General features: G+C 38.2%; 65 protein-coding genes (1 of these 65 running past the window's edge). 13 read left to right on the plus strand and 52 right to left on the minus strand.

All coding sequences use genetic code 11. From position 1 onward, the window contains the following. The first annotated feature begins 411 nt into the window (after positions 1–411). The 3 genes from BPR_RS20865 (at position 412) to BPR_RS17120 (ending at position 1298) form a co-directional block, all read left to right on the plus strand. Positions 412–639, plus strand: a complete 228-nt coding sequence (locus tag BPR_RS20865; RefSeq protein ID WP_013282752.1) for a hypothetical protein — start codon at positions 412–414, stop codon at positions 637–639. A 116-nt stretch (positions 640–755) separates the two neighbouring features. After that, positions 756–920, plus strand: coding sequence for a BrnT family toxin (locus BPR_RS17115; RefSeq protein ID WP_013282753.1), 165 nt, complete (start codon positions 756–758; stop codon positions 918–920). 51 nt (positions 921–971) lie between these two features. Then, a complete protein-coding gene (locus BPR_RS17120) occupies positions 972–1298 on the plus strand; it encodes a BrnA antitoxin family protein (protein ID WP_013282754.1) in 327 nt (108 codons plus the stop codon). Between the two features lie 313 nt (positions 1299–1611). On the opposite strand, the gene BPR_RS21130 is transcribed toward BPR_RS17120, so the two are convergent. The 5 genes from BPR_RS21130 to BPR_RS17150 all read right to left on the minus strand — a co-directional run bounded on the left by BPR_RS21130 (position 1612) and on the right by BPR_RS17150 (position 4257). Continuing rightward, positions 1612–2010: a hypothetical protein gene (locus BPR_RS21130; protein ID WP_207636507.1), complete on the minus strand. Its 399-nt coding sequence runs from the start codon at positions 2008–2010 to the stop codon at positions 1612–1614. A 189-nt stretch (positions 2011–2199) separates the two neighbouring features. Then, positions 2200–2325, minus strand: coding sequence for a hypothetical protein (locus tag BPR_RS21510; protein WP_275450186.1), 126 nt, complete (start codon positions 2323–2325; stop codon positions 2200–2202). Positions 2326–2869: 544 nt separating this feature from the next. After that, a complete protein-coding gene (locus tag BPR_RS17140; protein WP_013282758.1) occupies positions 2870–3352 on the minus strand; it encodes a hypothetical protein in 483 nt (160 codons plus the stop codon). Positions 3353–3499: 147 nt separating this feature from the next. Then, positions 3500–3775: a hypothetical protein gene (locus BPR_RS17145; RefSeq protein WP_013282759.1), complete on the minus strand. Its 276-nt coding sequence runs from the start codon at positions 3773–3775 to the stop codon at positions 3500–3502. A 101-nt stretch (positions 3776–3876) separates the two neighbouring features. Then, the gene (locus BPR_RS17150) at positions 3877–4257 is read right to left on the minus strand and encodes a hypothetical protein (protein WP_013282760.1); all 381 of its coding nucleotides are present in this window, start codon (positions 4255–4257) and stop codon (positions 3877–3879) included. A 531-nt stretch (positions 4258–4788) separates the two neighbouring features. On the opposite strand from BPR_RS17150, the gene BPR_RS20995 reads away from it, so the two are divergent. Next, positions 4789–5061, plus strand: coding sequence for a hypothetical protein (locus BPR_RS20995; RefSeq protein ID WP_167531180.1), 273 nt, complete (start codon positions 4789–4791; stop codon positions 5059–5061). A gap of 25 nt (positions 5062–5086) precedes the next feature. On the opposite strand, the gene BPR_RS17160 is transcribed toward BPR_RS20995, so the two are convergent. The 5 genes from BPR_RS17160 to BPR_RS17180 form a co-directional block, all read right to left on the minus strand. Beyond that, positions 5087–5467, minus strand: coding sequence for a hypothetical protein (locus BPR_RS17160; RefSeq protein WP_013282762.1), 381 nt, complete (start codon positions 5465–5467; stop codon positions 5087–5089). Between the two features lie 640 nt (positions 5468–6107). After that, complete coding sequence (locus BPR_RS17165; protein ID WP_013282763.1) at positions 6108–6554, minus strand: hypothetical protein; 447 nt, start codon at positions 6552–6554, stop codon at positions 6108–6110. A gap of 23 nt (positions 6555–6577) precedes the next feature. After that, positions 6578–6925, minus strand: a complete 348-nt coding sequence (locus BPR_RS17170; RefSeq protein ID WP_013282764.1) for a hypothetical protein — start codon at positions 6923–6925, stop codon at positions 6578–6580. A gap of 216 nt (positions 6926–7141) precedes the next feature. Further along, positions 7142–7870, minus strand: coding sequence for a metallophosphoesterase family protein (locus tag BPR_RS17175; protein ID WP_013282765.1), 729 nt, complete (start codon positions 7868–7870; stop codon positions 7142–7144). After that, entirely contained in the window at positions 7854–8045 is a 192-nt protein-coding gene (locus BPR_RS17180; RefSeq protein ID WP_013282766.1) for a hypothetical protein, read from the minus strand. Before BPR_RS17180 ends, BPR_RS17175 begins: the two co-directional genes overlap by 17 nt. Positions 8046–9973: 1928 nt before the next feature. Between BPR_RS17180 and BPR_RS17185 the strand changes: the two genes are divergently transcribed. After that, on the plus strand, positions 9974–10870 hold the full coding sequence (locus tag BPR_RS17185; protein WP_013282769.1) for a hypothetical protein: 897 nt from the start codon (positions 9974–9976) through the stop codon (positions 10868–10870). Positions 10871–10978: 108 nt separating this feature from the next. Beyond that, positions 10979–11797 carry a hypothetical protein gene (locus BPR_RS17190; protein ID WP_013282770.1) on the plus strand — a complete coding sequence of 273 codons (819 nt, stop codon included), beginning with the start codon at positions 10979–10981 and terminating at the stop codon, positions 11795–11797. A gap of 98 nt (positions 11798–11895) precedes the next feature. On the opposite strand, the gene BPR_RS17195 is transcribed toward BPR_RS17190, so the two are convergent. Next, positions 11896–12297, minus strand: a complete 402-nt coding sequence (locus tag BPR_RS17195; RefSeq protein ID WP_013282771.1) for a hypothetical protein — start codon at positions 12295–12297, stop codon at positions 11896–11898. Between the two features lie 15 nt (positions 12298–12312). Then, positions 12313–12699: a helix-turn-helix domain-containing protein gene (locus BPR_RS17200; RefSeq protein ID WP_013282772.1), complete on the minus strand. Its 387-nt coding sequence runs from the start codon at positions 12697–12699 to the stop codon at positions 12313–12315. 202 nt (positions 12700–12901) lie between these two features. Between BPR_RS17200 and BPR_RS17205 the strand changes: the two genes are divergently transcribed. Both BPR_RS17205 and BPR_RS21670 read left to right on the plus strand, forming a co-directional pair. After that, positions 12902–13489 (plus strand): hypothetical protein, encoded by a 588-nt coding sequence (locus BPR_RS17205; protein WP_013282773.1) that lies wholly within the window; start codon positions 12902–12904, stop codon positions 13487–13489. 159 nt (positions 13490–13648) lie between these two features. After that, the gene (locus BPR_RS21670) at positions 13649–13882 is read left to right on the plus strand and encodes an IS3 family transposase (RefSeq protein ID WP_408606971.1); all 234 of its coding nucleotides are present in this window, start codon (positions 13649–13651) and stop codon (positions 13880–13882) included. 63 nt (positions 13883–13945) lie between these two features. Here the strand turns inward: BPR_RS21670 and BPR_RS20870 are convergent, their stop codons facing one another. The 3 genes from BPR_RS20870 to BPR_RS17220 all read right to left on the minus strand — a co-directional run bounded on the left by BPR_RS20870 (position 13946) and on the right by BPR_RS17220 (position 15968). Further along, positions 13946–14119, minus strand: a complete 174-nt coding sequence (locus tag BPR_RS20870) for a hypothetical protein (RefSeq protein ID WP_013282774.1) — start codon at positions 14117–14119, stop codon at positions 13946–13948. 46 nt (positions 14120–14165) lie between these two features. After that, positions 14166–14681: a hypothetical protein gene (locus BPR_RS17215; RefSeq protein ID WP_013282775.1), complete on the minus strand. Its 516-nt coding sequence runs from the start codon at positions 14679–14681 to the stop codon at positions 14166–14168. A gap of 267 nt (positions 14682–14948) precedes the next feature. Further along, positions 14949–15968: a mobilization protein MobA gene (locus BPR_RS17220; protein ID WP_013282776.1), complete on the minus strand. Its 1020-nt coding sequence runs from the start codon at positions 15966–15968 to the stop codon at positions 14949–14951. A gap of 1011 nt (positions 15969–16979) precedes the next feature. Here BPR_RS17220 and BPR_RS17230 point away from each other — a divergent pair. Further along, positions 16980–17813 (plus strand): hypothetical protein, encoded by an 834-nt coding sequence (locus BPR_RS17230; protein ID WP_013282779.1) that lies wholly within the window; start codon positions 16980–16982, stop codon positions 17811–17813. Positions 17814–17931: 118 nt separating this feature from the next. Here BPR_RS17230 and BPR_RS17235 read toward each other — a convergent pair whose 3' ends face one another. The 13 genes from BPR_RS17235 to BPR_RS20495 all read right to left on the minus strand — a co-directional run bounded on the left by BPR_RS17235 (position 17932) and on the right by BPR_RS20495 (position 31728). Next, positions 17932–18126, minus strand: coding sequence for a hypothetical protein (locus BPR_RS17235; RefSeq protein ID WP_013282780.1), 195 nt, complete (start codon positions 18124–18126; stop codon positions 17932–17934). Between the two features lie 96 nt (positions 18127–18222). Beyond that, complete coding sequence (locus tag BPR_RS17240; RefSeq protein ID WP_013282781.1) at positions 18223–19458, minus strand: Wadjet anti-phage system protein JetD domain-containing protein; 1236 nt, start codon at positions 19456–19458, stop codon at positions 18223–18225. A 1-nt stretch (position 19459) separates the two neighbouring features. Continuing rightward, positions 19460–22759, minus strand: a complete 3300-nt coding sequence (locus BPR_RS17245; protein ID WP_167531182.1) for an ATP-binding protein — start codon at positions 22757–22759, stop codon at positions 19460–19462. After that, positions 22716–23390 carry a DUF4194 domain-containing protein gene (locus tag BPR_RS17250; RefSeq protein WP_013282783.1) on the minus strand — a complete coding sequence of 225 codons (675 nt, stop codon included), beginning with the start codon at positions 23388–23390 and terminating at the stop codon, positions 22716–22718. Before BPR_RS17250 ends, BPR_RS17245 begins: the two co-directional genes overlap by 44 nt. Further along, on the minus strand, positions 23380–24786 hold the full coding sequence (locus BPR_RS17255) for a Wadjet anti-phage system protein JetA family protein (RefSeq protein ID WP_013282784.1): 1407 nt from the start codon (positions 24784–24786) through the stop codon (positions 23380–23382). Before BPR_RS17255 ends, BPR_RS17250 begins: the two co-directional genes overlap by 11 nt. 345 nt (positions 24787–25131) lie before the next feature. Beyond that, positions 25132–26247 carry a phosphoadenosine phosphosulfate reductase domain-containing protein gene (locus tag BPR_RS17260; RefSeq protein WP_013282785.1) on the minus strand — a complete coding sequence of 372 codons (1116 nt, stop codon included), beginning with the start codon at positions 26245–26247 and terminating at the stop codon, positions 25132–25134. A 484-nt stretch (positions 26248–26731) separates the two neighbouring features. Next, complete coding sequence (locus BPR_RS17265) at positions 26732–26968, minus strand: hypothetical protein (RefSeq protein WP_013282786.1); 237 nt, start codon at positions 26966–26968, stop codon at positions 26732–26734. A gap of 30 nt (positions 26969–26998) precedes the next feature. Further along, positions 26999–27241 carry a hypothetical protein gene (locus BPR_RS17270; protein ID WP_013282787.1) on the minus strand — a complete coding sequence of 81 codons (243 nt, stop codon included), beginning with the start codon at positions 27239–27241 and terminating at the stop codon, positions 26999–27001. 106 nt (positions 27242–27347) lie between these two features. Beyond that, positions 27348–27800 (minus strand): hypothetical protein, encoded by a 453-nt coding sequence (locus BPR_RS17275; RefSeq protein WP_013282788.1) that lies wholly within the window; start codon positions 27798–27800, stop codon positions 27348–27350. A gap of 12 nt (positions 27801–27812) precedes the next feature. Beyond that, positions 27813–28382 carry a hypothetical protein gene (locus tag BPR_RS17280; protein WP_013282789.1) on the minus strand — a complete coding sequence of 190 codons (570 nt, stop codon included), beginning with the start codon at positions 28380–28382 and terminating at the stop codon, positions 27813–27815. Between the two features lie 176 nt (positions 28383–28558). Beyond that, positions 28559–29320 carry a recombinase family protein gene (locus tag BPR_RS17285; RefSeq protein ID WP_081441831.1) on the minus strand — a complete coding sequence of 254 codons (762 nt, stop codon included), beginning with the start codon at positions 29318–29320 and terminating at the stop codon, positions 28559–28561. Next, entirely contained in the window at positions 29242–30138 is an 897-nt protein-coding gene (locus BPR_RS17290; protein ID WP_013282791.1) for a recombinase family protein, read from the minus strand. The genes BPR_RS17285 and BPR_RS17290 overlap by 79 nt, the downstream gene beginning before the upstream one ends. A 1254-nt stretch (positions 30139–31392) precedes the next feature. Continuing rightward, positions 31393–31728 (minus strand): hypothetical protein, encoded by a 336-nt coding sequence (locus tag BPR_RS20495; protein ID WP_013282792.1) that lies wholly within the window; start codon positions 31726–31728, stop codon positions 31393–31395. Between the two features lie 197 nt (positions 31729–31925). Between BPR_RS20495 and BPR_RS20500 the strand changes: the two genes are divergently transcribed. Further along, positions 31926–32234, plus strand: coding sequence for a hypothetical protein (locus BPR_RS20500; protein WP_013282793.1), 309 nt, complete (start codon positions 31926–31928; stop codon positions 32232–32234). A gap of 356 nt (positions 32235–32590) precedes the next feature. On the opposite strand, the gene BPR_RS17300 is transcribed toward BPR_RS20500, so the two are convergent. Next, positions 32591–32893 carry a hypothetical protein gene (locus BPR_RS17300; protein ID WP_013282794.1) on the minus strand — a complete coding sequence of 101 codons (303 nt, stop codon included), beginning with the start codon at positions 32891–32893 and terminating at the stop codon, positions 32591–32593. A 50-nt stretch (positions 32894–32943) separates the two neighbouring features. Here BPR_RS17300 and BPR_RS21135 point away from each other — a divergent pair, with 50 nt between their 5' ends. Further along, the gene (locus BPR_RS21135; protein ID WP_207636508.1) at positions 32944–33222 is read left to right on the plus strand and encodes a hypothetical protein; all 279 of its coding nucleotides are present in this window, start codon (positions 32944–32946) and stop codon (positions 33220–33222) included. Between the two features lie 32 nt (positions 33223–33254). On the opposite strand, the gene BPR_RS21140 is transcribed toward BPR_RS21135, so the two are convergent. After that, entirely contained in the window at positions 33255–33569 is a 315-nt protein-coding gene (locus BPR_RS21140) for a hypothetical protein (RefSeq protein WP_207636509.1), read from the minus strand. A 113-nt stretch (positions 33570–33682) separates the two neighbouring features. Here BPR_RS21140 and BPR_RS17310 point away from each other — a divergent pair, with 113 nt between their 5' ends. Then, entirely contained in the window at positions 33683–33883 is a 201-nt protein-coding gene (locus BPR_RS17310) for a hypothetical protein (protein ID WP_042258525.1), read from the plus strand. Positions 33884–34237: 354 nt separating this feature from the next. On the opposite strand, the gene BPR_RS20140 is transcribed toward BPR_RS17310, so the two are convergent. After that, positions 34238–36664 carry a coiled-coil domain-containing protein gene (locus BPR_RS20140; protein WP_013282797.1) on the minus strand — a complete coding sequence of 809 codons (2427 nt, stop codon included), beginning with the start codon at positions 36662–36664 and terminating at the stop codon, positions 34238–34240. A 747-nt stretch (positions 36665–37411) separates the two neighbouring features. Next, positions 37412–38272, minus strand: coding sequence for a recombinase family protein (locus tag BPR_RS17325; RefSeq protein WP_322786867.1), 861 nt, complete (start codon positions 38270–38272; stop codon positions 37412–37414). A gap of 504 nt (positions 38273–38776) precedes the next feature. On the opposite strand from BPR_RS17325, the gene BPR_RS21145 reads away from it, so the two are divergent. Beyond that, positions 38777–39043 carry a hypothetical protein gene (locus tag BPR_RS21145; RefSeq protein WP_207636510.1) on the plus strand — a complete coding sequence of 89 codons (267 nt, stop codon included), beginning with the start codon at positions 38777–38779 and terminating at the stop codon, positions 39041–39043. Between the two features lie 891 nt (positions 39044–39934). Here BPR_RS21145 and BPR_RS17330 read toward each other — a convergent pair. From BPR_RS17330 to BPR_RS17425, 20 genes are all read right to left on the minus strand, one after another. Then, a complete protein-coding gene (locus tag BPR_RS17330) occupies positions 39935–40192 on the minus strand; it encodes a hypothetical protein (protein WP_013282799.1) in 258 nt (85 codons plus the stop codon). A gap of 2 nt (positions 40193–40194) precedes the next feature. Beyond that, positions 40195–40524, minus strand: coding sequence for a hypothetical protein (locus tag BPR_RS17335; protein WP_042258529.1), 330 nt, complete (start codon positions 40522–40524; stop codon positions 40195–40197). A 14-nt stretch (positions 40525–40538) separates the two neighbouring features. Further along, entirely contained in the window at positions 40539–40751 is a 213-nt protein-coding gene (locus BPR_RS21150; protein WP_013282801.1) for a hypothetical protein, read from the minus strand. A 412-nt stretch (positions 40752–41163) separates the two neighbouring features. Continuing rightward, the gene (locus BPR_RS20145) at positions 41164–43887 is read right to left on the minus strand and encodes a coiled-coil domain-containing protein (protein ID WP_013282803.1); all 2724 of its coding nucleotides are present in this window, start codon (positions 43885–43887) and stop codon (positions 41164–41166) included. A gap of 489 nt (positions 43888–44376) precedes the next feature. Further along, the gene (locus BPR_RS17350; protein ID WP_013282804.1) at positions 44377–44760 is read right to left on the minus strand and encodes a hypothetical protein; all 384 of its coding nucleotides are present in this window, start codon (positions 44758–44760) and stop codon (positions 44377–44379) included. Positions 44761–44770: 10 nt separating this feature from the next. Next, the gene (locus BPR_RS17355; protein ID WP_013282805.1) at positions 44771–45334 is read right to left on the minus strand and encodes a hypothetical protein; all 564 of its coding nucleotides are present in this window, start codon (positions 45332–45334) and stop codon (positions 44771–44773) included. 102 nt (positions 45335–45436) lie between these two features. Then, the gene (locus BPR_RS17360) at positions 45437–45790 is read right to left on the minus strand and encodes a hypothetical protein (protein ID WP_013282806.1); all 354 of its coding nucleotides are present in this window, start codon (positions 45788–45790) and stop codon (positions 45437–45439) included. Between the two features lie 720 nt (positions 45791–46510). Beyond that, complete coding sequence (locus BPR_RS17365; protein ID WP_013282807.1) at positions 46511–46912, minus strand: hypothetical protein; 402 nt, start codon at positions 46910–46912, stop codon at positions 46511–46513. A 29-nt stretch (positions 46913–46941) separates the two neighbouring features. Next, positions 46942–47118, minus strand: a complete 177-nt coding sequence (locus BPR_RS20875) for a hypothetical protein (protein WP_013282808.1) — start codon at positions 47116–47118, stop codon at positions 46942–46944. A gap of 5 nt (positions 47119–47123) precedes the next feature. Next, a complete protein-coding gene (locus BPR_RS17370) occupies positions 47124–47345 on the minus strand; it encodes a hypothetical protein (protein WP_013282809.1) in 222 nt (73 codons plus the stop codon). Between the two features lie 105 nt (positions 47346–47450). Further along, positions 47451–47846 (minus strand): hypothetical protein, encoded by a 396-nt coding sequence (locus BPR_RS17375; protein WP_013282810.1) that lies wholly within the window; start codon positions 47844–47846, stop codon positions 47451–47453. A gap of 1 nt (position 47847) precedes the next feature. Continuing rightward, a complete protein-coding gene (locus BPR_RS17380) occupies positions 47848–48288 on the minus strand; it encodes a hypothetical protein (RefSeq protein ID WP_013282811.1) in 441 nt (146 codons plus the stop codon). Between the two features lie 111 nt (positions 48289–48399). Then, on the minus strand, positions 48400–49095 hold the full coding sequence (locus BPR_RS17385) for a hypothetical protein (protein WP_013282812.1): 696 nt from the start codon (positions 49093–49095) through the stop codon (positions 48400–48402). Next, a complete protein-coding gene (locus tag BPR_RS20150) occupies positions 49085–49711 on the minus strand; it encodes a hypothetical protein (protein WP_013282813.1) in 627 nt (208 codons plus the stop codon). The genes BPR_RS17385 and BPR_RS20150 overlap by 11 nt, the downstream gene beginning before the upstream one ends. Positions 49712–50032: 321 nt before the next feature. After that, positions 50033–50320: a hypothetical protein gene (locus BPR_RS17400; RefSeq protein WP_042258533.1), complete on the minus strand. Its 288-nt coding sequence runs from the start codon at positions 50318–50320 to the stop codon at positions 50033–50035. A gap of 182 nt (positions 50321–50502) precedes the next feature. After that, on the minus strand, positions 50503–52179 hold the full coding sequence (locus BPR_RS17405; protein WP_042258536.1) for an LPD1 domain-containing protein: 1677 nt from the start codon (positions 52177–52179) through the stop codon (positions 50503–50505). 148 nt (positions 52180–52327) lie between these two features. Further along, complete coding sequence (locus BPR_RS17410; protein WP_013282817.1) at positions 52328–54418, minus strand: PcfJ domain-containing protein; 2091 nt, start codon at positions 54416–54418, stop codon at positions 52328–52330. Between the two features lie 26 nt (positions 54419–54444). Beyond that, the gene (locus BPR_RS17415) at positions 54445–56058 is read right to left on the minus strand and encodes a DUF5722 domain-containing protein (RefSeq protein WP_013282818.1); all 1614 of its coding nucleotides are present in this window, start codon (positions 56056–56058) and stop codon (positions 54445–54447) included. A gap of 10 nt (positions 56059–56068) precedes the next feature. Next, positions 56069–56851 carry a hypothetical protein gene (locus BPR_RS17420; protein WP_013282819.1) on the minus strand — a complete coding sequence of 261 codons (783 nt, stop codon included), beginning with the start codon at positions 56849–56851 and terminating at the stop codon, positions 56069–56071. A 148-nt stretch (positions 56852–56999) separates the two neighbouring features. After that, on the minus strand, positions 57000–57115 hold the final stretch of the coding sequence (locus tag BPR_RS17425; RefSeq protein ID WP_013282820.1) for a hypothetical protein. Its footprint extends 979 nt past the window's final position; the window shows 116 of its 1095 coding nt (coding positions 980–1095); its start codon lies beyond the right edge, outside the window; it ends in the stop codon at positions 57000–57002.

Below are 57115 nucleotides of genomic sequence, written 5' to 3' on the forward strand. Positions count from 1 at the left end.
ATCACTTTTCAGAAGGTAGACTATATTTGTTTTAAATTCCATCCTCTGGGCAAGTAGTAAACTAATACCGACCAGGTTAAGGGGGATCTTGTTATTTTCCCAGAGTGAACTCGAGAGTAAAGAAAAAGCTTAAAGATACAGAAAAGCCATAGATGCTCGTGAAACATATCTAGGTGTTTTAAATGAGCCCGCAATAGATAAAATTAAGGGCAAGGCGAGGGAAAATGTTATAAGTAAGATTCAGGGCAAGGATGAGGTTATACTGGATAAAGCTGATTATATGGATTTAATCAGAACAGCAAGACTTGTTAGCGGATTGAGGAAAAAATGGAAAAGATGGCAACTGCCTATAACGAGAAGATGGAATAAGCGGAAAGAGCTATCACTGGTGCTAAAATAAAGATCAGAGATATGCTTGATAAAGCTAGAAGTGAAGCCCGTGAAATCATAGATGAGGCTCGGGGAAAAGGGGTTAAAATGAGGCTGGAAGATGCCAAGAATGAAATTGACCTGGAACGATACAGAAACTTGGAAGAAAGATTTCCTGATACATTCAAGAAAATGCGTAATGATATGCAGCAAGAAAAGAGTATAAGCCGTACGATTCCGAATCACGATTATTATGATAGGAGTTTTTGATTTGCAATATGTATTTGCATTGCATAATTGCATTGCAAATATTATAATAAAACCATGGAAGAGCTAATTTTGAATGGGATGATGAAAAAGAACAAAAGAATATCAAGAAGCATAAAATGGACTTTTCTACCGCAGCACATGTGTTTTCAGATAACTGTCGTATAGAAAAGTATGATGGAAAACATAGCGAAGATGAGGATCGCTATAAGGTTATTGGGGCCATAAATGGCTACCTGATGATCATAGTTGTTTCATACACTATGAGAAAAATGATAAAGTAATCCGGATGATATCCGCAAGAAAAGCTGAAAAGGAAGAGAGGGAAGAATATTATGGCAACTATTAGAAAAAAAATAGATGTATCTGCAGAGCTTACAGCAGAACAATTGCATATGCTAAAAGAAGCCGAGAATACGGAGTATGTATTTGATGAAGACAATCCGATCCTTTCCAGGGAAGAGCTTGCTCAGTTCAGAAGAGTTTCGGAGCTTATTAAAGAAGAGCGTGAAAATAACCAAAAACAGAATGTTACACTGAGATTATCCCCCAGAGCGGTGCGCAAAGCAAAATCTTTGGGAAAGGGATATACTAGCATTTTAGCAAAGATTGTCGAAAAAGCATTAGATAATCCGGAACTTGCAGAACTGCTGATGAAATGATAAAAGCCCTAGCTTACGTAAGCTGTTGTTCTCTTTTTGCCGTGGAATGTCGCCTGAATGAAATTACTACCATCAAAGCCCATAACTGCTATTTTTCGATGTTCTTCTACAATATTCATTTGTTGTGCTTCCCCTATGGCAAAATTTTACATTATTGATGAGGCCCCTTCTGTCAGATGGCAGTAGCTCATATTAATATTGTATGTAGTAATCTGACGTTGCAAAGTTCTACCCGTGGCAGCAGGCAATAAAAAAAGCCGTGGTGTATTTCTACATCACAGCTTTTCTGCTATTTTCAAGTAAAGCGGTTTTCCTATCCCCTTCTAAAGGGCTTATTGCCCGTAAGGGGATTCCATGATTCTGATGGCAAAGCTTGGTCTTCTTCATGCAAATAATATTCATAATTATACGGCTTGTACTCAAAAGATAGGTCAGAATCTACGTGCGCAATCTCTGACATTTTTCTTCCTAGCCATCGCGCCTGTTCAATACTTAGTGGCAATTCTATGTATGCCAACTCATGATTTTCAGCATCATTAAGGCGTCGAATAAGACTATCACAAATATTTTGACTGAGTTCTTCTTCGGTATGTTTCATAACTTTCTTTTTTTCTTGAACTTTCTTCTGATTTTGGTTTTTATCCTCGTCAGCAGGCGTGGTCCGATATAAGTTATTCCTCCGGCACATATAAGTATCAGCCCAGTCCACCATACTCCAATAAGTATGAGCATATACCGATACACTGGCTCTTGCTTATATGCTACTGCATAAGGGTACATCCTTTTAAGTACAAGTTCTGCCACAGATGCAGCGATGAATAGCGCTGCTCCTATCCACACTAAATTCGTGTTCTGCGTCTGTTTTGCCGCTTTTCTACTCACAGTATTCATAAGCTATTCCTTAGTCTTTCATGATAGAGAGCATAGTTCCTTTTACCTTCTGCTTGGATACATCCAAAACACCTAATACAGTACATGAGCTTCTTCCCATATAGAGCATAGGGCACTGACTCATTTCCCATATCATTTCAGCCTGCGCTTAGGACAGTAATTTGTCCTCTGATATCGTTATACCAAATTCAGGTTTCTTTTGACGTATTTTAAGCTTTGCGTATTTTGGCTGTTATTAATATTCTCAAACGTCAAATATTGTTTCTTAATTTTATTTATCTGCCATCTATTGTATTCTTATCAAATGATATGCTAAGACTGCGATCATTACTCCTATTATAGGACCTGTGACTGCTATAACTGTAGGAACCGTTATGTGCAGAGCGTACATAAGGATGATAGTAAGTGGTATTGCCATACCAATACACCCAAGAAGGATCAGCAGTCGACATTTCCTGGTGTTTTTGATTTCTTTATTCATATCTTACATTACCTGCCTTTTTATAATTTAATGCTTCCTCATAAAGCTTTTTAACGTCTTCGCTTTTAGGATGATGAGTATACAGTATTTTTTCTCAATGTCATTAAGTTAAGAGCAAGATCATTAAAATAGCCATCAACAGATTTGTGTTGATGAGATATTTGTCGTTTTAATTTGGATTAAGCTTTATTGTATTAAGTCAGTGAGTTGACAACATAAGATTGGTAATTGTGTCACTATCTTTCGGAGTTAAATAAACAAAATACTTGGTAGTAGGGTTTATGGCAGAACGTGAACAATCTATTACTTTACGAACATAAGATTTGTCTAATGTTTTATCTATTACAGATACATAGCCACCTTGCAATACATTAATAGTGTCACTTTCTCCATCTTCATTCTCAATAAGCAAAGCAACTGCTGCCTTATGGAAAAGAGTCTTATCTTTGCTTACAACCCTAGATATTTCATAATTAGAATCACTATCGTTCTCATAAAAGCTATTACCGTTGATTGTTATTTCGTGGTATCCTTGTCTTTCTAATTTTTTAATAGCATCCATTTCTATAGTTGATGCGAAGTCCTTTCCAAAACTTGTTTGAGAAATAAATAATGAAAAACTATAAATTGATATAACCATAATAAGAGTTAACCTAAATAGAGCCTTAACCGCATCTGACATAATATTTTTCCTTTCGTATCACAAAAAAATAATTACTTGTCTACGCTGTTTTACTTTTTTATTTCATTAAAGGTTATTTTTGATTTTTGATGTAAAGTTTTTCAATCTGTCTTTATCTTAATAACGTTGTATTTTTCTCCCTGCTTTTTATGTTTCCTCTTTATCATCAAGCTGCGTAAGCATAATGAAGTCATCCATATCTTCCACATAAGGTTGTTCATCGAAACAGTCGCGAATGCTGCAGCATGTTTCTTCGTCCATTACATTGGCGAACTGTTTGTCAAAATCATCATCATCGGTTTCGATATCAATGGAATCTTTCACTCTCGTCCATTTTCTTGTTGCTGCATGACTGTTAATTTTAAGTATTTCTATAAAATTTCCATCTTGAAACTCAACGCTGTATTTCATTGTTTTTATCATAATGGACCTCTCAAACAGCAATCTCCTTTACAGAAAGTGATACAAATGCAGTATTTGCATCAAATGAACTATATGGAAATATTATATCATAATTTCTTTGTTCAATTTTGCGTATTTATTCTGGTTGGCAGTTCATTTTCAGCAAAGAATTTATATTCGCACACAATAAGTTCATCTTCCTCGATCGCCATTACCTGCAGTTTCATCAGGAACAGAATATCTTTAAGATATTTTATATCCTTAAGTTCCTCGGGAGTATTTTCCTGAATCCTCTTAAACAAAGCTCCAAGCCTCCAGGAAGCTCTGCAATGACGCAGAAGATAGTTTTCGACATCACTTATTTCCGAAAGGATCCGGCATATCTCTTTTTCTGGAAGTTCATTTTTATACATTTCAGGCATCATGGCCTTCACTTTAGTATATGCTTTGGATACAAGGTCTCGTGTTCGTTTTTGTTCTTCTTTTTTATTATATTCTTGCATTTTTACGCTCCTTTTATGGAATTTTTTATGCCGGTTGAAGTTTGTATTTTCCTGGCTTTCTAATATTTCGCATACTGCGCATGGAAAGTGTTATAATCATACTGTCATGTAGCGATATAAATCGCATACCTGCTGCTATTTGAAATTATCATAGAAATTTTACAGATTATAAGGAGTATTATGGAATCTTATTTATATATCACATCTCAGAACATTCCTGGGGCGGAGCTGTTTATGTTTTCATTTTGCATCTTAGTGTTCAGTGCTATTTTTGACATTGTGTTTACTTTTACCGGACTGTTTTATAAAGGGGATGCGCTTCATAGATCCAAGTACCATTCCATGATAATTATGACAACCGAAATACTTGCAATGATAGGATTGTCCCTGGCAGTCATATTTGCTTTCATGTCTGGCAATTGGTTTTATAAATCCATTTTCATATTGTTATTTTGCGTCTGCGTCATATTGTTTTCTAACACTGTACTTTCAACCCTTAGGATATTCCGGACAAAAAAGACTTTCAATGAGATGGAAGCTGTTTACGAACTTATCAAAGAAAATGATAAAAAAGACCAGCCAAATCTTTTGTTTGAATATTTCATGACAAGAAAAAGGAACCTTAAGAGCAGGCTGTTATCTGAGGGGTACTGCAGTAAGAAAGACCTTCTGCTATTAAAAAATGTCTTCAGATATTCGACAAAAGACGAAGTCCGTTGTTTTGTTCTTTCCAAAATGATCATGGATGAAGATAATAACAAGGCCGATTCAGATACCACTCCGGATAATACCGCTTCCCAATAACAGAAAAAATAGTTGCATTCAGAGCTTAATTGATACGCATCAGCACGCCGTCTTTATTTTCAACTTTTATGGATCCGGACTCTGTATAGCATGGTCTGTCCATATTTATGCTGTATGACATCACCCAGCTATCATCGATGAGCTCTCTTTCATATCCCCAGTCTTCTTTATATCGCGATACAGACAGACATTCATATGTGCTATAGCCAAAATATCCTCTGATCACATGATATACGAGATTTCCAAACTGGGCTTCCCAGCGGTTTATTTCCCTAAGGATATCTTCAGGGACATCTGTTATCTTATCCTTGTCCGAGCACCAGATTTTTCCGGTTTCTTTATAATCTGCGATAACATCTTCCCTGATCTTTAAGCTTTCCATTCTTCTTATAGCTTCGTTTTTCATGTATCCACCTTATCAGAATGTGCAACTGGTTTTGTTATTTCAACTGTTCTTTTGGACTATAATTGTCTCTGCATTATGGATTTTCATCCATCTTTTCCTCTGGTACTTCAACCAGGTCGGCTTTTTCATATTTCTTTGATACGTCATATTGTATTCTTTTTTATGATAACACAAACAAGAGTGATGAAATATGTTTAGATCAGCTTTTAATGATGTTTGACTTATTAAAGACAAACTTTTATATCCTGCTGCCTTGGAGCATAAGCACTCCAGCAATCTAAAAATGGGCAAAAAAATGATGTCCTGCCATTCCGGCAAGACATCTTCAGGCATTAAGATTATTTTTTTAACTTTCGTTAAAGAAACCTTTAAGCAGAACAGGAGGTGCACCCTGTCCTGAGTTTTATTATAGCACAGTATATGTTAAAAGCAAGATATTTTTCGAACAGCTGTTCTTATAGAAAAACGGCCTGTTCCCTTTTACAGGATCAGGCCGTAGCAAGTGGGCGCTTACATACCCAGAAGCTTTATATGGGTTCCAACCTTAGTTAGCTTATTATAGCAGATTCTATATCATGATTTCAAACAAAATATAGTTACTGCCCTTAGGTATCTGCTGTATACAAAGACGCGTGGATATTCACATATCATCCGTATATCCGTCGCTATTTACGATATATACATCATTATCTTTCTGCTCTCCAAGGATGCTCATGACTGCTTCTTCTTTTGTCATATCCCATTCTTGTTCAAAAACAAATTCAGGATCACGCTCATATCGCCTACACAGATTATCAACATTTATACCATTAAAGGTTCCCATATATTCGAGGTTATATCCTATGATGTCATAACCAATATATGCGTCAAAAATCATATCCTTCTCTTCGTCTTCGCCAATGTCGTTTGTGTGTATGAATATGATCTGAAGCCCGCAGTCTATCATACACTTTACATGGTCAGCCCATAATTCCGACTTATTGTATTCTTTTGCCATGTCAGGAAGTTTTTTAATGAAATCTTCAACGTAATTTAGGCCTCTTAGATTAATACTGTACTTTATGCTTTCTGATATTCGTTTTTCCATAGTTTGTTCCTGTAAAACTGTAATTATTTGATCCTTACAAATCGCTGTTCTCTTTCAAGAGCCTCTCTGTAATGTCTTGCATCTTCCTCGATAAACGCCTTTAAATGTTTACCTGCACTCATCCTTCTGGTGATGAACCTGTCAAAGAAATCTTCGATCGCGCCATCACCAAGCATATCTTTAAGATAAGCTTCAAGGGCTGCATTCATCTTATTGCTCTCAGAGAGCATCTGATAAGGGTATTCCAGCATTCCTGAAACTTCTTTTGTATCTTCTTTTGAGAGTCTGTATTTCTTGAGCACTCTTTTAAGTTCTTTTACTTCTGAATTCTTAACATCTTCTGTCATATATGTTGCTGGATTTCTTTTCATCTTGGTATTCCTCCTATTGTCAGTTTACGGTTTTATTATCTTCCCGGGGAAATAAGGTTTAATACGCCAAGAAGGCATATGAGCATCCCAAGGCCTGCCATCGCATACGCTCATGGCGTTGCCTTTTTGAAAAACTAAGGAAAGATAAAGAAAAGACACTTACCGAAGGTGTATACTCGCGGGCCGGTGCCGGTAAAAGCTCTGTGAGATATTTGGTTAACGCAGTGCGTACACCTGATATACGCATCTGCAGGTAGTGCCGTTTAAAAGTTTATATTCTTTATCTATATGGTCATGCCCGTGGACCACAAGAGGAACCTTGTGCTTAAAGGCACACTCGGTAAGACCTTTGTAACCCTGATGGACGATGTCCTTTGACTCCTTAGTGTATGGGCCGGCGTGAGAAATTATAACGTCGACATCCTTAAAATCCTTTACCATATCCAGAACCTCTCCCTGAGTGTGCATACAGTAGGATGGATTTGGCTTATATCTTGGGCACCCGTCAAAAACAGCTACATTAAGATTATCTATATAGATGGTGCCGCTTTTTAAATGGATAATGCGGTCTAAAACCTTTGACTTATAATCACCTTCGTACATGGTAACGGAATCATGGTTTCCAAGAACTGCAAATATCTGTATATCATCTGGGATGAGCCTTACAAGTCTTATAAGGTCAGCAGTCGTATTGTCACCAAGGAGAAATACCGCGCTGCATCCTGTAAAGTCGATGCCATCTAAAAGTTCATCATTAAAACAGCCATGGGTATCTGATATGAATATCCAGTATGGAAGGTTTATATCCTTCTTATCTATATGGCCATATCTTTTAAGAAGGTTTTTCTGGAAGTTCTCTTTGTCTATGGTTATATCAGAGGACTGCATCTGGTCACCTAATTCATCATTCTTATTTTCAAAGAGCATTTTAAATAATGACCACATGACTTCCTCCTGTAATATCTAGTACATGCCAAGTCCCCATCTCATGATGATGACTATCAGGTATGCTATGAGCATTACGGCAATGCTGATCCTCGTTCTTTGCCTTCTTTTTTTCTCTATACCTTTTGCTTGTTATATATCTTTTGTAGTTTTCTGCAAATTCTTTTGCTGTCATAAGTTATTTTTCAGTTCCTTTTTGCCATTTTTATCCTGCCGTCTTGGCGAATAATTCCGGAACGCCTGCTGCCGCTTTTGTTTTGCTACAGCAGTGCATCCTGCAAAAATGCAAGTCCGGCATCATTCTTATTTATCTATATATGGCAAATTAAAAATGGTAGTACATGCTAAAGACACATAGATGTAGATGACATACACATGTCCCTGCCAAATAATATTGTGGCGCATTTGATTTTTAATTTTTGATGCAGATTTGTCATCGGACAAATAAGATGTTTTCTTCCGCACATTGCCCGCGCATATCTGTTGGCGCCGCCGTGCTACCCATTCGAAGTAAGGCTTGCGCCCGTTAAGGAGTGCTATCGCTCTTTTTAACGCTTACTTGATGTACTTTTAAAAAGAACATGTCTGCAGATTGGCGCTGCGGGTTTGCCATAAGGAAAGCAAGTGTACAAAAAGGGAATGGAGCTCTGCCGGAACGTATGCTACTTCCTTTATGGCATATCTGCCGGCCTTACTTACCTGTGTGCAGATTTTTGATGATATATAGATATGCTACAGGACTTATCCGCGTTTTGTGCAGATAACTGCTGCCTTTTATGGCAGCAAGCGCTGTAGCATTTTCTGCACGGGTTCTTTAGGATACTACAAGGCCGGTATCCCTGCATGGCAGAATCTGTCTTATTTTCGGCTTATTTTTACCTGTAGCATGATGGATAAAGAAAAGAAATAAAAATGCGACAAGCTCAAACTACCGGAGGTGTAGACTATATGCGGATATACCGGCTGTTTGCCATGTAGCGTACATCCTCATGTAGGCAGCAGGTATGCGACAACGCATATTTGCTTTAAGCCCTGTTATTTCCATGCCTTATCTCATTTTCTGCTTGTAGCAAAATTGTGGTAAAATATATACGAAGAACTATTTGTTTACTACAAGGCATATCTTCCCTAAAGGCCAGTATACACTGCGTATCATCCTCATTTTGCTTGTAGCATTTTACCCATATCACGCCCAAATCTGCTGCAAGGCAAATTTACTATAAACGCAGACGTATCATAGCCATATGGGAAGTCTGCCATGTAGCATATATGTAATATTGGATGAAAAAGAGGCAAAAATAAGGAGCCTACCGGAGGTGTAGATCCGCTCATATACAGGCTGTATGCAGGCAGCAGGCATATGCAAGGCGGGTATACACTATCGTATGCTTGCCGGATGGCGGATAATTCCCTGTGAGACATACTCTTTTGCTCGCTTCTTTGCCGCTCTTTGTGCAAAAGTGTACAAAAGGGGAACGAAAAGGACATAAAAGGGGCGTACTTACCGGAGCTTTGGCGTAGGTGTGGGCTGGGAGCTTACTGTTTAAAGGCCAAATACGCGCCAGTATATGCTTATGGGCAGCAGTTTACTGTATTGGCGTCGCTTAGCTACCCACCGAGGTGGAGGCTGGCGCAGTTTGAAGTAGCGCTATCGCTTATTTTCAAATCCTATTTTGGGTAAATGCAGTTTACTATAAGTCAGATTTACTATAGCTTACTTTAATTTTACAGACCAAAAGCGCGCTTGTTGGTAATACTCAGTATGTTGTAGCGCAATTCCTGAATAAAATATCCTGGCCTGAAAATATGAGCCCGCATAAAAAGACGGTTTTGCCAAATTTCTGCATGTAGATATTTAGTCATATTCCTTATTAGGGAATTTTTCTTTCTGCACAGTTAAATTTTTCGGCATTTACTCCGCTGATTTTGGACGTCCAAACCTCCCATATTCATCATTTTGGCATTAAAATCCCCGAACTTGACATTTCAGAGGGTATATTTTAGAACTCAAACACGGATTCATTTACGTATGTACAAATTCCCTATTAAATATTTTTGATTGCTCCATAATAAAACCAGAGAGTTTTTCGAAAGGAGTTTTATATGGGCACATCATTTTTACTGCTCCACCCTGTAAAATCCGAGGACGATTTTATCAAATACAAAGGCGGCAGGGAGCTGTACCAGCAGTGTATAGATAAGATAAATGCGTCGCCATACTACACGGATCATAACTTCCGCAAGAACGGAAATATGTGTATTCATATCTATATGCGCTGTAATTTTGAAAAGAAAGACAATATTGATTACCAGAACTGGGTACAGGCGAATTTATCCTGGTGCGAAAGGACATTTGGGCTATATTCTAAAACAGATGTCGTACTTGCTACTCTCCCACACTTCAGTACTACTCAGTACGAACATGATATTTTTGTAATTCCATTCGACCAGGAACAGAAGGTATCATATTACAGATTTTGCGGAAAGCTTGCTCAGCTTGCAGAACTTCAGAGAACTTATTCATCTGTCATGAAGATGCAGTTTGGCTTAACAAGAGAAAATGTCGGTGAAGTAAGAAGATCTTCTAAATCTGGTCTCTATAGGCCAAGTGACTATCCAGCAACTTTAGGAGCGCCGCCTGCCTACCAGGGTGATGCAGCTTTATTCGAGAAGCAGGTAAAAGATTATATAGTTCAGATGCAAAGATTTTATGAAGAGAAGCTTTCTAAGACACAGAAGGAAGCATCTGATACATTAAAGCTCGAGAATAAATACATAAAGAAGGAAAACACAAAATTAAACAGATACGTAGGTCCATATCTTGAATTTATACAAAAATATGGTGGCCTTAGTAAGGCGCAGCAGATGTTAAGGACATCGCAGTATTTCCAATATGCCGTACGTTCATATCAGGAGCAGGGAAACAAAGACCTTGTACAACATGCGCTTGGAATAATCAAAGACGGACAACTTTATGCAAAAGAGCATCATATTGAATAATTTTGTGCAGAAAATTATGGTTTTTCGTTAACGTGATAGTATGACCTCAAAATGGAAGGCATGTAGAACCATAAATTATTAGTTGTTATATCAAACACAGAAAGGATTATGACCAGTATGAGATACCTTGTATCAATGGACTATTTTGTTGCTAATAACCCGATAGAGACTCTCTCAGGTCAGACTGTAGATTTTATAACCACATCGGACAGTACACCTAATACTGTTCTCATGTCAATTTTTCAAAGTGGGATAAAGCCAAACTTCATTTCGGCCGAAAGCGCCTCTAATGATTTTGGACTTGGTTTTATACTAGGCACAATGCTTGCAGAAGATGATGTAACATTCATTACTGAAAAGCAGCTCGTTATCCCTGAAGTTAATGCATCACATAAACTTATCGTTCTGATGGGAGATGGCAAAGAGATAGAGACTCCTGCAAAGAAAGCGGATGTTCCTGCCACTCCTTCTCCTTTAAAAGAAACACCTTCTAAGCCCAATCCGCCAGAGGCAAAGAAAGCGGTAGCTGAAACGCCTCAGGAAGAACCTAAAAAAGGGAAAGCGAATGCTCCTGAGCCTGCAGAAGCTCCAGTGGTTAAAGAGGAACCAAAGGCGACACTTACACAGAAAGAAGGCATTGATTATGTTGACTGCAAAGGTGAATACGATGCATTTCCAAAGAAAGTAAAAGAGGCTTTAGAAGCAAAAGGACTTATCGCTTTACTTGAAAAAGAAGGGTTTGATAAGGACTATGTGGCACACCAGATCATACTTGCTATAAAAATGTCTGCAGAGCCAGTCGCTTTTAAGATCCAACTTCGTTCATTTATCAATAATCATTCAGTAAGCGCCATGGTAACCACTGTAATGAGTAAATCAGAATTCTACAATCTCATGCATAATACGTATGCTTTTAAGGACAACTGATATGGATAATATTAGATAATCAAACTTAAGGGATAAAAATAAGGAGTAGGGGTTGATTTTGCCAACCTTACTCCTTATTTATTGATATTATTTTGAAGTCACATTTCTTTTAACACATCAAGAACATCCGACTCAATACGTGCATATTCTTCATCTATAAGGTTGTCAATGTATAGCTGAGCATCCTCATTGCCCGTAAAATCATCAAAATCATTCCATCCGTCGACACCTGATATCTCCATGAGTTCACCCCCGTGACAATCTGCAATTCCACGCTTAATTATTGTAAGAAAAATACGATTATCATTCTCGTACCATGAGCCAGTATTCTGCTCAATATCTATTTTGCCGAGATCAGGATCGTAGTAAATATCCTCATCATAAGGTTCCTCATATCCCATCAGCTCGCGTATATGCTTTCTAATTAAGGAATCCCCTGCTTTAAAAGCATTGATAATCTCATCACGTTTCTTTGTGCCGTGTGTTTTATTTTCACTCATTTCACTCATATCCTCCTATAATTTGATCTCTTTTAAAACCAAAGCCGGATCGTAAAAGCCAAGACACTCCTGCATCATAAGGCGTGTGTACAATGGGCATTCATTAACTTTGCTGCACCAATTTTCCATTGTCCTATATGGGATATGAAATCTTTCTGCAAGTTTGCGCTGACTCATATTAGCACGAGCAGCAATTTCTTTAACACTTCTTTGTGTCGCATCATATATTTCACCAAGTAAATCCATACGCTCTGGCGGAATCGACTCATCTGCATTTGCAGCTTCATGCCATTTACCTGCGTCGTTCCCATACCATACAAGGCTATCGGACATGTCAGAGATATATGCTTCCCTACTTTCACTATCAAGCGCATTCGTAACAAGTAAATCGTAAATTATCATAATGCGATTCACCTCCTATCCAAAAACATTATACCGCCGTTTCGGTGGCATTTTGAGATATAGTTTAACCTTCTACTCAACCCTCAATTAGCTCCTTTAAACAATCTTTCCCTCAACAACTTTGAATGCTTTTGTGCAGAGAACGAAACGGTACGTACCTTTTGTTATAATATCTCCATTCGTAAGAACATGAGGATAAAATATGGTAAAAAATAAAGACGAAGAAATAAATTCAATAATGCACACTATCAAGTTCAAGACCATGAACGGAGTTGAAACATATGATGAGCAGGAAGCGGTTTTAAAGCTCATTGCCGAGGATATGTCCGACAGCGAATGGCAGATCTTTCTTAAATGTCATTATGGGAAAGAAGAAATATTTAAAAAGAATGTTCCTGAGCTTTCCCCTTTTCCTGTAAAGGCAGCAGGCGACATGCTGCCCTATTTCACAGAATTACTAGAAAAGATTGAGCGCAGATGGGATGAAGAAATGTTTGTGGATCTGAAACTCATAGAGGAGATTCAGACCATTTGTGAGCATTATTACAGTACATCACAATTGATAATGGCAACTCTTGAACAAGTTCCTGTGCATGACAAACAAAACAGTATAGAGCCGGGGATAATTGAATCTGGCAATATGCGACGCATAATGCCTTTGTGGATCAAGGGTAATAAAGCCACTATATCAAATCTGCAGGATGCTTTGAATTGCAATGAAATAAGCCAGATAGCATCTTGTTGCTTACAGTTATGGAGCTTAACTTTTGATATTAACTGGAAACAATGAACTTATCATAAAAGTAAAAAGGGCTGTCGCATGCAATAAAGCGAATGCTTGATGTGGCGTTTGGTAAGTTTTCAAATATAGATGGCTTGATTTTTATAGTAACCAAGGCTGGCAATACCAACATGCCTACTACCGGAATGAACTGAAAAGCATGGTATCATACAGTCTATGTCACGCAAGGATAATTGCTATGATAATTGCATCATGGAGACATTTTTCGGGCGATTAAAGAATGAGATGTACTATGGCTATGAGTCTTGTTATGACTCATTTGAATCATTTAAGATGGCATTAGAAAAATACATAGATTATTATAACAACAGAAGGATCCAATCAAAAACAAAATGGATGCCTTCTGTTAAATACAGGGAAGCATCCATGTGTTCCGCTTAACTTTTAACATGTGTCCAGGATTCTGGGTACATATCAAGGTTAGGAGCGGTCTTTTTGCTACTTTTATTCTTTTGTATTTTGGTGTTCTGGGTCCACTCTCTTAAATTCCTTTAGTTCTTTCTGTGTCAGCGGTGGGTTGTCCGAATCGTATGCGGCTGAGCTCTTTACAGCTGCTTTTATTTCATTGAATTGCTCTGCTGTCAGTGCATTTATAACTTTTCTTATAATATATTCCATACAGCTACCTCTCTATAGATTTACCCTGGCCTCAATAACAACACTATCACAGTTCTTTATCAAAATCTATTTCATCCGGATTTTTCTTAAGCTTTTCTATCTGAGCCTGAATATCAGACATATTCTGTCCATCAACCGCAATAGTCTTTTCTACAACCTGTCTGAATGTTACTTTCGTTTCTGAATTAAATATTTGTTCGTGAGTAAGCCTCTTATGATGTTTTTCGGAATAAGCATCAGCCTCATCCAGTGCATCTTCTATAGTTGCTCGAACATCCTTTAGAACGTCTGATGCAGGTTTTCCCTCGTCAGCTTTAGCTTGCGCAAGTCCCTGTGCCATCATCTCGTTAAATTCAGTTTTGCTCATTTCATCAATAGCTTTTGGTACAGTCCTGCTGTCTGTATCTGCCATAAAATCATCAGAGATATTGTTAATTCCCTCGAAATGCATCTTGGCATAGGGGTTTTTAACCGCATTGCTGAAATCAAACTCTTTATTGAGCTCATCAGCATATGGATTTGGTCTTGGATTCAAACTGTCAATATCGTATTCATCTCGCATATCGTCATTATGCCTGTTCCTAAGTTCATCAAGAACCTCATACAGGTATCCTTTCTTTATTTTTGTCCCGGTATTCTAAACACCTTGACTTTATGCTAAGCGTGTGTTACTGGAGTACTCTCTTTGTTGTATAACAGTTATCAATAAATGATTATATCAAAAATGAGTAGTAAAAAGGATAGAATCTTATTTGGCCCTATCCCTTAAAACGTTGTCAATTTGTTTATTCTTTAATACGTATATTTGCTTTTAAGCAATTCCTCGACATTATATTTTGGTTTTTTCTTTGGAACTGTGTGGTAAAAGTCCTTTATCTATCCTGTTTTCCCTAGCAAGCCTCTTGGCTTTTCTATGGCCAGCTTCCTGTTCATATGCATCCATAGCCTGTTCAAGCTGAGACTTAGTCTCTTCTAATTCCTTATCCTTATTCTGAAGCTGCATTTCTTGCTTTTGGATGAGCTTATTCTGAGCCCTATTTTCCTTTTTTAGACGTTCTATTTCGGCGGCAAGTTCCATAGCATGTCTCTGACTTTCCTCAAGAGATTTCTGAAGAGACTTTTCTTCTTCGAGCTTTTGATCTGCAATAAACTGCTCTTTATCACGATGGCCCTGAGAATTATCTCTTGGATCACGTTCTATCTCAATATCGTGTTCAAGGCAGATATCATACCATTTTTCGCGCATATAAGCGTCAAATGACACCTTTGGATTATTAAGACGGTCAACTTTCTGTTCAGGATCGGGGCAATCAAATCCAAGGGCTTTTAAAGCCTGTACCTGAGATAAACATTCGTGGCCCTTTTCATCCACATAGTCATATACTTTCCGGATGTGGGCATGAGGAGTTTCCTCATCGGCGTGTATGGCATAGTCAAGGATATGTATGTTTGATGAGAATTTCTCAAGTTCTTTGACATATTCTTTCACGCATGCTTCAAATACTCTAAGGTCTACCGTTTCATTCCTGTCCCCTATCTGAAGAATTGTTTCCTCAGGAGCGCTTTTCTTTGATTCTAGCACATTCTTCATTGTCCTGCATAGTTCTTTGTGTCTTCTATTGATCTTGATACGGTTACTTTCTTCGAGAGAAGCTTTGTAATGTTCCTCATAATACTTTTTCTCTGCCTGAGCGAACGTAAGCTTTTCTTCCCCATAGCAGTGCCAGTATGTATTTAGATACTGCCTGTCTGCATCGATGTGGCCATCATTATCCGGGCTATTTATATCAAAGTCGCGATCATTGTGCTTGGCATAACCACTTCGCGAGTTTCTCATAGTAGCTCTCATCTGCTTTCCTCCTAAATTTTCATATATTTATTATGGTAAAGATAGATTTTTATAGAATACTTTGTGCAGAAAAATTTTCCAGCTATATCTTGTACTATAATACGCTTACGGGTACTAATTTTTGATTTTTAGCTTTGCTACGACTTATGCGACATAATACATAGTAGGAGTTTAAGAACGAACCAGTAACCGGCGAAATAAATACGGCAATCCTGATTATCTGCTTGAAGAATGGGACAGCCAGATTAAGTCTATGTCACTGCAACGAATCATTGGAGACGCAAATAATAAAACAGCGGTATCGATACAGGGCCTTGCAAAATATCTCGAGCAAAATGGCCTTGATATTCATGATATCTGCTTTTGAACCGGCATAGAGCCTAAACATTACTTTGATAAACATCCACGCGCCGAAAGGATTGCTACGGTATGGGACCCGGAAATGAGGTCCTGTTTTCATTGATTCCGCAGGCGGTTATCCGGATTTTATAAGACATATGTTGTCGATTTTATTAAATGAACCAATACAAAGAATCTTTATAGGAATTTTAGTTTGAGTGCGGTTTTCTTTAACTTTCACTGTGGGAGGGCAAATACCCTATTTAAGTTTCAGTATGGTTAGAGGTGTTAATCCGCCATTTCAGATTTTATATTCAATTAAAAATAATAGAAATAGAGGGATAATATGAGAACGCTTATATACATTGTCATTGATTCAAGGATGGATGATGGTATCAATTATGGCTATCATATCGACTCCGTATGGACTTCAAAAAGAAAAGCGGATAAAAGATGTAATAAACTCAATAAGCAATTAGAGGATAACCCTGTATGGGGATTAGGCTTATACGAAGTCCAACAAAAGTTTGTACAAACACAAATATAAAATCAAATGATGGGTAACAAGTTCCAGCCACGCTCTTTACTTGAGCAAAGCAAATTTCAATTTTTGTGCAACTGCACTGAAACTTAAATATCAATATTTATAAAGGAGAATTATTATTTAAAGAAATGAACGCTATATTTTGGTTATTAGGAAACATCTTAGGGATCATTGAGATTCCTTTTCAGAATACTGCACAGAGAAGTCTTTTCAAGTATATATCTCTTATAGGGGCCATTGTGATTATCCCAGTGAAATTATGCTTTATTCCATTTAAGCTTGGATATAAGCTTATTTTCAAGCAAAGGGAGTTCAGCGGAGGAATCGCGCATTTTACCAATTCTGTTATTTGGATGTCACTGGCATCTCTTATTTTGGTACCTATAATGAGGGTTTTCGTACCGGAGTTCTTTGATAAGCTCGTTTCGCTTCCGGTCCCTGGAGGTTTTGTTGCTGAAAAACTTCAGTACCCTCTTCATATGTTTGATTCATGGATCCTTCATATTGTGGATGTTGCGTCTATGGATGGAGGCAGTCTTGCTGGCATTTTTAAAGCCCTGCCTTTTGTTTTTGTAATTGCATGCGCTGCCGCATTATGGCTTATGTACGGATTTTTTGTTTTTGGCGTTAGCCAGGTCCCTATCCTTGCTGTTATCTGGATTGTACTGGTCCTTATTGCCATAGGCGAAAATATCTATCTTGCCAATAATTACGATTCATACTGGGTAGCTGAATTATGGCATGAATTTGTCATGCTGGACCTTGGTTTTATCAAGCATGAGTTCCTCGACTGGGTTCAGTTTATTATATATTACATCCCAGTAGTTAATGTTATCGCATATCGCATGTGGATGCGCGAGGATAAGGCCCATAATCACTACATGACAAAGCCAAATGATATTGACTGGGCTCACTCTCATTTCTATGGAAAGAATAAGATCTTTTCATATTTTGTTAGATGATAGCAGTATCATAATTATTTAAGCTGCCAATTACGTATATTTAGCCAGCGCTTATGTTTTTGTATGAATCTGTATAACAAATAAGACCTTTGGATTTTGTACCAAAGGTCTTATCTTTTTACTCTTCTGTTTTAAGCAGCTGGATTCCAAAGCTCTCATGGTAATCAGATTCCCTGGCAAGTCTTTCGACTGCAGCTTTGGTTGCTGCAATATCATCAGGACTCTGAACAAATGCTGTTGGTATCCCGCTATTTGCAAAACCTGCTTTAAAACCATTTTCCGTAAGCAGACTTAAAAACTTAGTCTTATTCATTATTATCCTCTTTCTAAAAGCGTTGATCGTTGATGTACGTAACAGACTTTTTATATTATGGCGCTTTTAAATTGATTTATCCATAAGCGGAAACAATCAGATGCTGAGCTGTTTCCAACTTATAACCTCCTGCTCAAGTTTTACATTATTTTCTAGCATATACTGCACTATATCCTCGTATAATCCTTTATCAACAAGGGACTTTGCCTTCTTGAGATCATTGCTTTCAAGAGGCTTGCAATATTCTTTGTACTTTGTCAGTTCTTCAATACCCATACCAAGCGGAGAAAAAGCGATGCCGGTCTTTTTCTTTAAATGTTCAAGAATATAAAATCCATCCGGATCTATATCTCCGAAATGATACCATGTCTTGAAAAGATTAGTCTCTGCTATCTTGCGAATAAAATTCTGCTTATCTGTGTTATGGTATCCTGCCAGATAAATAAAGAAAGTATTCTTATCCTGTAAGCGGTTAAAACTCGTAAGGTTTTCAACAGTTACTATCCTCTGCGCTTTTATCATAACGCTATCAATACGTTCCAGTGTACTAGAATCTATTGCAACTGGCATAGAAGTATTTAATTCGAGTTTTTCTCCGTCTTTTACCCAAATGGTTCCTTTCCCTTTAAAATTTACATATGTCGGGTTTTTAAATACGTTATACTCTGCCAATATAGCATGCCCCAATTCTGTATCATCAGGAATGTTTTCGACTAAATCACTAAATTCTCCATACTTTTTTAGCACTGTAATAACCTTATTGCGGTATTCTTTTTCAAATTTCTTAGAATCCCCAAATAACTCGATAGATAATTCTCTTTCGAGAATTTCTTCTTTATTCTGGCTGATATATTCAATGATACCTATTACTTCTTTAGCTATAGGTATATCATATTCTGCCTTTTTCCTACCTTGAAGTCGAGCGATTTGTTCATTGCAAAATAGATCTATCAACTTATTTCTACCAAGAAAGGCCTTATACATAGATATCTGCATTTCTTCTAGCTGTTTTAGTTCTATTCTTTCAAGCAGGCTATAGTATTTATCCTGAGCTGACAGAACCATGTCGATAGACTTTATAACACCGCTTTCGATAAAAAGCGTGACCAGTCCCGCTTTTTCAAGAGTGTCAAGTTCCCTCTCAAAGTCATCCTGGTCATCAAGATTAGCAAAATCAGAGTCATATTCTTTAAAAAAATCTGCCGGGTTAACTCTGAAATTCTGAGACACAGTATTTTCTCCACGATATGTCTTGCTCTTTTCCAGCTTATCAAGGAGCGCCTTTAATACATCCTTCTGACGTTTATTTAACTTCACTTGTTTATCTGCCATATCAGAAATCCTCTTCATCATCTAGGACAAGCCCTTCTACTGCAAAGCTCTGACGCCCTTTAGATGTTAATGTGATAGTTGACTGCACCCGAGAACCTATACTGCTTATCTTTTCCGGAGGCGCAGCATAAATTACCTGAAAATCATTAGCCTCAAAATAGTCTACCATCTGCTCAATACGTTCCTGGGAAAGTGCAGAAAACGCCTCATCTATAAATGCTAGGCGGGCACTGCTACGATCCTTAGGATATAGCTGAAGAAGACTTGCTGCCAAAATAATAAAGTATGGGGTCTGTTTCTCCCCATTACTTGCAGAGCCTTGTTTTTTCGACAAATAAGATTTAACTTCTTCATCTCCCTTCTTACTCTTAATTTCCATATTGTAAGTAAGATATTTTCGATAATCGGTATATTCTGTTTCATCTTCTTCATTAAGTACTATATCAATAAATTCCTTAATATCGTTCTCACTGCTCTCATCGTCCTTGATGGAATTCAAATAATATTCTGAATTATTGATATAATCTTGCATCTGCTTGCATATCTTAAAAAACAGAGCCTTCCCTTCTGAATCAAGCCTATCATCTACTTCAAACTTATATACATCATTTCCAAAAGGTCGTTTTTTTAATTCGTCATTTATTCTGTTAATTTCCTCTTTTGCGTTATTTATTGCTTCATTTATTTCTGCTACAAAATCTCCTACAAAAGCGCTCTGGAGTCTCTTTCCTTGTTTCTCCAGTTTTTGTTTTGCTTCCTCAATCTGAACATTCGCAAGACTACGATACTGCTCTCTATAATAGCCAATAAATGACACTCCTCGCATCTGAATATCCGTGTCATTTATTTTGCAATACTGTAAATGAGCATTCTCCAGGTCTTTAATGGCATTATTCAGCTCAATTTCTTTATTACGCACAGTTTTTTCGGTGATTGCAGTTTCCTTTTTATGAATCTGTTGTTCATACATATCGATAGCCGGCTGCTTGAGCCCTGGCATTTTCTTGCACTCATCTTCAAATTCTTTTTTAACCAAATCCTGCAACTGTTCTTTTGATGATATTTCCCGCTGAATTCTCTCAATTTCCTTTTCGACACCACCTATGTTCCTGTATAGAGCGCCTTTTTCTTCTTCTAAGCGGTTAAACTCTTTTTTAGCTTTGCTAAGCGCTTCTAACATTGCGGTCAGGCTTGGGTCTTTCTCATAATTCTCTTTATCTCTCATTACTGCTCTTAAACTTTCCTTTACAGTAGCAAGTTCATTAACAGCTTCGAAATCATAATCATCCTGATTTAATGAATATTTTTGCAGACTATCCACCTCTGCATTTAGCGATTCATTGAACGAAGTAAGGCTTTCAACATTTTCTTCAAGCATACAGATCTCTTTTGTCAGATCTTCTATTTGAAGCTTAATAGCATCCTGACCAATAAACAATTTTGTACTATTGATCTGCATCTTTCCAACTGCATAACCCTTTGCGAGCATTCCATTTGACATAATAGCTCCTTTGGGATAATCATGGAGTTCTTCTACTGTTTCGCATAAATGGATCCCATTAAGCAAATAATTAGCATACATACGTGCAGTGGGGTTGATGATCTCCAGCTGTTCAGCCGCAGAACCGATTACTATCTCTGTAGGTTCAAGCCTGTCTGCGATAATAACTTTTCCTTTAGTTGCGGGGTTGTCGTTTATAATCCTTAATGCCTGTTCTGTATACTTTGGCTCGACTATTATATTAAAACGCTTTCCGCCAAGGAATGTTTCGATAGCACGTCTCCATTTTTTATCTTTGACATTTGTAATAAGCTCAACAAAAAACTTCACATCAGTATCAATATTCTGTTTTTTAAGCTCATCCGAGATAAGTTTTCTAGCTTTCTCATATCCAGGATCAAAAACAAGTTTATTTCCCTCCAGCTGTTTTTTCTCATTGTGTTTCTGAGCAAGTGCTTCATTATCTTTTTCAATTTGAACTTTATTCTTAAGCTGGGCTAGTTTTTTATTTTCGCAGATATGGCTAATTTCGCTAGATAACGTATAAAAAGCAGCAATTTTCTTTGTAGCATCACCTTTTGACGAAATACTTGTAAGCTCGTCTTTCACTTCAAGATCTAGCTTTAATTCTTCAGAATATTCCTGCATCAGCTCATCAACCCATCTTTGAAGAGCCTCGACTTTTTTAACCGAGTTAGAGTGAATGTCTTGTTCTTTTGTAAGCGTTTCGATCTGGCTTTCAAACCTTTTAAGAGTAGTATTGATATCTTGATAATCTCTGCTATTGCTTAATCCCTCAAGTTTTTGCCTGGCCGCATCTAGTTCCTTATCTTTTTTGTCTTTCCTTTCCATCAAAAAGGCAAGCTCTGCTTCCTCTTGGCCTTTTGTATTTTTTAATTTTTCTATTGCTTGTACTGCACCTTTCCATTTTTGGTATCCTAATACCAGTCGGCGCTTATTATAATCCAAATATTTCTGTTCATATTCCCTTGTACGTTCTTCAATGTGCTCCAAGGTCTTTTTGCTTTCAAGCATATCCTCATATGTCTGTCGAATTTCTTCGTAATTAGCTCTTTGCTCTTTGAGTTCATCCAAAGAAGACACTTTTCCCTCTTCAAGAACGCATTCCTGGATAAATTTATCCACATTCTTCTCGGGATCAAATGACATCATCTTAACTAATTTAGATCTGTATTTCGAGACATCGCATCTAAGTCCCATGGCTTGAAGAACCTGTCTAGTTCCCTTCTCTTTCCCCATGAATTCTTTACTGCTGATATGCTTTCCTTTTATAGTAATTTGGTTTTTAGGATAGACTAATAGTTTGCCGCCCTTTTCTTCAGCAAATACAATGTCTGAAAGAGTCGTGTCTTTTGCGACATACCAGTAAGAATTCGTTTTCGACTCATCCTTCTTAAGCTCGATAGATACAAATGCAACCATGTTCGAATTATCCATTGGAGAATCAAATTCCATAGCTATATAACTCACTACATCCATATCGCCGCGCAAATATCTGTCGGCGCCTTCGCTACGGGTATCACCGCGCACATATCCTACAACGCTTCTGTCTTTGTCTTTAGCCGCTATATTAAACTGCGTATTTCCTGTTAATAGGTAGGTTATCGCATCAAGGGTAGTTGATTTTCCAGTTCCATTTCGCCCGGTAATTAGTGCAGAACCCTCTATTTTCATTGTCCCAGGATTAAAAAACTGTGCCCAGTTAATAAGTTTTATTCCTTTGGCGCTTTTGCGATTACTCGTCATATTCTGACTCCCCCATTGTTTCATCTTCCTCATCTTCTTCATTTGCAGCAAGTTTTATAGACTTTATCCTCCTGTCATTTTCCTCGACCAAATTCTGAAACTCTACGCTATCGAGTGCAAACTGTATAGATGGATAAATCTTTATATTACAATCAGGATCTCCGAGTTTTCCTGATACATCGATTAAATTATATGCTTTAAAAAGATCTAGGATCTTTGCCATCAGTGTTTTCCCATCAAAATCATCCCTAAATCCATACTTTTCTAATTCCTGCTTTAGGTCTATGACTGAAACTACAATTCCTTTAGAAAGATTACCCCTGCGTATACGGTCAAGGTATACTGTCCAAAGACAACATAAAACCACTGTATCTGCTTTACGAAGTTTTAATCTGTTGGCTTGTATTTTGCTCGAATCATCTGAGTTCCCAAGGTTAACTACCATGGCAACGCCATTGTCCCTATCTACTTTTATATCAAAGCCCATATATCCTAGATATAAACTTAAGAATTCTTCATTTTTGACAGCAAAAGCATATAGCTTTTTGTTTTCATCATCTTTTTCTTTAACTATAAAAGTGCTCTTTAACAGTTTTCGGCACACACGCTTAAAAATTTCCTTTTCGTTTGATGTGTAAATATCCCATTCCGTTTCAAACCCCATCTTTTTTTCTCCTTATTTTGAATCGGTGTAAAACCATGCCATTTGCTTCTGTATATCCATCTTCTACGGTTATTTCGTATCCATTTTCCTCGCAATAGGTTACTGCAGCAATATTGGCAAGAAGTTCTTTTTTGCAGGAAAGCGGAAGCTGCGAACTATCAAGCTCGCTTTTCCCTTTCATTTGTTCATCCAGATATAGCTTCATGCGTCTCTTGGAAAACTGGTTATAAGCTTGTTTTTTGAGTTCAGAAATTGCTTCTTCCTTATCCTGTTCAGTAAGCACCTCTATATCTGTAGTAATAGGCTTTTTAATAGCTCTGCTCTTTCGGAAGGGATATAGTGACGCTGTATCTATATACTCATTCTTATCAAACCTGTACAGATTTATCATCTCATCTGGAAGAACATCAAGAAGGTCTCCCTCGTCAATACTTACCCTGAGCATTTTTAGCACCTGTTCAACATTCCCTTGAGCATCTTTACCGCTATTGCATATGAAACGGATTCTTCCAATTGCAATATGAATATGTGTATTGATCTTGTGCTTGATATCGCGCATAATGCGATCATAATCTTCATTAAGAAATTTCTTAGTGTTATCTACCATATCAATAATCATTGTTTCAGCTTCATCTTCAGTTATGTTTTCCTCGATAGCACAGCCATAGATTAAAAGTTCATGTATTTCAGGATCATTTATCATTTCATTTAATTTTGCGCGTATATAGCTGCGGTACATATGGATATTCTGTTGTTTGGTAAGACGAGCGTATTCTCTAATAAATTCACCGTCGCAGTATTCAAGAAGGTGGTTTGTTAGCGTTTCAAGCGATGCCTCCCGTGTCAGTTCTTCTATCTTTTTACGGATAAATGTAGATAGTCTTTTTAATGATTTAGATAATGCTTTGGAATTGTTATAAACGGATTTTATAGCATTTACATATGGGTCAGCTCTCCACTGTTCAGGATTCATCAATGTGTTATAAATATTGTAAATGTAAGAAGAGTACTCAACTTTTTCAGGCTGTTCCAGAGTAATTAAAAATTCAGCGAGCGCAATCCCTGCTTCTGTCATCACAATATATTTTTCATATGTACTATCATCAGTTTCTTCTATTAGCCACCCGCAGTCCTCATCAGTAAATTTTCGAATTATGCTGTTTGCAACATCGGTGATTTTCTCATCAGAGTTTTCTTCCGAAAAGCTCAGATTATTTTCAAAAATATAACTTGACAAAGCATCTCGAAGCTGCTTACGGCTAATTCGGTAAGAAACCTCCATGTCGTATTGCGAATATATCTCGAGAAGACAACTGGCATTATTCTTATAATCGCTACCACTCGATAACAGATTAAAAAATCCTGGCGGTATTCGGTTAAATACATTCGGCGCCATAATTTTTACCCCTTTCCACGTTTTCTTACATTATGCCGATAGATATGCCCAATAGCAAGTATGCTCATGTAGGAAATTATTTTAATTTTTAACCCATGTCTCCATCTCTCTTACAAACTTCATAGAACTCACAAGTTCCGCAAAAATGCTTACAGTATTTATTGTTTCCATATATACATTTTTTGATCCAAAATATCAGTTTTTCCATCCTCGATAATCTCCTTAAAAACCAATGCAAATACAGCTTATATCACCTAATTTTCACCTAATTTCTATTATAGGGATAATACTGTCCGTTAATCTGGACACAAAAATAGACGCCCCAAAAGGGACGTCTATACTAGATTATGATTTACTACTTAAAGCAATGTTTTCTGAGCCGAAAGTTCCTGCAAGTTTATCTGCCAGGGAGGCTATGTAGTAAGGATCAATATTGATTGGCTTATATACATGCTCCTTTTCAAGATAGATATAGCAGTTGGACTCGCCTTGAGGTATCATGGAAGTAATCTGTTCAAAGATTTTCTTAAAGCTGTTATAAGCAGCTATATCATCAAATCTTATCCAGACATTAGTCTTCTGTTCATCCTTAAGTCGATAGCCGAGTCGTCTATATTCGTCATAGACCTTACCCCAAATGATCTCTGCCTGCTTTCTTTCCGCAGGGAAGAATTTTTCAAGCATCTGAAGCTCTCCTGTTCCTTCAGCATTTTCAAGGTCAAGAGAGAACGGACAGCCGACACATCCAGTTCTGGTGCGGTTATACGGGGGTAGATAGATTGGACATATCTCAATCTTGTACTCTTTGATAAACCATTCTTCCCATTCCTTAGTGATAACACTAAGAGGTTGGAATCTTTTAAGTTTACCTCCTTCAAAGGCAAGGCACGTTGCACGTTCCCTGCGTCCGCCTTCATCTCGCATGACTCCAACCATTGAAATAGGGCGGTTATGTTCTATTCCCCATTTGATAAGTGGCTTTTCTTTCATGTTGAGACAACAAGCATCTGAAAGCTTAAGTCTATCCTTAAATTCAGGTGTAAACTGGTATTTAAGAGACTTAGGGCAACAATACTTTGGTCCCCACTTTCCTTCTCCAAGATATGACTTTATTGAATCGCACATGCCGAGACGATTATATCTATCAACGTAATGCGCATGAGCTTTTGACTTAAAAGGGTATCCTTCTTTTTCAAGCATAGGTTTAATGGGAACCTGAGGCTTGATGATCTCAACTCTTTTATCGTGTTTTGCCATATCAAAGACGAAATCGCGGACCATGTGGAGTTCTATGCCGGTATTTACATAGACTCTAGGTATTAAATTCTGAGGTCCTAAAGCCAGATCCACCAGGGCTGAGAGCACGGTCGAGTCCTTCCCGCCACTGAAACTGATGGCGAATTTATCCTCGCCATACTGATTTATGACAGATTCAATTTTCTGAAGTCTATCAAGTAACATAAACTCCTCTTCTGAGGGACTTTTAAGCTGCTTTAATTCGTTATAAGTTTTCAACACAACCACACTACACGAGATAACCCTCGTTAACGTGTGGAACAATGACTGCTGATGCACCCTTTTGGAAAGAACAAGATTACTTAATATTGATTACCCCTGATCAAAATCGTCGCACGTTCTGCGGGCATGTCAGGCCAGAAAATCATAAAGATAATCTATTTTCTTATCCTGCAAGATAAGTAAAACTCTCCTCTGTACGTTACGTTCATTGTAATGTATGTCTGCGATTTCCTAATAAGGATTAAACCACAGATTATACAATAGCTATTAAGCTATGGATCAAGATCCTCCCTGTTTTTAACTCCCAGAAACAAGCTGTGCTAATAGGCTTATTTCTGCCATCTGTCCATCTTTATATACTGGTTAGGCATATAAGATGAATGACGCCCGGAGAGCGCTACAGGCCCCCGTTTACGGGGGATCTGTGTTAATCCTTTCTTATTAAATCATTATTAGTTTCATAAATTACATCGTTTTTAGTAACAACATCGAAGAGCTTATCGAAGCTCTCCTTAGTAAGGTGTAATACACCTGCTTTTTCTCCATGAATCGCACCTACAAAGATTGTATGTGCCATCGGATCCATAACAGCTATCTGGTCGATATTGATCAGACACTTTGAATGGGGATAGTCAGATTCTTCTCCCCAGATCCATCTATTCATATTTTTCTCCTTCTTAAACAAAAGCTGCTATTACAGTACCAGATAGTGACTATCGTCTACTTCCTTTACCATAGATTTGCGGATCATGCCCTCAAGGGCCTGAAGCAAAGTAAAGTGATCAAAGCCTTCAATATTGAGCTTTTCTGCTTCATATCTAAGACTTCCTGGCTTCCCATCATCGCAGATCCTTTTAGAGATCACTGTTCCGGAAAGCTTTTCTTTAATGATTGCTCCATACTTATCCGCTTCCTCGCGGCCGAATTCAAACAACATGTTTTTCTCCTTTCTTTATCTGACATTAAAAGTAACTGTTTTACTATGGAATGTTTTAAGCAAAATAAAAACACCGGCACATATATAAATGTGCCGGCGCTGCAGATTAAATCTCAAATAACTGGTAAGTGATTTCAGATACGGTACTATATAGATCATCCTCTTCAATTCTCACTACAATACGTGCTGGATTGGATTCAAAATCTATATTATCGATAAGCTTTTCTATGAGCCATGGACGCTTTTTGTCATCGTCATCAGGCAACTTTGACTCAAACCATTCAATAGTTTTCTGCTCATCAAAATGTCCAAACGCTTTTGCATCCCACAAAATATCTATCAACTCATCCAACTCATATTCGTGCGAAATATCAAAGCCATTAAGCATCAGCTCATACTTGCTATCATCTAGCAAGAGCTTTTTGAGATCAGCTCTGATTCCATTTAGACATTTGTCTCGGGTATCCGATACCATGAAATTATCTTCGATATCAGCCCCATAGTCCTGAAGACATAATCCGGTTTTTGTTGTGACTTTGATTACCTTAAATTTGCTCATATTTATTCTCCATTAAGCAGCTCTGTGTCTTTTGTTATATACACTGTAAGTTTCTATAGAATTTACTTCACTGCGCAGATTTTTGATAAACTCATTAAGCTCGCCGATAGCATCCTTCTGATCCGCATAACCCATGCACCAGCCAGGATGTACAACAGTAAGACCAATGTTTTTAACAAGGTTCACAAGAACAGACTTTAAAAGGGTGATATCTTTCTGATATTCCTGCTTCTCTTTACTGTCATCAAAAACCCAAGGGATATCGTTTTCAATATTAAGATAAAATCCTTCATAATAACCAGATTCTAAAGAAATACTGTAGTGTTCAGGCATCTTAGCTTTTTCAAGAAATTCCTCTACATTTTCGCGAATATGGTCATCCTGCTCTCCATTATAATCTGAGCGATCGCACTCAAATTCTCCATCGTCTTCCTTCTGCAATTCAAGCCACTCAGCAAAACCACTTTCTTCATCACTATAATCGCTCGTAGGTTTAAGACCGATAGTAATATCCTGATTCCACAGTCTCTTTCCGTTAGTATCTACAAAGATATAAGATGCTCCATAATTTATTGCTCCCATATGTTCTCCTTTCATAATCAGACATAAATTAACTGCTATGAATATGGTCTGTTTAGAACATAATAAAAACAGCTCTCATAAGTATATGAAAGCTGTTTATAATATTCATAAATAAAATCCTTTCGATTGTCGTAGGCGGAAACCCACTGCCCTTGGGCGGTGGGTATTGCGTAACCTCATCCATCCATTTGCTTAATGTATCTGTAAAAGCTGTCTCTGCTTATTTTGCATACTCTCATACAGTCTGTTGCAGAAAGCGGGCCACCATATTTCTTGTACAGCTTTTTTATCTTCTTTTTGGAACTGGTTTCCTTTTTAGTGCTTATATATGAGCCCTGCTTTCTTCCTATCTGCGCTCCATTTATCCTTGCTATCTTAAGGCCTTCAGATGTTCTTTGTGATAATATGTCCCTTTCAAACTGAGCCTCGTCAAATACTCTGTATACCTGAAGTTTGGCAAGTTCTTGCATGTATCTGTTGATAGCTTTTACTATACAGGATATGAGCTCTTTTTCTGCGCTTGGAAGGTGTTCTGTATTTATGCTTATGCTTCTACTTGCTGCTACTTTAAAAGTCTGCGTGTCAACCTGTGGTTGCTTGATAAAATGAAGAGCTACTCCTTTATCATAAAGAGACATCCATGCAAGAAAGCCCTCTTCTTTTGAACGCCCCATTCTTGACAGTTCATCCATATAGATATCCGTGACCTTCCCTGCATCAACCTTTTTCATTAGCTTAAGCCAGCCTGGTCTTTTCATGGTCATACCGGAAACATTATCTTCTATCACGATCCCTTCGGGGCATATTTTTCTTATGTCGGATATCTGCCTTCTGGTACGCTGTTCTTTTGTACTTACCCTTACGTAGATATAATGGGTACATATTTGGTTGGTAGATGATTGTCCGTCTTTAAACTCTTTTTGTATCTTTGCTCCCATATAACGTTTGCTTCTTCGTAATACTTTTCTGAATCAGTAAGCCTTACATTGAAGGGCTTTTTATCGGCATATTTTGCCTGTTCTTTGGTCAGTATTCCCTGCTCGACTTTGATATTATCGATATATTTCCGCGTTGTGGGTATCGTTGCTCCGATTATCCTTGCCACACCCGCAGTGTTATAATAGCCTCCAAATCCTCGGTAATATTTGATGATAAGGGGCATGGACATATATTCCAATTTCGACTTATAATGAGCGCCCTTTTCTCTTCCGAATTTTACTCCTCTTTTCTTGGCTTCTGCGATCCCACTCTTTACCCTCATAGAAAGGTTGTTGGATTCATCTTCGGCATGCTTAAATGCCATATATATCTGTTTTTCAATAAGATCTAGTTGATAATCTTCTATGGCCTTCATTATCGCATTTATCATTCTGTCTGCACAGTTATCCCCGCTTTTTATTTTTATGGCTGAAATGCTGCCTTCTAATGCTTTTTGGTATACATCTGTGCTTATGTGGGAGCTTTTAATGAAATGGAGATTGATTTTCAGATCGTAATATAGATGTTTATAAGTGTTAAAACATTCCTTTGCTGTTCTTCCCATCCTGCTTGGCTCATCAAACCATATATCAGAGATATGTCCGCCTTCTGCACTTTGTATTATCTTATTCCACATAGGGCGATCCATAGTTCTCCCCGTACAGGTTTCTTCCACAACAAGTGCATCAGGACATCTTGAGAGAATATTAACCTTTTGTCTTGCTCCATCCTGTTGATCCGACGATACCCTTATATATGCTATCTGAAATTTCTTCATAACATACGCCCTCCTTGTCGTGCCAGATTGTAGAGAGAAATTCATGGACTGTCAAATGGACTAGCTTGTCTTTTATTTTTGTGAAGCTGACGTATATTTCATGTCATTTATTCTTTACATGTCATGCTGTGGGTTAAATATGCCAACGTAATATTTATCAGCATTTAAGCGGCTTTTGCAGGATTTGTATGTTTTAGAAATCGTTAGGTTTTATTTGTACGATTTAGAGGGAAGTTTAGTAAACGTTTTCGCTTATTTACATCAAGTGTTTCTCACTTTATTTATCCATTTTATTTTTTTTGTACAGAAATTATTACTGAGAAGATCAAGCGCTTGTTCTGTACAAGGGTTTATATGGTTTTAAGGAGGTAAGGGTTACGACATAACCTGGTCTGCATTTACATGTTATGGTGGCGTTGGTCAGTCTGCCGGACAAGGTTTTACTATTACCGATAGTAATGTTAACGGCGTAATACTAAAAGTATCTTATTCGACTGCGTGGGGTATCGGATCATGGAATTATTCTAACTGTACAGCACAGTGGAGTGGCGGCAACGGAACATACACTGTCAAGCTTACGCCAACAAATAGATCAAAAGAGTTCCGCTGGTACATGAATTACACAACCGCGTATTACATTTCTTCTATCACTAGTGAAGCTTTTTAATCATCAGACTCCAGTATTACTGCATTATTTGTCCATAATGCGTTAAATGTAATCGTGGTCGAGCTTGCCTTCAATGTCCATGTGTAGCAGCGGTAAGGATTACTCATATGTGTGTTTGGACTTGATATATAAACCCATTCTGCACCTGGCGTACATGACACAGAATCATAATATCCGGCTTGTTCCGCGCACACATATATTTCCTCGGAGTCGCATTGATTATTTGATTATTCACTATTTGGTGAACAAACTGATGAAATCCTTTGATTTCTCGCTAAATCATACGGTTTTATGGAGGCGGGGGTTTGTCCGCAGTATCATTTGGCTTTCCTGGTCGTTCTTCAGGTAACAGTTTCACTCAAACATTTACAATCAGCAGCACGGCAATAAATGCAACGGTAAGATGCTCTTATTCCGCCCCGAATGGCGGCTCGGTAAGGGTGAATGGAACAAATATGTCTAATGGTGAAACAGTAAGCTTGAATAATATCAAGCAGATATCCTTGAGTGGGACTGCTTACGATGGCGGAATTAGCGGAAGTCTATCAATAACTTACTAGGGCTTACGGCATTGGTATTGTTTATAGTTATTCAATCAAATATGCCCTAACATTTAATTTATAATTATTAGTTTTTGTATAAGTGACGGGGTCGCAGTTAGGATAATCACCGCCTAGCGTGGTTATTGCAAGAGTATAATAAGCGGTTAAAATGCCCGTGCTATTATCATAAGATTTTGTTATTGATATAGCACCCCTTCCCATTTCCACTTCTCCAACCCCATTACCAACAATAGGCCCATTTCTATTTCCAGTATTAGTGGCAAGACCTATAATAAAATCATTTGCAGTAAGTGACCGATATCCTGTATGCGATGACACATCAAATGACTGGCCCACGCCTAAATCAATGACAGCTCGCATAAATCATACGAATTTAACGAGAAGGAACATGTTCGGTGAACCTGCACACTACTTTGAGTGAAGCTGGCGGTGCTGCGCATGTCACATCAACCATTTCAATAACAAGCCAAGGAAAAACTCTTCTCTCATTTAATGTGCACTATGACAATGAATCAGTTGCGTATTACAACGCATCAAGAAGTTTTACAGTTAACTAAATGCGAATATTTGTATGTTTTAGACGAGGAACAAGCTACGAAGTCATTTGTATAGGCTATTATGCCCTTAGTGGAACTTTCGATGTAAGGTCTAAAGTTGCAGATTATGCAAATGCAACACACGATAACTTCTTTTGTACAGTTACTGGTATGGCTGTTCGCAACATAAGCTATGGCAATCCAACTCCATCTTGGACATACAACGCATCATCAGGATCATTGTCAGTTAGTGCAGGTTGGTCAGGAGAGTATCCTCTATATTGTAGCGGATACATTTATTACATATCAGAGCCATTACCACCAGCTTAATTTGCGTAAGATTTGTACGAGGTGACGCAAAAGTTATAGATTTAGGAACTGGTAGCACATTTGGTGTGGCGGGTTATGATGGATATGAATCATTTACGGAAGACAATTTCATCATTGAAATACCAAGCAATACTAGCATAGGTTCAGGTGGTGGCGTATATATTTCGTCTGTCGCCGCCTCTGCAAGTTGCAGCAAGACAAAATCATATAATAGTAATACTGGCACATTAACTGCTAGGTATAACTTGTGGGTTTCAAACGGAAGTGATTATTACGGCTCGAATAGCGCACGTTCTACCAACATTGATGTTCATGCTTACTTAGTTATAAAATAAAATCAGAAATCAAAAACGAGCTTAATTTGCTGATATTGAGCTGATTGTTGCGAGATAACCGTTTCCTTTATCTGAGTCGCCATTAGTCCCAATAGATATTCCAAAATTAGATTCAGGGTCTGTGACATTGACAACCACTGTCCATGACGTAGCATATGGACTTGGAGCTGACTTTACTGTGCAATTAGAATATCCCCAATTACCTCTACCGTATAAACCATTAGCAGTTCCTGTTAATGTCACAGTTTTCTTTGAAGGATCTGTAAGTTTCATTGTAAGTCCTATTGTTCCCGCACCACCCCAAATAGAACCTGTATATGACATTCCAAGAATACTTACTCCGCTGCCAGCGCCTCGTTAAATTCGTATGATTTATGCGAGGAGGCAAAATAGTACAGATTAGCAATGGTTACAACATGAAAACCAATTATCCTGATAAATATGCTTCCTTGACTAGCAAAAATTTCTTTCTTGTTACTGGAACAATAACGGGATGGAGTGACGGCTCACATTATGCATACACTTCCTACCATGTGTCTTACAACGCGACAACCGGGATTGTTACTGTTGGCGCATCTTCAAGGACAACGGGTGGAAGTGCCCAGGCATCTGCCAGCTATACTGTTTATTACACCGAAACTCCACTGCCATAAACTGTGGTTGATGAATTATTCTATAAGAATAATTAGCTTCTAACGATATAAAGCTTAAGGAAAGAGCTGTCAGGCCCAACAGTGGCACTCCAACTATTGGCACGAATGTATACGGAGACAACGCCTGATGCTTTATCATAAGAACACGACATATTCAGACTTACATAAGCTGTATCGGAAGGTAATTGTAATCCTGAGTATGAACTGGTCTTTGAATACGAACCCATAACGAAAGCAAAATTATTAACTGTCAATGATGCATAATCGCTTTGAGATTTGATATTCCAAGAAGCTGTGTAATTACTATATGAGGTAGGCGCTCCAATGTATGTTGCAGAAGCTCCCATAAATCATACGGTTTTACTGAGACGGTTTTATTAAACCGGGCTACTACTTTCAGAATGGTCGTTTTATAGCATATAGCAAAGGTAGTACTATCAGTGGAAATCCTCAGATCATTATGAATGTTTCTGAATATAAAAACTTCAGTTACTCGATAAATGAGGGTGGTGAAGGTTTTGGTTCTTTGTTTTATTTGATAAAGAACGGCAGCATTATTTCTTCTGCACGTTCAGGAGCAAATGTAAATGCCGATTATTTGGTATATTCATGGTCTGCCACTGGAAATAGCGGCGGACACGGTTATCTTGTAGTTAGATAATCACAGGATTTAATCAGTTAAGAATAACAACGATAGATAAACCTATTGATGTGCCAATCTGCGTAGATTGCCCCGCAGAAAGCGTAAGCGAACCTTTTGTGCCATATCCCGTCCAGTATATAGTGCATCCCTGAATTGCATTAAACGTGGCATAGCCTTGTTTTCCATTATGATATAAAGAACCCGTTGCGCCGTCGCTGGTACTTGTAAATCCGCTTGAATTGGCAGTGAAATTACTTTTGCCCGTGTCGAGATTATAGTATGCGCTTGAAGACCATGACTCGGAGCCATATTGTGAACAGTTAAATATAGCGTTTGCTTTCGCGCCTCCTTTAAGTCATATGCCATTGAGTATTACGGTAATGGAACAGATGCATAATAAAGCTTACCTGCGGTTCCAGCTCCATCGCCCGGAGAGCCGTTCCCATGGACAACACTTATCGCTCCAGTGCTAGAATTATATGATATTGAAGTTGTGAAGTATTTGGTTGTTGCGTAATTGTTTCCGCCATAACCGTTAGTACATACGAAGAAAAAGTTTTTATTTGTAAGTTCTTTATAATTTGACAGCTTAGATGCTACATTCCCACTGTATGTAGGGCTCCTTTGGTCAAATGATGCAATAAGGACTATTTCCGCTCCACTAGAACTGACACCATTTTTAACTACTGTATCAGTGTCGTAAAAGCCCGCGGGAAGCGTAATCTGGCTTCCTGCTCCCAGGACAATATCGGACAAAGTTGTTGTGCCCGAAGTAACTGCATTTACCTTAGATGTAGATTTATAAGCGCCATATACTTTTGCTGGGTTTTTCTTCATGGTTCCCGTGATCTTACTGCCATTAACATAAGCGGTGTAACCAGTAAGAATCTGGGCAGCAGCTGCAGTCGCATCACTTGTAAACGTACCCTTTGTGTTAAAGATTGTTGTGCCTGCCTTTATGTTACCTGCAACGAGATTAGCATCGCCTTTAATAGTTTGAGCGCCAGATAAATATGAACCAGCGGCAATTGTCTGGTCTGCGGTACCGGGTGTATATGTAGCAGCTCCTGTTGATTTCATAGTACCGGTGATGCCGCTACCGCTTGCGTTAGTAAATGTCTTGCCGGCAAGTACGTCTTCTGCTGTGGCTGTGCCGATCTTCGCAGCTGAGACGGCACTGTCTATGTCAGCCTGCGACTTAAAATCCACAAACTTATTGTTCTTATCAAAGTATCCGTATTTACCATTTACTTCGCCAAGACTGAATGGAACGGTTACATTGGCTCCAATGTTTGCTCCACTTCCGATGGTAACGTTGTCTCCAACGCCCTTAACCTTGTTCTCAAGAACGCCTACTCTTGTACTAAGGTCAGTAACAGTCTCCTTAAGGGCAGAAAGTGAAGCTGTCATGGATGTGATATTGTCTTCTGTTGTAGCAGCTGTGGTTCCACCAAGAGCTGTCACCATACCGGAAAGCATGTTGTCGAGAGTCTCAAGATCAGCTTTCTTATCATCAATATCAGATACGGTTCCCTGAAGTTCTTCAAGGCTTTCCTTTAATGTCTCAACAACGGATGAGTCTGCCTTAGTATCTATTTCGCCCTGCATACTTTCAAGGGCAGTATTTATTACAACTACCTCTGCCTCTGCAGCAGAGAGTTTTTCTTTTGTTTCATTTAACTCTTCTTCAAGGGCATCTACATCCTCCTGAGATGCCTTTGCAGCATCAGAGGTCTTGAGCTCATTAATTTCTTCCTGAAGCTTTCCTTCAGATTCTTCATTTTTCTGTTTTACAAGAGCGAGCTGCTGCTGAAGGGATGTAATCTTCTCTTTAAGTCCTGTAATCTCCCCTTCTTTTTTCTGCATATCTGTCTTGAGATTGTTTATTTTCTGACTATTATCGTAATTGTCACCCTGCAAATTCTCAATCTGCGCATTAAGGGTTGTTATCTGTCCCTGGATACTTCCTTTGAGCGTATCAAGAGAAGCGGTCATTGAAGCAATCTCAGAGCGAAGTGCAGCAATGACTTCTGCGTCGGCTGATGCGGCTTCACCATTCTCTTTAATAAGATTATTGATAGTCTCACTCTGTTTGTTATATCTCTCAAGAAGGTCATTATACTTTGCCTGAAGGTCAGATACGCTGGATGTGGAAGCGTAATCTGTAGTAGCAGATGTTGTATCTTTCTGAAGAGATGCGCCTTCGCTCTTAATAGCTGCAACAGTATTCTTAAGTTCCGTTACATCAGCCTCTACTGCAGCAATTCTCTTTTCGAGTGCTTCAATATTGCCAAGTACAGCCTTTGAAAGAGAAGTCTCTCCTGCCGCCTCTTTATTCTTTGAATCAAGATCTGCTTCAATGAGAGCCGCAACAGACTTTGATAAAACCCTTGTCTGCTGGTCAGTAAGACTATATGAACTTATCATCTTGGTAAGCTTTGTTTCGAGCTCCTTGATCTCAGCGTCAGTTACAATACCTTCGTATGAACCATTGATGAGATTTGCAGTAACAATCTCAGCAGCACGCTGTGCAATATCTGCTGGTACTCCGTCAGATACAATAATGCCACTCTGTGTATCAGTATCCTTGGCAAGATAATCCTCGATATACTGTTTTGTAATGACTTCAATCTCATCCTGAGTTTCAACTACCCGGTCTTTTGCCAAAGCAGTCTGAGCAGCTTCGTTGCTTATAGCATTATAAGCAGCTGACCCAGCTGTTCCGCCGATACTTCCAAGCATAAGTGCTGCTGCCACCATAATAATAAGTGTTCTCTTAGAAACGTCCTTCTTTTTCATCGGTAAGTTGCCTTCCTTCATATAAATCAAATTCATAAGTTGCGTATATAGTGCGTTTCAAACGCCCGAAAGTTATTATGGAGTGGTTAGAAATTGTTTTTATCGTGGCAATTATTCTGCACATGACCTATAAAGCCTTATACCTGTGCAGAAAATATTGGCATATAAAAATGACACCTCTTTTGAGATGTCATCTTGTTAATTTCCTGCAATACGGTAAATGTGTTGCTAGAATAGTCTGTAATTATAAATATCGTGCGAGAAAACCCCTCCCGATGAAGTCGGTTGTGGGGATGGAACGCCTTTACGCGAACGGCTGTTCGTGATAAAATAAGTCAATCGGAACCTTGAAAACTGTATATATGAGGTTGTGCCATGAATCTAATAAACTAAGAACCTGTGGCACGTAAAATATACAAGGTGTTTAGTTCCCAAGCGCCAAAAGCGCATATAACAACATTTTTAAGTATGCCGAAGGGGTTCCGCCCTAACGGAGTAGCGGCACCGTGAACGTGCCTTACTATATCACTTAGATATTGTAAAAACCATTTACGATAACATCGGTGGTGGTAGTTCATTTGATGGTCCGAAATATTATCTTTGCCTCTTTTTTGATATACATATCATATGCCTCAGGCAAAACCGGTGTTTTATTCTGAAATATATGATATATGCGTCAATGATATGACTTTATACTTATAATTTCTGCCAGTCTAAATTTTTTTTGTTGGAAACAGGCACTTTCAATTATAATTTTCTGCCAGTCATATTGTTTTCTTTGTTGGCCTTAATTACCTGAATGATTTTCTTTGGATCAGCTTCTCCTCTATCTATCTTTTCTGCAATTATCTCATCATCCCATATAATGCCCTTTTCCTTATCTTCCTCTCTCATCTCATTTAGATACCGATAGAATGTTGATTTTGTAATTTGAGCAAGCGTAAAACACTGCGTTGCGGTAAGCTCGCCTCCAAACAGTTCATAATGATTTCGTATGATACGTTTGGCTCTCTTTTGCTTCTTGGTAATAAGCTTCTGTCCAGGCTGCCGCCCGACCTTACTTCCCATGAGTTTTGCCTGTTTTAGTCCTTCTGATGTTCTTTTGGATAATAGTTCCCTCTCTTTCTGCGCATGGTCGAAAGCTAAAAATATCTGCTTTTCTGCAACTGATAGAAGGTAATCATTAAGCCCTCCGATAACTGTGTTGATAAGCTGCGCCGTTTCGCTATCCATTGAATCTGTTGATATCTCAATCTTTCTTTCAGAAGCATCACGATAGATCTTCGAGTTGATGTGAGGCTCTTTTAAAAATTCAAGCTCAATCCCAAGTGAATACAACTCTTTGTATTCGACTATGGCTTCTTCTGCATTTCGGCTAAAACGCGAGACCTCATCAAAAACAAGTTTACTCACATTCCCCGCTCGGCACTGCCTCATCAGTTTTTTCCATTTTGGTCTGTTGTCGGTGCTTCCGGTATAGACTTCTGCTACGATAACAATATTGGGGTAGGCTGTTTTTAGATTTTCTATTTGTCTCCGTAAAGATTGTCGTTGTGTAGAGACGCGAGCGTACCCGACCACGATTTTTTCTTGTTTCAAATAAACCACCTCCTTCAAAGGATTATAACAGTTTCATTTGGAGGTATTAAATAAAACAATTGGACTATGAAAATGGGAAATAAACATAATGATTTTTTATGGCGTTGAATTTTAATAATGGAGATTTGTTTGTGAATTGCAAAAGGATGATTTTTACGAACTTCACAAAATATCTTTATCGGAACGTTTTCGCTAAGTAGTTCTTTTGATGTAAAGTCTAAAGTTTCTGCTTACAGAAGTGCGACACATGATAATTTCTTTTGCATAGTTACATCTATAGCTGCACATAATATTTCTTATGGTGATCCAACTCCCACTTGGACATATGATTCCTCTACAGGGACATTAACATGTAGCGCGGGATGGGGCGGAGAATATTATCTGTATTGTAATTGCAGAGTTTATTACACTCCCGAACCATTACCTACAACGTAAGTAGTATTTAAGCGAACTGCGCAATATTCCACAGCTTACTATATTTATCCAAGTACTTCTAGTTCATCATTTCCAGAAATGTTAATCAACGGATACAAAGGCAAGAAGTTTGTTATTACTGCGTATACTGTGGAGGGTTATACTCTCACATATTCTCAAAACGGAACAGTGCTAACCGGAACTTACTATGATTGTAGTTACAATAATGGGCACACTAATTATGTATATGCTCCTTCTAGCATAACTCGATTATATGTGTTCACAGGAACTATAAAAACTGATTCGGATTCTTTTTCTTACTATAACTATGGTGGTGGCTATTGGTCACAGTTGTGGATTGAATAATTAAGGTATTATTCAAATGAACTGCACAAACAGGCACAGTTACTATACCTGATCCTAATACATCAACATCTCCTGTCACTGTAAATCTTGGTTTTCAGCCTAAAGTGGTTATGTTACGCCTTGATTACTTGAATGGTGCTTATGCCATTCTTTCATATAATGCAAATCTACTACCAGGCATGTGGATACATTCTAGTTATGCGGGTGGATGGTCTGGTGGAGCAGCAAGTCTAGGTTCTGCTAGTAATACATTCACATTCAATATAACTTCTAGTGGATTTAGTATAAAAGTTACTATAGGTGGAAGTACGTACTACGGAACTTATATGGCGTTAAAAGATGTCTGATTTCAACGAACTCTGACGGTTATTGATGCTTACAGGTTTTTGCGGCTCACTCTATTACAGTAGAGAACCATAGCGGATGCAAGTATCTGATTATCTGTGGAACCTCTTTTTATTATGACACTAATGTCAATCAGATTGTTCAGAAGAATGGCAGTTATTTAACAGCAATGTATTCATTAGCGCCTGTTAAAAATAATGAAGGATGGGTTAATGGAACTGCTGTATACATAGGTGATCTAACATCAAACTCTGAAGTATTCAGCAAGAATAACAACGGTGGTCAGAACCTAATATGTGACCTTATTGTATTCCAATAATTTGCGTCTTATCAAAACGAACTGCGTCAACGCTAGATTTTACCTTGGTTAGAGATAGCGGTTCAGGTACATGGAACAATCAATCAGTTACGTTTTCAAATTCAGATATGGACTTTAAAACAGCAACACTTACATCTCAATCTAGTGATGCTTCTACTTTCATATTCTTGGATGGCGCACAGTATGCGATGAGTTTGAATACACCCATTGATATTTCATCTACCACATCAATTAAACTTTTGCTTTCTGCTAAGGTTGGTAATTGGTCTGTAGTTAGGTTGGCGAAATAAAGTATTATCTTGGGGAACAACTATTATATCGTTTGGTTCAGTTGCATATGTTCTATATCCACCAGTTGCAACTTTTTTAATTGTGTTTGTTGGTACAAACAATATTTCTAATGCTGATTTTGCATTGATTTTAAACGCTTCAGTATACGCTGGAAATATAAGTTTAAATTGATTGAATGACGGTAAGCTATCCATAATCACTCAATATAAACAAAAAACGGCTTCCACCAATAAACGCTATAAGTGGAGTTATAACCACATGAAGGAAGATTATAGGTCTGTCCTGCGGAAAGGCTTGTGTTTACTGATATTACCGCGCCAGAAACATTCTGATACCAACCTTTTACAGTGCAGGATTGATTTGCCGTAATAGCAAAATTGGAATTAGCAGTAACGGTAGCTTTGCCACAGGAAATACCAGATATGGTCGATATAAACATTGCTGCATTATTGACCATACTTCCAATTACTACACGACCGTTCATGACATCGCCTGTAGACTTGGCTATCACTCCGACATCCGACAATGTTCCTCAAAAAATCACCACGTAAATGTGTGGTAAAAAATTGTACCACTATTATGCCCAAGGAATGAAAAAATCATATCATAATTTAGATTTGAAAATGTAACTCCAGAACCTAAATCTGTAATAGATTCACCTTTAACTCCTACAACATGACTTCCTTGACCACCACCTTGAGTATAGGTGAAATTTCTTAAATTTGATGTATTAAACACTGCTGCATTATACATGTTATAAGGTGTTGTTACTGTTACACCGTTTTGTATTTGATAGTATTGAGGGCTTGAACTGTAATTTAAAATAAATCCATATCCTTCCGCTGGAAAAGAATCAGTTCGCTCTTATAATACTATTTTCATCCACATGGATGAAAAGTTTTCAAAGTAATACAGTTGGCATGATGTTGCTGTAGCTTTTATAATAGCCCAACCATATCCACCACCCGCACTCGCAGTTCCTGCCTTTTGGGATAAGATTTCGCAACCAGATATTACTTGTAGTTCATAATTAGGTACTGTAGGATTGGTTTGCCCTAATATGTATATATTACCAACCGTTAGTCCGCTGTATTGGCCATAGTTTCCAACCCTAGAATACGTTGGGGTAAAGGGTTCCAAAGACAGAGTTCCTACAAATAATACCTTATTTTAGAGTAACCCAATGGGCTTTATAACTAGAACCTTGATAGTGCCCTGACAATGCACTCATTTTGGCTTGGAATCCCGTATCGGTTATGTACATGTAGCCATTTGGATTTAGCGTATAAGGGTATCCAAGAACTGCCGGAGCATATCCCCCACCAACACCTCCTATAGCATAATATTCCGTAGTGCTTACACTACTATCGTAATAAGCCATTTGTACACCATTTCCTTGATGAAAGCAGTAAAAAGCAATGCTCGGTCTGTACCCTACATTGATTGTAACAGTTTGGTCTGGCCAGTAATCACCAGTAAATGTGATAGTGCCTGTGTCGCCAGTTCCTCCAGATGGTACTCCATTTTTCACCACGGTATCTTTATCATAAAAGCCCGCAGGAAGCGTAATCTGGCTGCCTGCTCCCAGGACAATATCGGACAAAGTTGTTGTACCTGAAGTAACTGCATTTACCTTAGTTGTAGATTTATAAGCTCCATATACTTTTTCGGGGTTTATCTTTATCGAACCTGCAACTTTGCTTCCGTTCACATATGCTGTATATCCTGTAAGAATCTGCTTTGCAGTTGCTGTTGCGTCACTTGTATATGTTCCTTTTATATTAAAAACTGATATACCTGATGCGATATTTTCTGGTTTAAGATTATTGTCGCCCTTAATCGTCTGAACGCCTGATAAAAATTGCCCAGCAGCAATAGTCTGATCTGTATAACTTGGGGTATAAGTTTTAGTACCTAAAGACTCAATTGTTCCAGTAATCTTACTTCCCTTTACATACGCAGTATAACCCTTTAGTATCTGAGCCGCGGAAACCGTCGCATCATTTGTGTATGTGCCATCTATATTGTAAATCGATGTTCCTGCTTTGATGTTTTCGGCTTTAAGGTCAGCATCACCTTTAATAGTCTGGTCGCCAGAAAGATATGTGCCAGCGGCAATTGTCTGGTCCGCGGTGCCAGGTGTATATGTAGCTGCCGGAGTCTTTTTCATTGTTCCTTCAATGCCGCTGCTATCAGCGTTTGTAAATGTTTTACCTTCGAGTACATCCGCAGCTGTAGCCGTACCTACTTTTGCTGCTGAAACAGCACTGTCTATATCTGTCTGGGATTTAAAGCCTATAAATGAATTGTTGTTGTCAAAATAACCGTATTGCCCATTCACTTCTCCAAAACTAAAAGGTATATTTACATTTGGACCAACATTTGCCCCACTGCCAATAGTTACGTTATCACCAACATTTTGAAGCTTAACTTCAAGAGCTCCGACTCTTGAGCTTAAACCAGACACAGTCTCTTTTAATGATGCGAGTGAAGCTGTCATAGCCGTTACATTATCGTTTGTAGTTGCAGCTGTAGTTCCACCAAGAGCTGTCACCATACCGGAAAGCATGTTGTCGAGAGTCTCAAGATCAGCTTTCTTATCATCAATATCAGATACTGTACCCTGAAGTTCTTCAAGGCTTTCCTTTAATGTCTCGACAACAGATGCGTCAGCTTTTAAGCCGGTGGCTGTTTCAAGGCTTCCGATTGCTGTGTTTGCAGCAATAAGGTCAGCTTCAGCCTGGGCAAGTTTAGCCTGTGTCTCACCAAGTTCTGTCTCAAGAGCGGTTACATCCTCCTGAGATGCTTTCTGTGCATCAGAAGTCTTAAGCTCGTCAATTTCTCCCTGAAGCTGCGCTTCTGAGGAAGCATTAGCGCTTACCATGCTATCGATCTGTCCCTGAAGGGATGTAGCCTTTTCTTTAAGAGCTGTAATCTCGCCCTCCTTTGCGGTAACAGACTCTTTAAGTTTCGCAATCTCCTCGCTGTTATCGCCATCATCTTCCGGGATATTTTCAATCTGTGCTTCAAGAGCAGATATTTGCCCCTGCAGACTAGTTTTAAGGGAATCCAGGCTAGATTTCATCGAAGCGATTTCAGAACGAAGCGTTGAAATGACACTGGTATTTACTGAAGAAGATGAGCCTTGTTCTTTAATAAGATTATTTATCGTTTCACTCTGTTTATTGTATCTTTCAAGAAGATTATTATACTTGGTCTGAAGGTCGGATACTGTTGATGAAGAAGCGTAATCAATAGTTGTTTTTGTTGTATCTTTCTTCAGGGATGCTGTTTCGCTCTGAATAGAGGAAACGGTATTTTTTAACTCTGTCACATCTGCTTCTACTGCGGATATTCTTTTCTCAAGAGCATCAATATTTTCAAGTACAGCTTTTGAAAGAGTAGTCTCGCCTGTTGCTTTTGTATTCTTAGAATCAAGATCGGCCTCTATAATAGCAGCAACGGATTTGGATAAAGCCTTTGTCTGTTCATTTGTAAGATCGTATGAACCTACAAGCTTTGTAAGTTTCGCCTCAAGTGCTTTAATTTCTGTATTTGTTACAATCCCTTCATAGGAACCGTTTATAAGATTTGCGGTAACTATCTCAGCGGCACGTTGCGCAAGGTCTTCTGATACATCATCTGATTTGATAATGCCGTTCTGCACATCAGGATCCTGAGATAAATATTCTTCTACATACTGCTGCGTGATGGTCTTGATTTCATCCTGAGTTTCTACGACTCTATCTTTGGCAATAGCAGTTTCTTTCGACTTATCATTTATTGCACGATAAGCGGTAGAACCTGCTGCCCCTCCGAATGAACCAATCATAAGCGCAGCTGCAGCTACGATAGCAAGAGTTCTCTTAGATGTGTCTTTTCTTTGCATTACTTTGTCACCTTCCTTTTATAAAATTTAGCGAGAAAACCCCTTTCGATGAAATCGGATGTGGGATGAATCACCTTTACGCAAACACATGTTTGTGCTAGAATATATAGCATATCGGAACCTTGAAAACTGTATATATGGAGTTGTGCCATGAATCTAATAAACTAAGAACCTATGGCACGTAAAATATACAAGGTGTTTAGTTCCCAAGCGCCACAAGCGCATATATAACACTTAAAGTATGCCGAAGGGGTTCCGCCCCAACGGAGTAGCGGCGCCGTGAACGTGCCTTACTATACCGCAAGGTATTGTAGAAACCATTTCCGATTACATCGGTCTTGGTAGTTCATAAAAACAAAATATTGATTGTTTCATTAAGCTGTTTGAATAACAAACAAAGTTGTTATAGTAAAATTATAGAAATGCCTGATGAAATAATAGTTTTCTGCACATAAAAAATGACACCTCATTCGAGGTGTCATTTTGTTTTTAAGCTGCAAATCTTTCGAGCATATGAATATCTTCTTCCTGTTCTTCATCTTCTCTTCCAGCCAAAACGCTCAGATAATTATGAAGCATTACAGCTGGCGGATCCTGCTCCCAGTAAAGCGGTCTATCAAGATCAGGCTCTCCGTTAACTGACTTATAAAGAAGTGATACCCCAAAGTCGGGCTCAAGCCATCCTGTTTCTTCATCAAAATTGCAGTATGTTCCCTCTGCAACAAAGAGATTGGTGTTTCTCAGGCGATAAAGAGGCCCGGTAACAATAATGCGGTCCTTACCAAGACCAGGATTTGTTTCAAACTCCTCATAATCATACTCTTCATGAGCAGTATCCATTTCCCTAAGATACTGAATATTCTTGATAATCATAATTTCCTCCTTATGCACAAATTCTTCTGTTAAGAACATCAACAGAGAAACCATCGAAGTAGCCATCCTCTTCAGGGTAGCTTCTGAACACATCAACAACCATGTGCTCATCATTCCAAGTATCACCAATTGTGCAGAAGAAATTTCCAACAAGAACATTTTTTTCTCTCTCTCCGCCATCCTTGCTAACAACATTTCTGATGATCTCCGCAGTTCTCTTATTAACTTTACTCAAATGGAGAGGAATGATATCACACTCGCCTTCACATACATACTTTTTGTTGTCGATAATATCATCGACAGATGACAGATCCTCAAAATTATTGAAATATGTAATCTGAGTTTGAGTGCAACCATCTGGAAGAATACGGAAAAGATCAAAAATGAGATCTCCAGGGCGCTTTTCGTCAATGCATCCGCTATTTCTTTCTACATAAACGCGATAGCCTCTATACATAAAAGAAAAGTGGTGATAGCCATCATTTGACTTATCAAGCATAAAAACACCTTTTGTGTTCTCGACAGTTTCGAGAGCTTTCTCGAACTTTCTTTGTCTTTCTAATAAACTATACATATTGTTCTCCTTTCATTTAACCGACATAAAATTTAACAATTAAAATATGGAATTATCTGAGCAAAATAAAAGACAGGTATTTGCAAATACCTGTCTAATAACTTATGCGACTAACTTTTCAATTTTTGAAATTTCTTCAAAGCCCTGCATGTGTATATAGTTATGCAGCATAGTTGCTGGCGGATCCTGTTCCCAGTATAAAGGAGCGTCAAGATCAGGCTCGCCCTCCGCCTTATAAAGAAGTGATACACTAAAGTCCGGCTCTAGTTCTCCATCTTCATTGCAGTTGCAGTAAGTGCCTTCCGCAATGATCATATCTGTGTCCTTAAGACGATATAATGGGCCCTCAATAAGTATGCGATCCTCACCAAGATCCGGATTTGCCTCGTGCATATCACAGTCTTCAAACTCCATCTCGTCAATCTCTGTTATATCTGTTATTACTTTTATTACCATAATCCCTTATTCCTTTCTTTTAAATACACTTTCTTGATAAGGGTATGGATTTATTTGGCAAAAACAAAAAAGCACCGCACAAGGCGATGCTTTTTACACTAACTATATTTAGTTTTTTATCTGAATATTCAATTCCAAGGGATTTATGAACTACCATACCGATGACATCGGAAATGGTTTCTACAATACCAAAGTTGTATAGTAAGGCACGTTCACGGCGCCACTACTCCGTCGGGGCGGAACCCCTTCGGCATACTTTAAGTGTTATATATGCGCTTGTGGCGCTTGGGAACTAAACACCTTGTATATTTTACACACCACAGGTTCTTGGTTTATTAGATTCGTGGTGCAACCTCATATATACAGTTTTCAAGGTTCCGATATGTTTTCATTTTAGCACAAACACATGTTTGCGTAAAGACGATTCATCCCACATCCGATTCATTTTGTCGGAAGGGGTTTCTCGTTGAATTTTATAATATATTTACTCATAGATTATACTCTTTCAAAATGCTTAAATGATTAACAGAGTGTCCTCATCTTCTTCGATAGTATTCCCTTTCACTTGCAATGTTTTGTCGTATCTTATTCTCCTTAATCTTTGTAGATAAGCTGCACCATCCCATTTGAAAAATATATGACATCATCGTAGCCTGTATATTTTTCTATGCATTCCTCAGGTATCTCGATTATTCTTTCATTCTCCATGATCAGCTCCTTTTATACGGCAGAAAAAGCATCCATATCAAACCACTCAATATCGTCATCTTCTCCAAATACATTTTTGTAAAGCTTCGAATCATCCGCACCCTTTATGGCAAAAATATTATCCATGCCGATAATACTAACCACAACGCGGTGATCATCATCTTCATTGCCGCTCTTTCCTTCAATTACATCTTCGATAGTTACATAACCGATAAGAAAGTCACTCTTAAAGCCATTTTCGCCAATATAGCTTTCTTTGCAGAGCCTTTCAAAATACTTGCTCTTAAAAAGCACAGCTTTTGACTTTTTTAAATGTATTTTCGAAGTGCTTCCTATCTCGAACAGATCAGTAGATGTAATATCTTCTTCACGTTCAATTGGTGGCAAGACTTCGCTTAGCTTCTTCCAATTCATTTCTCATTATTCTCCTTTAACTGCGATATTTAAAACTGGACCTCAATCCCATTATCTTGCAAAACATTACGTGCTTCTTCAAACTGCTCTGCATCGACAATAAAGATATTATCATCTGAATGTTCGTATCCGATTTCATTGCTATCCAAGATAGCCATCGCACATTCTTCCTGTTCGAAGTCAGTTATAATAATCGTCCTATCCATTAGATTTACTCCTCTACTACTATAAAGCCCATTTTCTCAAGCTCAGACTTCTTGATAACCACTCTGTTAATGGTCCCCTGAGCGCATTTAACGCTCTCGACGCTCACCATGGCGGGATAATCAGCATTGTTGTTTTTTACAGCAATCGCCTGTCCAATACAGTTACCAAGATCGTAGTTCCAGGCCCGGATACACGTTCCAGTAGCAAGCTTTTTTGATAACGCCATATTTCTCTCCTTTTCATAATCTGTCATAAATAAAATATTCTTATCTATCATGTTAAAAACAAGCAAAAATAAAAGCAGGCGCTCAGCGCCTGCTTTATCAATATCTCATGCCACAGTAGATACTACTGTTAGCATATCTGCGTGTCTTTTAAAGAAGTCCATCTGCATATTCCGGCTCTGAGATACGAATGGCTTATCAAACAGCGGCTTTTCACCGCATGTCATCTCGCCATTTTTAAACTCATAAGTTTCTGTCTGCCTTCTCTCTTTAACATGATAAGTAACATCAGAAAGGCCACATGTACTCTCATAGAGGAACGTGATAACAACTTTTACAGAATCTCCACACCTAAATGCTTCTGTCTTTTCCACGCTGGCAACGCAAGGAGCGATCCCACCGGATTCAACAGCCTCGATGTTCTGTCTTGTTTCAAAAGCATCCAGAGCAATATCTATATACTTAGAGCTGCTATGCCCAAGCATCTTCCAATAGAACGGCATTTTATTCCTCCTCAAGCGCATCAGCAAGCTGCTTTTTTGTGATTACATTCATAAGATGATTATTTGTGTACTTTTCATACAGGGCTTTCTCCTTATCACTTTCAGGCATCCTAGCAAGGATATTTCTCATGATATCTCTTTCAAGATACTCGTTTTCAAGGAACTCATCCTTGCAGGCAAACATCTCTCCGTGGTTAAACTCGCCTTCTGTCAAGAACTCATAGCGGGTAGCATCTGCCATCTGCTTTACGTGAACGCCGCATGTCATGGCATTTTCAGCATCCTCATCAACATCCTGAGCAATCCTATCGACAATAATATGCATAAGATCTGAAAGCCCATATCCGTGCGTGAGCATCCAGTTAAGCTGATATGCTTTATAAACCCTATCTTCAAATGCAGTTCTCTCGTCATCTTTTCTTGTCTTATTAAAATTCTCCATGTTATTCTCCTTTCATGATCAAACATTAACAATATTACTTGTAATATGTCTGATTTAGGGCAAAATAAAAACGCGCCCAGGGTACTAGCCGGACGCGCATGTCATTTCTGCTCATTTCTCATTTGATTTTAAAATACTTGCTGCATAAAGCAGCTTTTCATTATCATTTTCATCCATAGCTTCTTGTGCATACATCTTGAAAAACTCCGGCATGATATTGTTAATATAACCGGCAGAAAGTGAAAAGCCATTCTTTAATGCGTCATAGGTTTTCTCTAAAGGTGATCTTTTGCCTTTGTAGTATCCTAATATGCTAATTATCAGATCTCTGTCTTTTCCAATCTGTTCACATGAAAATTCACCTGTAAACACTTTTCTTGCATATGTTTTGACGGCTTCAGCTAAAACCTCACTGTAGTTTTCAGCAGAAAATTCAAAATCTGTTTTAAGCGCGTTATTGATATTGTCTATATATGTTTTGGCATATTCCTTAGCGCACTCTTCCTTCGTCCATCCGTCTATAGGATGTCTTCTTTTAGGCCTGACAGCTCTAATGGATTTTACAAGAAGGTTTCTGGCTTTTACAGCACTATCAAAATCATAACAATTAAATGTGATATTGGATGACTTCGCATTTAAAAAGCGGTCCTTTGTCGATGCGTCTACTGTGATCAGTACATCATACATATCGCCTTTAGTCTTTGTTTGCCTTTTCCTTATACAGTCAATGATTTTGCCATATGGCATTGCCTCTGGGTTTTTAACATCTTCTTCGGCCATACTATTATTCATATCCTTAGTCTGCATTACAAATATCTCCTTTCACTTGTTCAAAAGCCATCTGCAGACCTTCTGACCAGCAGATAACAAATGGAGATATGCGCCTGCCCGCTCTATAGAAAGCTGAATTTTCATACCAGGATGAATCAAATTCTTCAAACAAGTCTCTGATCTGGCTATCAAAATAGATATCTTTATCGGAAACGTGATAGAGCTCATCATCTAAATAAGAAATAATGTCATCAAGCTGGCTTTGCTGCGCTTCTTCCCAGTCTTTTTCCTGGTCATCTATCGCATCATGACAGGCCTTGATAAGATCTTCTTCAATATCTTCTTTTTCAAATGTATAAAGGTCAGAAGCAGTCTGTGCCTTCTCGACAAGATATGTAAGATCTTTTGTGTACTTAACAAGGTTCGCAACGGATTCCTTGTGATACCATGAAAATACAGCGTCCCCAAGATCACCTGTGATGATCAGATTACCTTTCTGAGTATCCAGAATATATCTGATTGCATTATTGCTGCTATCACCGTTAGCCCAATCAATAATCGTAAGCTCTGGTATTTTCAAAACCACCTTTGCGCTATGCTTTTCAAAACGCTTTCTTGCCTTCTTTATCTCTTCGTTAATATACTCGCTCATTTTTATTCTCCTCTCTTTAACTGACATAATATTTATCTTTACTATCATGGATTTTTTTAATTTTTTCAAAACCTTATGATTTTCTGCATAAAAAATACACCCACACTTGTGAGTGTATTATAAATAATTTAATTATCTAGCTATATCGCTGTTTTCTAAAGTGTTTTAGCCATTGCTATTGCTTCAGACGTTTCATTAGCAGATTTTGTTTCCAGGAAATACTTGGCAAGTTTCTGCACCAAATCTTCCATTGCTTCAGCTTTTCCTTCAATTCTGCCTTCGACTCTACCTTCAATAACATCTCGATTACCTTCAAACGAATCACATGTTAAGCATTGTTTTCGCGGCATAATATTTCTTTACACTGACATGGCATGCTTTGCAAGCGCGTTCTATCGAGGTTCCAAACTCTTCAACTACTCCATCCACGTCTTGAATGAGCTTTTCAGCTCTACCTTCTTCACGGAAGGCATTCATGGTTTCAACTTCATTGTATTCAGTTAATAACATCTCGATTACCTCCGAACTGAATTTCTCAAGAATATCTTTCAAGACATCCTTCTCTATGCATCCCTTCACAGCCTCATCCATTGCTGTATCTTTATCCATAGTAAGGAGATTTTTTCTTACTATCTCAACCAGGATAGCATCTTCCTTTCAATAATATTGATCAGAAGATGCCCTAAGGACCCTTCTGATCAAACAAATAATCAGTAAGCCCTTAAAGGACTAGTTAAAACAGAGTAATTTTCATCTTCATTATAGCAAATATGCATTAAAATACAAATGCATCACTCTGCCGTATTAGGAACAAAAAGATGTTTGATGAGATCATCAAAAGCTTTATTTATCCTGTTTCTTTCTTCTCCTGCAGGGTAAGCTCTGTACATAATACCATTTTCTTCCCAGTAGAAGCTGTCAGCTCCCCTTGAAAGATAAGTATCAATGATACCTGCTGCCTTTAACTTATCTGAGATATAGCAGTCAAATGCTCTTGCCCAGAGCTCGCAGTTACTTGACCAGTATCCGTGCCCATTTTTTGTGAACAGTTCATCAAATTTCTTGGAGCCTTTTAAAAACTCTTTGGCATCCTCAATGGCATAATAAACCGCTACAAATTCTTTTGGAAGGATATCCCATGTCCGGTAAAATGTTCCATCTTTCTCAAAATGGATCTTGGCTTCAGTTGCAAATTCCGCAGGGATTTCATATCTTTTAGCAAGATAGTAATCAAGGGCATGTCCCCATTCATGGGCAAGACAACCTGCTCCGCTCATTCTGGTGAGATTGATAACATTTCCGCCTGGTTCAAAATGAGCTGAAGCACTACTTCTTCCTCTTGACCCAAAAGCAATTGACATCATATCCCCAAGAGAAGTGCATTCAGGCTTTATCCCAAGGATATTTGCCATATTGAAAAATGAATTATAGCACATGGTAAGGTTTAATACTCTTTCATCAGCATTAAGCCAGTTGCCCCATTCGCCGCCTCTAAAATGGAATACTTCCATGAAGTTTTCTGGAACGGCGATCAGAGAATCAGCATCCATTCCGCCAATCTGTCTGACTGTATCAAGCTTTTCAGGAACAAACTTTCTTTTTCTTCTCTTGATTTCCTTTTCTGGAACGTCAAGCTTTGCAGCTATAAAAGCTTTTCTGACATCATTAAGTGTCTTTTCCAGTTCTTCAGCTTTACAGATCGATAAAACCTTATGGCTTCTTAAGCTTGTAACAACTGCATAGCCTTCCTTTATAAGTTCAGCTGTAGCATTAGGCAGATGGTAATAAGACCAAGCAGATGAACAGCCAACCATGAAACATTTGCTTTTTTCGCTATCATGCCAGGATTCATTATCCCTATAAAACTTATCTGGTTTCATAAGATGACGATCTGAAGGGCACATACCATCGTAGATAAAGCCCCAGATGTCTTCATTGGCATCCTGCATGGCAGCTTCTTCAGGTGTAAATCCAAAACGCTGTTTAACAACGCATCTGTGGATCTGTTTTGGATCCCAGTCTGTAAAAGTAGTTGATGTCACAGCACATGACGCATCGCTTGATACATAACTGCCTGATGTAAACTGCTCTTTTGCCCAGGAAATAAATGATACCTGCTGCCCGTCCACAAGAATCTTACATGGCTCAGTTGCATTCATGACCTTGTCACGGATAGATGTTACTGCGGAAACATATTTGCGTCTGTAATCATCTATATGAGTTCTTGCTGGTCTTGTGTAAAGTGATTTTCTGATCTCATTCTGCCAGAATACAAGATCCATGTTGGCATTTTCTGCTTTAAGCTTCTTCATGTTAGGCGCTTTCCAGATAAAGTCTCTTTTAAGACACTTATCCTTCTCTGTTTCATTTAACTCATCATATTCCATGAGCCCAATAGTGCCTACAGCGATATCGGCTCTGCTCATAGGGATCTCCTCCCCAAATCTGTGTTTGTTAGCAATTCCCATAATTATTCTCCTTTCGTTATCTGACATAAAATTATTCAAGGAGAATATGTTAAAAACAGGGCAAAATAAAATCGGCGTGGTGATCTTAGTATAAAATAAAAGGAGCAGGACCGCATATATACGGTCTCCTACTCCCGTTTTGCTATATTTAGGATATTTTCCTGTTTTTCTTTTTAGGAACCTGTAGATCCAAGATGAGAGTTTCTACATAATCCCAAACTTCAGCAGGAGCACCTCTGTCGCATTTGGCCTGGATCTGATTAACAATATATTTGCCATCCTCTATTCTTATTTCAACCGTATAAGCACGGCCGTCCTTTTCGAGATGATATATAGCGCATCTGTCAGCATTCACGGATTCTGCATACATGGCAACGCAGTGCCGCATCTCACTTCCTTCCTGGATTATCCTCTTTCTACTGGTTATTTTTTCAAACCCTTCCTTAAAGACATCATCCAGTGGGCTAAATACCGAGTCCTTAGGAACAATTATATCCGGAGTATCTTCATTCTTCTGAGAAAGTGCCATATCAATATTGGCGTTCTGTACTTTTCTAAATGATTTCCATTTGAGACTAACAGGTGTTTTTGAATTCAAGGAATGATGAACATAATCTTTAATATCAGCCTTTATGTTCCGTTTGTCTTCCGCAGCAAGCTCTTTTCCTTCAAGAAGCTTCTTTTCAAGATAAGCAGAGAGTACATCCTCGGCAACGGCATTTTTTCTTCTTGCGCTTCTGCAACTATTTCCCCGAATTATTTTATTGGTAATGGCGTTATAAAGGATATTCTTTGATTTTTCATCAACATATTCCTTCGTTTTCATATAGGCGTAGCCTCTATTGATGTCGAGTCTGTTCCAATTTATATCCTGCCCGTTTTTATACTTTGTTTTCATAAGATGGTCGCGGCTCATAAAACCTATGCAGTCATTCCAATAAATTGCAGGAAATACCAGCCCATTTTCCTTTGCGCTTCTGCAATCTCTTATTACATCCAAAAGAACCATGCTCTTTTTTGATACGGGAAGGCTCAAAAGAGCATCTAGGAAAATTTTTGAACCCGATTCATCTATTATCTCGATAAAGTCTCTTACCATCACAGGAAGGTACTTCCCAAATCTCTTTATATAGATATTCCCGTTCCCGTAGAAAATAAATTCATGATAGGTCACATGGATCCCATAATATCTCCGCTTCCCTTTATTATCCACATCTATTCTAATCGTATCAGAAATACCTATCGTAACAAAAAGTGGCTTTTCAGCATTTTCCGGAGCATCTTCATAACGGGGGAAATCTATTTTTACTTCACCCCATTTTACAGGCTTCATTGTCGTTACCATATTGGTCTTTTTAAACATGTAATCAAAAGCCTTTTTATCTGATTTTTCAACAAAATCAAAATATGTATACTTTCCATCAGGACAAACATTTCTTATGATGTCGTAGAGGAGTATATTTTCTTTTGCATTTTCCTGTCTATGTTCATATGCTGATGTGATTTCTTTTGCAGCTTCTTCAACAGGAAGTCCTTCCGCATACCAGGCACCGATTTTATCATTATCTGGTTTCAACCTTTTTCTTATGTACTCGCCAAGCTGATAAGAATTAAGTTCGGGTTCAGTAGTGCTTTTTTTAAGATACTTAAGCCTTTGATGTCTTGTACCAATATTTTTATATACGTATTCAGGGGAACTGTTTTCTACAAAATACTGTCCGCACAGTACAAATAAATAAAGTCTATAAACAAACTCCTTAATTTCGATAGGAGCAATTGTGCGGCGAGTAAATATTTCTTTTCTATTAAAGAAATAGCCTGTACCAATATCATCTATGAAATGTATATATCCCCTATCTGGCAGACCGTCAATAATATAACGATTCTTCTTACAGAAACTAAAGAAGTCCTTCTCTTTTTCATTATCTACAATATATGTCCTGATTTTGCCAAGACTTCGGATCACATCTAAATCCATCCCGCCTTTAATAAGCCTTTTATACTGAGCGTAAAGAAGTGTATTATTGTTGCTATGAAAATAATAATCCCAGCAGTATTTAACTTTCCCTGCTTCTTCTAATGGAAAGTCAGGAATATTCTTCATGATACAATAAAGGTTATTTAGAGTCCTGATGGATACGTCGGTCCTTTTAAGAACCGCCATTTGAGCACTTGTATAGCCGTCTCTTTTAGCTCTTTCAATTATCCTTATCTGTCCCTTTCGAGTAAACTTTGGCATATCTCTGAGCCCTCATCTTCCGTAGTTCAGCCACTTTCCCTTGCAGGATCAGTGTCGTCGCCAAGTTCCCATGAATTTCTTGTTTTAAAATATCCGTCTTCCAGCATATCCTTTAAGGATACTCCGGTAGTTTCCTCGAACTCATCTTCATAAGCAGAGAACTCAGGAGTTCCAATCGTCTTGTAGTATTCATAGGCAAGCTTCTTATGGCTATTAAGACTCTTAAGTCCCTGAGCAATATTAGCCTTTACCTCGTTATCATCATCTATATCCCTAAATAGGATAAATCCTGTAATTTCCGGATATTTCAAAGCCTTACTGTATGCATAAGCTATGGAAGCTGCCTGGAATTTTTCTCCAAAACTGGATGTATATCCTATCTGCGATATCATGATCTTCCTTACCTTACCAGCACTTGTAAGATAGGATTCTTCTCTCATTTCATCAAGAAGGACATCAAAGTTTAGCATGGTAAGGTATGGAGTTTTTGCATCATTTGTGACATATATATCCTGAGGCATCCAGGTATATGGATCATACAAAGGGGCATTATAAGGGTGTATTCCAAGACACCATCCGATATTGCCTTCCTTATTTATCCAGTAGTTAAAGCGGTTTAAATATTCTCTGGAAAGGAAACATCCCGGATTGGACCTCCTGTTCCATTCCTGATCTAAAGAAATGTATATATCTGCATTGGCATTTACAGACTTGAACTCATTATAAAAAATTCTAAATGCCTTGGTGTATTCTTTTACATTCGTATCAAGATTAGTACTTGAATGGTAATACCACTCCGTTCTAGCATTGACCTGATTTCCAAGTATCCAGTTATCAATTGTACCAAAATCACCGCCAGAATACCTTCTTGCTAAAAAGGCAGCTATTGCCTTTAAATGCATCACTCCATCTTCTGTTTTGGTATTAAGGGCGTATGTGGGGCAGGTAGCTCCCAGTGCTTCAGGGTGGATCAGATTGCTGTCCTTTGATGAAGCTGCATTTAAAAGCGTCATGGTAAGCTGATAGTCATTTTCCGTACACCATTTTACAATCTTGTCATATTCCCCTAAAACATCATTCTTAAAATAGTATTTGCGTCCATAATAAGTAAACTCTGTCGTTTGTTTTGCTTCAGTCTTGGATATTATTGCTCCAAGCTCCATGTTGAACATGATCTGTTTTATGCCAAGATCATTAAATTCTTCAGCATCCGTTGATGCAGGAAGTATTCCCTTGATGCCATGGTCATTTCTTTTTGGCGGGTTATTTGAAAGAATCTCCGGGTTTGTTATATACATGTAGTTACTTACAGCTTCGTATGTATCTCCCTTTGGAAGAGCGAGGCAAAATCTCTTTGTAAGGTTTGATTTATCTGACATATAGGCAAGAGGGAAAGATACTGCTTCGCCTGAAACATTCGCAACTACCGTGCCATTATCAATAGTCTGCCAGACTTCTTCTGCTATAACGACCATATTAAGAGGGCCTTCAGGAAGGGAAGCTTCGATAATTACACTCTGTTTATCTGCGCTGATATAACAGGCTGTTATTTTGCCTTTATCCGCAGCTTCTGCTTTTATAGGTATAAGAATAGCAAGTGCTAAAACAAGGAATAAAATGATACTTTTTATGCTTCTCATATGCCACCTCTCATCTCTGGCTGATATTACGGTAAATACATGCATATTCGTTATATTTAACTTCGACTATCCATCTGTCCGCGTAAACCGCATTTTCGAGGACTACTTCAATAGTCTGCAGTTGCGGATCCAAGTCGGTCTTCTCGTCCCAGTACCATCTGCCAAGATTTCCGTTGTAAAGCTGATATGGGTACTGTTCCATTACCGAATTGATGAGCGATATTGCAATATCAGGGCCTACATCTGATATATTAAAGTCATTTTCCCTGTATATTTCTTCCCATTCATCATATGAATAATAGAGGATATCCTTTATTTCTCCATCTGCCGTATACATATCGTTTTCTTCATCATATAGAAGTCTCCAACATATATCATCATATTCAACCCATGCACACAAAGCTGGGCTTTCAGAACTGATGAAAGCTTTTTTCATTTTTTTGTATTCGTATTTTTCCTTGATATATGTAGCAAGTTTTTGAAGTGCCTCCGGTATTTCGAGCTCTGCTGCCTCACACTCTAATATTGCAGTATAGATTTCGTCATCTTTAAGTGCTTCGATGTGAATATAGTTATCACGCTCAGGTGCACCTTGCGGGGGCGTGGCATCATACTCACTTTTCTGGACTACAAGTGATTTATTCGTAGAAGGTTCAAGCTCATCGCGACTTACCTGTATAGTTTTCTTGGGCTTTTCGTCTCTTCCACCAATCCATAAAATGAGACTCACTACCAGAATAGAACTTACAATCAGGGCGGCAATTCCTATGATTACAGCAGTTTTGTTTTTCATGAAAATAATCCTCTCATCAGCAGAAATCAAAACTTTGGGTAATTTTGCCCCTTCAGTATATAAATATCTATTTAAAACAAATTTTTCTGCACAACAAAAAGGCTCCTGCAAATGCAGAAGCCTTATGTTGATGGACATTAATGAGGTATTACTTAACGGTGATGATGTCTCCACGGTCTGGAGTTGTCTTCTTAACGACTTCCTTCACATTGCGGTCAGCATTTGCAAGAGCGTATGTGAAAGTGTCGCGATCGTGAACATAAT

It is taken from the genome of Butyrivibrio proteoclasticus B316 (assembly GCF_000145035.1).
Taxonomy (GTDB): domain Bacteria; phylum Bacillota; class Clostridia; order Lachnospirales; family Lachnospiraceae; genus Butyrivibrio; species Butyrivibrio proteoclasticus.

Coding starts and splice junctions, on each gene's coding strand:
- BPR_RS20150 (WP_013282813.1), bottom strand. CDS start 49,711: ATGAGCGAGTATATTAACGAAGAGATAAAGAAGGCAAGAAAGCGTTTT.
- BPR_RS17380 (WP_013282811.1), bottom strand. CDS start 48,288: ATGGAGAATTTTAATAAGACAAGAAAAGATGACGAGAGAACTGCATTT.
- BPR_RS17120 (WP_013282754.1), top strand. CDS start 972: ATGGCAACTATTAGAAAAAAAATAGATGTATCTGCAGAGCTTACAGCA.
- BPR_RS17375 (WP_013282810.1), bottom strand. CDS start 47,846: ATGCCGTTCTATTGGAAGATGCTTGGGCATAGCAGCTCTAAGTATATA.
- BPR_RS17165 (WP_013282763.1), bottom strand. CDS start 6,554: ATGGAAAAACGAATATCAGAAAGCATAAAGTACAGTATTAATCTAAGA.
- BPR_RS21510 (WP_275450186.1), bottom strand. CDS start 2,325: ATGATATGGGAAATGAGTCAGTGCCCTATGCTCTATATGGGAAGAAGC.
- BPR_RS21145 (WP_207636510.1), top strand. CDS start 38,777: ATGTTAATCAACGGATACAAAGGCAAGAAGTTTGTTATTACTGCGTAT.
- BPR_RS17275 (WP_013282788.1), bottom strand. CDS start 27,800: ATGAGCAAATTTAAGGTAATCAAAGTCACAACAAAAACCGGATTATGT.
- BPR_RS17350 (WP_013282804.1), bottom strand. CDS start 44,760: ATGATTATCAAGAATATTCAGTATCTTAGGGAAATGGATACTGCTCAT.
- BPR_RS17240 (WP_013282781.1), bottom strand. CDS start 19,458: ATGGCAGATAAACAAGTGAAGTTAAATAAACGTCAGAAGGATGTATTA.
- BPR_RS17260 (WP_013282785.1), bottom strand. CDS start 26,247: ATGTTACTTGATAGACTTCAGAAAATTGAATCTGTCATAAATCAGTAT.
- BPR_RS20500 (WP_013282793.1), top strand. CDS start 31,926: ATGCGAATATTTGTATGTTTTAGACGAGGAACAAGCTACGAAGTCATT.
- BPR_RS17355 (WP_013282805.1), bottom strand. CDS start 45,334: ATGTATAGTTTATTAGAAAGACAAAGAAAGTTCGAGAAAGCTCTCGAA.
- BPR_RS17230 (WP_013282779.1), top strand. CDS start 16,980: ATGAACGCTATATTTTGGTTATTAGGAAACATCTTAGGGATCATTGAG.
- BPR_RS17420 (WP_013282819.1), bottom strand. CDS start 56,851: ATGAAAAACAAAACTGCTGTAATCATAGGAATTGCCGCCCTGATTGTA.
- BPR_RS21135 (WP_207636508.1), top strand. CDS start 32,944: ATGCGAGGAGGCAAAATAGTACAGATTAGCAATGGTTACAACATGAAA.
- BPR_RS17145 (WP_013282759.1), bottom strand. CDS start 3,775: ATGATAAAAACAATGAAATACAGCGTTGAGTTTCAAGATGGAAATTTT.
- BPR_RS17300 (WP_013282794.1), bottom strand. CDS start 32,893: ATGTCATATACAGGTTCTATTTGGGGTGGTGCGGGAACAATAGGACTT.
- BPR_RS17220 (WP_013282776.1), bottom strand. CDS start 15,968: ATGAGAGCTACTATGAGAAACTCGCGAAGTGGTTATGCCAAGCACAAT.
- BPR_RS17270 (WP_013282787.1), bottom strand. CDS start 27,241: ATGTTGTTTGAATTCGGCCGCGAGGAAGCGGATAAGTATGGAGCAATC.
- BPR_RS17310 (WP_042258525.1), top strand. CDS start 33,683: ATGAATGTTTCTGAATATAAAAACTTCAGTTACTCGATAAATGAGGGT.
- BPR_RS17265 (WP_013282786.1), bottom strand. CDS start 26,968: ATGAATAGATGGATCTGGGGAGAAGAATCTGACTATCCCCATTCAAAG.
- BPR_RS20495 (WP_013282792.1), bottom strand. CDS start 31,728: ATGCGAGCTGTCATTGATTTAGGCGTGGGCCAGTCATTTGATGTGTCA.
- BPR_RS17175 (WP_013282765.1), bottom strand. CDS start 7,870: ATGTGGTCATTATTTAAAATGCTCTTTGAAAATAAGAATGATGAATTA.
- BPR_RS17415 (WP_013282818.1), bottom strand. CDS start 56,058: ATGAGAAGCATAAAAAGTATCATTTTATTCCTTGTTTTAGCACTTGCT.
- BPR_RS17205 (WP_013282773.1), top strand. CDS start 12,902: ATGGTAAAAAATAAAGACGAAGAAATAAATTCAATAATGCACACTATC.
- BPR_RS17290 (WP_013282791.1), bottom strand. CDS start 30,138: ATGAAGAAATTTCAGATAGCATATATAAGGGTATCGTCGGATCAACAG.
- BPR_RS17160 (WP_013282762.1), bottom strand. CDS start 5,467: ATGAAAAACGAAGCTATAAGAAGAATGGAAAGCTTAAAGATCAGGGAA.
- BPR_RS17370 (WP_013282809.1), bottom strand. CDS start 47,345: ATGGCGTTATCAAAAAAGCTTGCTACTGGAACGTGTATCCGGGCCTGG.
- BPR_RS21140 (WP_207636509.1), bottom strand. CDS start 33,569: ATGGGAGCTTCTGCAACATACATTGGAGCGCCTACCTCATATAGTAAT.
- BPR_RS17190 (WP_013282770.1), top strand. CDS start 10,979: ATGACCAGTATGAGATACCTTGTATCAATGGACTATTTTGTTGCTAAT.
- BPR_RS17245 (WP_167531182.1), bottom strand. CDS start 22,759: ATGAGGAAGATGAAACAATGGGGGAGTCAGAATATGACGAGTAATCGC.
- BPR_RS17405 (WP_042258536.1), bottom strand. CDS start 52,179: ATGGGAATTGCTAACAAACACAGATTTGGGGAGGAGATCCCTATGAGC.
- BPR_RS17235 (WP_013282780.1), bottom strand. CDS start 18,126: ATGAATAAGACTAAGTTTTTAAGTCTGCTTACGGAAAATGGTTTTAAA.
- BPR_RS17170 (WP_013282764.1), bottom strand. CDS start 6,925: ATGAAAAGAAATCCAGCAACATATATGACAGAAGATGTTAAGAATTCA.
- BPR_RS17150 (WP_013282760.1), bottom strand. CDS start 4,257: ATGCAAGAATATAATAAAAAAGAAGAACAAAAACGAACACGAGACCTT.
- BPR_RS20995 (WP_167531180.1), top strand. CDS start 4,789: ATGGAAGCTGTTTACGAACTTATCAAAGAAAATGATAAAAAAGACCAG.
- BPR_RS17280 (WP_013282789.1), bottom strand. CDS start 28,382: ATGGGAGCAATAAATTATGGAGCATCTTATATCTTTGTAGATACTAAC.
- BPR_RS17140 (WP_013282758.1), bottom strand. CDS start 3,352: ATGTCAGATGCGGTTAAGGCTCTATTTAGGTTAACTCTTATTATGGTT.
- BPR_RS21130 (WP_207636507.1), bottom strand. CDS start 2,010: ATGGTGGACTGGGCTGATACTTATATGTGCCGGAGGAATAACTTATAT.
- BPR_RS17385 (WP_013282812.1), bottom strand. CDS start 49,095: ATGCAGACTAAGGATATGAATAATAGTATGGCCGAAGAAGATGTTAAA.
- BPR_RS17365 (WP_013282807.1), bottom strand. CDS start 46,912: ATGAATTGGAAGAAGCTAAGCGAAGTCTTGCCACCAATTGAACGTGAA.
- BPR_RS17215 (WP_013282775.1), bottom strand. CDS start 14,681: ATGCGAGATGAATACGATATTGACAGTTTGAATCCAAGACCAAATCCA.
- BPR_RS17185 (WP_013282769.1), top strand. CDS start 9,974: ATGGGCACATCATTTTTACTGCTCCACCCTGTAAAATCCGAGGACGAT.
- BPR_RS17180 (WP_013282766.1), bottom strand. CDS start 8,045: ATGACAGCAAAAGAATTTGCAGAAAACTACAAAAGATATATAACAAGC.
- BPR_RS17330 (WP_013282799.1), bottom strand. CDS start 40,192: ATGGATAGCTTACCGTCATTCAATCAATTTAAACTTATATTTCCAGCG.
- BPR_RS17360 (WP_013282806.1), bottom strand. CDS start 45,790: ATGGTAATAAAAGTAATAACAGATATAACAGAGATTGACGAGATGGAG.
- BPR_RS17410 (WP_013282817.1), bottom strand. CDS start 54,418: ATGCCAAAGTTTACTCGAAAGGGACAGATAAGGATAATTGAAAGAGCT.
- BPR_RS20140 (WP_013282797.1), bottom strand. CDS start 36,664: ATGAAAAAGAAGGACGTTTCTAAGAGAACACTTATTATTATGGTGGCA.
- BPR_RS21150 (WP_013282801.1), bottom strand. CDS start 40,751: ATGTATAATGCAGCAGTGTTTAATACATCAAATTTAAGAAATTTCACC.
- BPR_RS17255 (WP_013282784.1), bottom strand. CDS start 24,786: ATGGCGCCGAATGTATTTAACCGAATACCGCCAGGATTTTTTAATCTG.
- BPR_RS17285 (WP_081441831.1), bottom strand. CDS start 29,320: ATGGGAGCAAAGATACAAAAAGAGTTTAAAGACGGACAATCATCTACC.
- BPR_RS20875 (WP_013282808.1), bottom strand. CDS start 47,118: ATGGATAGGACGATTATTATAACTGACTTCGAACAGGAAGAATGTGCG.
- BPR_RS17400 (WP_042258533.1), bottom strand. CDS start 50,320: ATGGATAAAGATACAGCAATGGATGAGGCTGTGAAGGGATGCATAGAG.
- BPR_RS17250 (WP_013282783.1), bottom strand. CDS start 23,390: ATGGGGTTTGAAACGGAATGGGATATTTACACATCAAACGAAAAGGAA.
- BPR_RS17200 (WP_013282772.1), bottom strand. CDS start 12,699: ATGATAATTTACGATTTACTTGTTACGAATGCGCTTGATAGTGAAAGT.
- BPR_RS17195 (WP_013282771.1), bottom strand. CDS start 12,297: ATGAGTGAAAATAAAACACACGGCACAAAGAAACGTGATGAGATTATC.
- BPR_RS17115 (WP_013282753.1), top strand. CDS start 756: ATGGACTTTTCTACCGCAGCACATGTGTTTTCAGATAACTGTCGTATA.
- BPR_RS20145 (WP_013282803.1), bottom strand. CDS start 43,887: ATGCAAAGAAAAGACACATCTAAGAGAACTCTTGCTATCGTAGCTGCA.
- BPR_RS20865 (WP_013282752.1), top strand. CDS start 412: ATGCTTGATAAAGCTAGAAGTGAAGCCCGTGAAATCATAGATGAGGCT.
- BPR_RS20870 (WP_013282774.1), bottom strand. CDS start 14,119: ATGGAATATATTATAAGAAAAGTTATAAATGCACTGACAGCAGAGCAA.